Raw genomic sequence first — 56,629 nt, 5'->3', positions numbered from 1 at the left:
TCTTCGGCAAGATGGGCATTGCCGGCGGCACCAAGACCAAGACCGGCGCGTGGTCGACCTCGGCGCAAATCCTCGATGATCTCGCCGAACAGGGTCACGAGTTTCCGAAGAAAATATTGGAGTGGCGTCAGGTCTCGAAACTGAAATCGACCTATACCGACGCGCTGCCGACCTATGTCCACCCGCAAACCCATCGCGTGCATACGACCTACGCGCTGGCCGCGACCACCACGGGGCGACTGTCGTCGAACGAGCCGAACCTGCAGAACATTCCGGTGCGCACCGAGGACGGCAGGAAAATCCGCCGCGCGTTCATCGCCTCTCCCGGCCACAAGCTGGTGTCGGCGGACTATTCGCAGATCGAGCTGCGGCTCTTGTCCGAGATCGCCGACATTCCCGTACTGAAACAAGCTTTCCGTGACGGGCTCGACATTCACGCTATGACGGCGTCGGAAATGTTCGGCGTCCCCGTCAAGGACATGCCGGGCGAGGTACGCCGCCGCGCCAAAGCGATCAATTTCGGCATCATCTACGGCATCTCGGCGTTCGGCCTCGCCAACCAGCTCGGCATCGCCCGCGAGGAAGCTTCCGCCTACATCAAGAAGTATTTCGAGCGCTTCCCGGGCATCCGCGCCTACATGGATGCGACGCGTGATTTCTGCCGCAGCCACGGCTATGTCGAGACGCTGTTCGGCCGCAAGTGCCACTACCCCGACATCAAAGCGTCCAATGCCTCGGTCCGCTCCTTCAACGAGCGCGCCGCGATCAACGCGCGGCTTCAGGGTACGGCCGCCGACATCATTCGCCGCGCCATGATCCGCATGGAAGAGGCGCTCACCGAGAAGAAGCTCTCTGCGCAGATGCTGCTGCAGGTGCACGACGAACTGATCTTCGAGGTGCCTGAGGACGAGGTCGCGGCGACGCTGCCGGTAGTCCAGCGTGTGATGGAAGACGCGCCGTTCCCGGCGGTGGTTATGTCGCTACCGTTGCACGTCGATGCCCGCGCCGCCAACAACTGGGACGAGGCGCATTAGCCAAAAGAAAAACGCGGCGGGATTTTCCGCCGCGCTTTCGATCCGTCTTGTCCGTCGCCGGTTACTCGGCCGCGAGCTTCACTTCGGGTGCAGCGGCGCGAACGTCCGCATCGACCTTGGCTTCGAACTTGGCGAAGTTCTTCTGGAACATGCCGACCAAAGCCCGCGCGGTCTTGTCGAACTCGGCCTTGTCCTTCCAGGTGTTGACCGGGTTGAGAATGTCGCTCGGCACGCCCGGCAGCGCGGTCGGCACCGCAAAGCCGAAATACTTATCAGTACGGAATTCGACATTGCGCAAGGAGCCGTCGAGCGCGGCGGTGAGAAGCGCGCGCGTGACCTTGATGGGCATTCGCGAGCCGGTGCCGAACTTGCCGCCGGTCCATCCCGTATTGACCAGCCAGCAGTCGACATTGTGCTTGGCGATCAGCTCGCGCAGCATGTTGCCATAGACCGACGGGTCGAGCGGCAGGAAGGGGGAGCCGAAGCAGGTCGAGAATTCCGGCTGCGGCTCGTTGCCGAGGCCACGCTCGGTTCCGGCGACCTTGGCGGTGTAGCCGGACAGGAAGTGATACATCGCCTGCGCCGGCGAGAGCTTTGCGATCGGCGGCAGCACGCCGAAAGCATCCGCAGCCAGCATCACGACATTCTTCGGCTGGCCGGCGCGGCCGGTGCGCGAGGCATTGGGGATGAAATCCAGAGGATAGGCCGAGCGCGTATTTTCCGTCTTCGAACCATCGTCGAAATCGGGAACGCGAGTGTATTCGTCGAGCACGACGTTTTCGAGCACCGCGCCGAAACGCTTGCTTGCCGCAAAAATCTCCGGCTCGGCTTCCTGCGACAGCTTGATGCACTTGGCATAGCAGCCACCTTCGAAATTGAAGATGCCGTCCTTGCCCCAGCCATGCTCGTCGTCGCCGATCAGCGTGCGCTTGGGATCGGCCGAAAGCGTGGTTTTTCCGGTGCCGGACAGGCCGAAGAAAATCGCGCTGTCGCCGGCGGGGCCGACATTGGCCGAGCAGTGCATCGGCATCACGCCGCGCGCGGGCAGATAGTAATTGAGCGTGGTGAACACGCTCTTCTTCATCTCGCCGGCATAATAAGACCCGCCGATCAGGACGATCTTGCGGGCGAAATCGATCGCGACGACGTTCTCCGAGCGCACGCCGTGACGTTTCGGATCGGCGCGGAAGCTCGGCAGGTCGATAATGGTGAGTTCAGGCACGAAGTCATTCAGCTCGGACTGCTCCGGGCGGATCAGAAGCGTGCGAATGAACAGCGAATGCCAGGCGAGCTCGGTAAAGACGCGGGTCTTGATCCGGAAGGTCGGATCGGCGCCGCCATAGAGGTCCTGCGCGAACAGCGTCATGCCTTCGGCATGCTTGAGGAAGTCGGCATAAAGCGCTTCGAACTGCTCCGAGGTGATCGACTGGTTGCCGGCCCACCACATGTTCTTGTCGGTGGTGGCATCACGAACCGTGAACTTGTCCTTCGGGCTGCGGCCGGTGAAGTCACCAGTGTCCGCACACAAGGCGCCATCGGCCGAGAGCATCGCCTCGCCTGCCGACAGCGAATGCTGATAGAGCTGCGCCGCACCGAGATTCCAATTCACGCCTTTCAGATTCTTCAAGCCGAATTTGTCGGCTCCAAAGGCGCCGTTGCGCTTACCCGTCTCTTGCACGAAAAACTCCTCCTCGTATCCGCGTATCTCGATCGCGCGAATGCCGCACACCGCGCGTCCGTCGCGGTTAGACCATTGACTATAGCCGCCGGGCCGGAGCCCGGCGAACGAAACTTTCCAGCGATCTATTATTGATGAACGCTCACCTTGCCAAGCCGATCCCACCGTTTTGGTTTATTCGAGGAGGCCACAATAAGGGGGCCTTTGATGCGGCTCAATTTCATATGATGGTATTTTCAGCTCTTTCGTCGCAGCGGGCGCTTCGGAAGCGGCATTCGGCCGCGAATTCCGGCGAATTGTCGCGCCAAGCCATTTTGCGCCGCACAATGCTGGCTGCTCTCGAATTCTAGCGGACGGCCGCCCCATCGCCGATGAACGGCCCCCAGAAAGCAGGGTAGGCATTCCTGGCTGACGACGTGTCGTTGAGATAGGCGAGCATCGCCTGTCGCAACGCTTCCGCACGCGACATCTGTGAATCGGCCTTGAGACGATCGAAAGTTGATGTAGTCAGCCGCGTCGCGGCCTCCGAAGCAACGGCCCAATGCGTCACCAGCAGCGCTTTCGCGCCCGCATAGAAAAACGCGCGCGCTAATCCCGACAGCGCCTCTGCGCCCGGCTTGTCGCCGGCGATCGTATTGCAGGCGGACAGCACCACCCAATCGGCGTTGAGCTTCAACTGCGCGACCTCGCTCGCGGTGAGCAGACCATCATCCAGCTCCGATGGCTGCTTGGGAATGCTCAGCGCCAGCGACGGTTCGGCGATCCCCTTGACGTCGCCCGCCACGAGGCCGTGGGTTGCGAAGTAGACGATGGCGTAGTCGGCAAGCGGCGCGCGCTTGACGCTGGTTTCGCTGGCATCCGCCCCGAGGTGGATATCGGCCGCGGCCCCGCCGAGGTCGCGGGCCACCGCGTTCAATTCGTCGGCCGTGTCAGGTAGCTGCGGCAAGGCCGCCGCAGTCTCGCGCGATCAACGCCGACGCCTCGCCAGAAATCGGTATAGGCCACGGTCGCGAGGCTGCGTGCGGCCACCGCTTCGACCGGGCGAGCCGCGCGCCGATCGCCATTGCCCTGGGCCGGATCGAACAAGGGATCGCCGAACCCCGTGAACGGCTTTGCACCGTGATCCTTGCGGGCGAAAATGCGGAGCGCTTTCAGGCTTGCGAGCGAAGGCACCACCGAAACCGCCTGGCGCTTGATCAACCAGGCCGCCTCGCGATAACCACCAAGCGTTGCCGGGATCGCCGCCGGGGGCTTCTCGGTCACCAGCAAATGAAACGGCAGGGCGGTGAGCGCGCCCGAAGGCACGATGAGAAGGCTGCGCTTGTCCTTGATCAAAGCGTCCACCGGACCGAGCAGCGTCGCATAGAGCTCGTTCGCGAGCGCCAGGTCGAACAATCCGGTCTTGCCGGTTGCGTCGGCAGCACGGTTGACGTCGAGCCCACGGCGGAATGCCGCAACTTTCTTTGCAATGTCGTCGGCCCCGATACTGATCGGCTTCCAGTCAAAGCCGTCGCGCGTGACAGCGATGACGTAGCTCTGCTTGTCGAGAACCGAGAACACGACAATCGCCTCGCCGGCTGCGAGCAGCGTCTCGATTTCGTCTGTTTTGACCGGCAGCGGATTCGACAGCGCCGCATAGTCGGGAAATTCGGCTGCAAGCTTTTTCTGCAAGCCCGCGCGTTCGGCGGCTATGGCGGAAAGCCGTGCCCTGTTGCGGTTTTCGGACGCGGCGTCGCGCTTTGCCGCCGCGCCCGAGACCGCGACAATGATCGCCTTGTCGAGCCCCTCGGCTTCCGCGGCGAGATCCTGATCCTTGCGGACAAGCTCGGCGAGACCATCGCTGCCGGCGGCGAGCCGCACCGCAAGCTTGTTCACCGCGGTCGCCGCCGCGGACTGGGAGCCGGTCTGGATGACGTCAAGCGACAGGTCCAATGCCTTTGCGCGCGTCAGCAGTTGCTGATCGGCCGCCGCATACAGTTCTGGAAGCGCAACACGCGCCTGCGCGCGCTTGGCTGCGATCATCCGTTCCACCAGCGGCAAGGCATCAGAGAACCGCGCCATTTCAAGATAGAACGAGGCAAGATTGTTGACAGAGGCCGCGGTGTCGGGATGATCGGCGCCGACCGCGCGCTCCCGGATCGACAATGCGCGTTTGAACAACGGCTCTGCGTCGGCATAGCGTTGCTGCCGCTGGTCGAGATCGGCCAGATTGTTCAGCGATCTTGCAACGTCGGGATGGTCCCGCCCTTGCACCTTTTCGCGGATCGCCAGCGAGCGGCTGATCATCGGCTCGGCTTCGCCGTAGCGTCCCTCAACCTTCAAAACCTGGCCGAGATTGCTAAGGAGCGTCGCAACCGCAGGACTGTCGGGTCCTGCGGCCTTTTCGAAGATCGCAAGCGCGCGCCTGAACAAGGGCTCGGAATCGCCATGACGATCCTGACGCTCGTAAAGCGTGGCGAGATTGTTCAACTGCCGGCCAACATCCACATGGTTTGGCCCGAGCGACCGTTCGCAGTTCGCCAAGGCCCGCTTGAACAGCGGTTCGGCCTCCGCAAAGCGGCCTTGCCGTTCGTAAAGTGCGGCCAGGTTGTTCATTTCGGGCGCGATTGCGGATGAATCGATCCCGACCGACCGCTCCATGATGGCAAGCGCGCGCTCGAGGAGCGGCTCGGCCTTGTCGTCCCGGCCGAGGTCTCCATAGAGCTGCGCCAGATTGTTCAGAGCGCCCGCGTGATCGCGGCTGTTGGGGCTTGTCTTTTCCAAGGTAGCCGCTGCTGCTTCCGCCAGCGGAAGCGCTTCGGAATATTTCCCGGCACGGCTGAGTTCAGCAGCCCTGTTGCTTTGCGCGATCGGGCTCTGTGCCGATGCGACCACGCTCATGGAGAGCATTGCGACGAGGCCGATCGCAATGGTCAAGGCGGATCGACAGCCTGGTTTCATGACGCAATCTCGCTTCGACCTATGCACGGCAGTCACCGGCATGCCGCGCGCCTATTAGGTCGCTGCGAGGATTGCTTGCGTTCAACGACGGCTTTGGGCTTTTTTATGCCTTCTTATATCGCGGCTTATGTCTTGGCCCGCGCCTCGTCGGCGAGACGGACCAGCATTTTTCGCAATTCGCCGGGCCCAATGACCCGCTCCGGAAAGTCGAGCCGCAGCGTCCTGTTGTCCGCCTGCAGATCGATTCCTTCCGGATCGATGCCGCTGCAGCGCCAGTCGGCCGCTGCTGCTCCCAAGAGCCGCGTGGCATAGAGCCCAAGCGCTTCCTGATGATCGGTGTTCATGTGCTCGACCGCGCCCTGCGCGGCCTCGACAAGCGCGTCCGCATCGGAGAGATCGGTCAGAAACTCCTCCGGCTTCAGATCCAGAATGCGTCCAAATCCAGCGACGAGGTGGGTTCCGCTGGGCCGAATCCGGAAAAACGAAAAATCCTTGAAGTCCACGAAAACTTGCGCGGTGGGATGAGCATTGAGATAGCGCTGGCGGGCGATTTCGCGCTTCGACGTGATTTCTTCGGCGTGGCCTGAGAGCATGATGCGCGATCCCTCGAGCGGATCGCCTTCGACGCGCTCGTCCAGCATCAGCGAGACGCGCGCGTCCGCGAGCAGGTTCCTGGTGTGAATGGCAAGACGGGAGATCAACAAAATCGGCGAACCGTCAGAGTGGCTGGCAACGTTCACCAGCGAGCAGTAAGGGTCGCCGCTGCCGGACATCAAGGTTGCCAGCGCGCCCTGGCGGCTGCGGCGGAGCAGCGACTTGACCGCCCTGGAAGGGTTAAAATCCTCGGTCAATTGCATCGATTATTTCCTCGCATCCTGTTGCAATTTGGCCCTTTTTTCGGGTAAACCGACGTACGCAAGGGTCGAGGCGCCTAAACCTTTAAGGCGCTTTCGTGGAACTCGGTCACACTTCAGCCCAGCTTGCATTGCTCGTTGACCGCGTTCGAAGCCCGATTATGCGGCGCACCAGACGATTAGACGCCGTTTCAGCAACGTGACAACAGTATCTGAAAGCAGGCTCATGCCCACAATTGCTTTGGTCGACGACGACCGCAACATTCTCACATCTGTCTCGATTGCGCTTGAAGCCGAAGGCTATCGCATCATGACCTATACTGATGGGGCGTCGGCACTGGACGGCTTCAGGACTTCACCGCCGGACCTTGCCATCCTCGACATCAAGATGCCGCGCATGGACGGCATGGAAACCTTGAGGCGGCTGCGGCAGAAATCCGACCTGCCGGTGATTTTCCTGACCTCCAAGGACGAGGAGATCGACGAGTTGTTCGGCCTCAAAATGGGCGCCGACGATTTCATCCGCAAGCCGTTCTCGCAGCGGCTTCTGGTCGAACGCGTCAAGGCGGTGCTGCGCCGCTCGGCGCCGAAAGATCCAACCGCCGTGCCGAAGGAAACCGACGCCAAGGCGCTCGATCGCGGCCTGCTCCGCATGGATCCGGAACGCCACACCTGCACCTGGAAGAACGAGCCGGTGACGCTCACCGTGACCGAGTTTCTGATTCTTCAGGCGCTCGCCACGCGGCCCGGCGTCGTCAAGAGCCGCAACGCGTTGATGGATGCGGCCTATGACGACCAGGTCTATGTCGACGACCGCACCATCGACAGCCACATCAAGCGGCTGCGCAAGAAGTTCAAGGTCGTGGACGACGAATTCGAGATGATCGAAACCCTCTACGGGGTCGGATACCGTTTCAAGGAAGCCTGAGGCAAGAAAACCCGAGGGACGTTTCGCCCCTTGCGTAGTTTTGCCGACTGACACCACCGCTGTGCCGGTGGTAGAATAACGACCGCATCGCAAGCCCCTGAAAACAACCGGCGGTTTTGGCCATTGCTTGATCGAACGCAGCCTGATGCAAGCCTGAACGCCGACGACGTCACGACGCCTGTCGTGATGGATGCCGTTGCCGCCGAAAGTCCGCCGGCGCGGTCATGGCGGCCGCTCGACTGGCTGCGGCGAGCCGGACAGTATATTTTTGCGCTCAGCTTCTCGAGCCTCACCCGGCGCATCGTTTCGCTGAACATCGCGGGCCTGGTCGCGCTGGTGGCGAGCATTCTCTACCTCTCGCAGTTCCGCGCCGGCCTGATCGACGCCCGCGCGCAAAGCCTGCTGGTGCAGGCCGAGATCATCGCCGGCGCCATTGCAGCTTCGGCAACTGTCGAAACCAACGCCATCACCATCGACCCGGACCGCTTGGCGGAACTGAAACTGGGTGAAGTTTCTCCGCCACTGGATGATTTTTCAGGACTGAGCTTTCCGATCAATCCGGAGCGGGTGGCGCCAGTGCTGCGCCAACTGATTTCGCCGACCAAGACCCGTGCGCGAATTTACGATCGGGAAGGCTCGCTCATCCTGGACAGCCGCAGCCTCTACGGCCGCGGCGACGTGTTGCGCTTCGAACTGCCGCCGCCTTCGGTGGAGAAGCCTGGGCTCCCCGAACGCACGATGATCGCGATCCGGACCTGGCTCAATCGTGGCGATCTGCCGCTCTACACCGAACTCGGCCCTGAAAACGGCAACGGCTATCAGGAGGTCGCGCAATCATTGAACGGGCAGAAAAGCAGCATGGTGCGCGTCAATGACCGCGGCGAGGTGATCGTTTCGGTCGCAGTGCCCGTGCAGCGCTTCCGCGCGATCCACGGCTCGCTGATGCTTTCAACGCAAGGCGACGACATCGACCAGATGGTGACGGCCGAGCGCCTCGCGATCCTCAAGGTTGGCGGCGTCGCCTCCGCCGTCATGATCGTGCTGTCGCTGGCGCTGGCGAGCACGATCGCAGGCCCGGTGCGCCGGCTTGCCGATAGCGCCGAACGCGTTCGCCGCCGCATCCGCACCCGTGTCGAAATTCCCGACTTCACCGGGCGCCGCGACGAGATCGGCCATCTCTCCGGCGCGCTGCGCGACATGACCGGCGCGCTCTATAACCGCATCGAGGCGATCGAAATGTTCGCCGCCGACGTCGCCCACGAGCTGAAGAATCCGCTCACATCCTTGCGCTCGGCGGTAGAAACGCTGCCGCTTGCCCGCAGCGAGAACAGCCGCGCGCGGCTGCTCGCCGTGATCGAGCATGACGTCAAACGGCTTGACCGGCTGATCTCGGACATTTCCGACGCGAGCCGGCTCGATGCCGAGTTGCAGCGCCAGGACATGGCGCCTGTCGATCTTCGCCGTCTTCTCACCGCGCTCGCTGCGGTCGCCAACGAAACGCGGCGCGGCAACAATGTCACCGTCGAGCTGCGGTTCGAAAGCAAGGGGCCGTCCGATTCGTTCTCGGTGCCTGGCCATGATTCGCGGCTCGGCCAGGTCGTTTCCAATCTGCTGTCGAACGCGCAGTCGTTCTCGGAAGCAGGCAGCAAGGTGCGGATCACCTGTCGCAACCGCCGCTCCAACATCGAAATCATTGTCGATGACGATGGGCCCGGCATCCGCGACGACGCGCTCTCGCGCATCTTCGAGCGCTTCTACACCGATCGTCCGCATCAGGGTTTTGGGCAAAATTCGGGACTTGGTCTTTCGATCTCGAAGCAGATCGTGGAAGCGCATGGCGGGCGAATCTGGGCCGAGAATCGCAAGGGTCCGGTTGCCGCCGACGGCGAGCCAACCGTGGCCGGCGCCCGCTTTGTGGTCCGGCTTCCAACGTAATGAGCGAGGCAAGCACTAGCATCCATGCCTCCGCCGTGCTGGTGGGGGATCGCGCCGTCCTCATTCGTGGCCCATCGGGCTCCGGCAAATCGCGCCTCGCCTTCGACCTCATCCTTGCCGGCCGCGCCGGCCAGATCGCCCCTAGCCGACTGGTGGGCGACGACCGTGTCCATGTTTGGCAACATGGCGGAGAACTGCTGATGCGCCCCGCGCCCGCGCTTGCGGGCCTGATCGAGATACGCGGCCTTGGTATCCGCCGCTGCGACTACGTTAGCGAGGCCAGGGTCGGCCTGGTGGTGGATCTCGATGCCGACGACGCCGAGCGTCTACCGCGGCCTGACGCTTTACTGACACGGATAGATGGTATTTTGATACCAAGAATCCCGGTCAAACGGGGATTTGCCGGGCTTCCACTGGTCATCGCCGCCCTTACAATGACCGCGAATTCATCTTCGAGCGATTGCTCGAAGGAATTTGGTAACCATATCACCCCCACTATCGCCACGGAATAGACCCACTCGCTCCGTTTTTCCCTTCGCCTATTTTCCGGGAGAATTGCAGCGATCCCCTCTTGCGCGGGGGCTGCGGATGGTCAAAGTGGCGCGTTCGTGCGGTGCACCAAAGGCACCCGCGAGGAGTTTTCGATGATTGGTCTAGTGCTTGTGACCCATGGGCGCCTTGCCGACGAATTCAAGGCGGCGCTTGAACACGTCATGGGTCCGCAAAAACAAATCGAGGCCGTCACGATCGGGGCCGAGGATGATTCCGATCTGTGCCGCAGCGATATTATCGAGGCGGTGAATCGCGTCGACAGCGGGGACGGAGTTGCGATCCTCACCGACATGTTCGGTGGCACGCCTTCGAACCTCGCGATTTCCTGCATGAGCCGGCCGAAGGTCGAAGTGCTCGCAGGCATCAATCTTCCGATGCTGGTCAAGCTTGCCAAGGTCCGCGAAGAGCGAACGCTTCCCGACGCCATCGCGATGGCACAGGAAGCCGGCCGCAAATATGTGACTATTGCAAGCCGGGTGCTTGCCGGCAAATGAGCGACGACGGTACGTCGCCCGATACGTCTTCCGCGCCGGGCATTCCGGAAGGCGCCATTTCCCGCGAACTGCCGATCATCAACAAGCGCGGACTTCACGCGCGCGCTTCCGCGAAATTCGTCCAGATGGTCGAGCGCTTTGAGGCCGACGTCTGGGTGACCAAGGGCGGCGAGACGGTCGGCGGCACCTCGATCATGGGTTTGATGATGCTGTCGGCGGGCCCGGGCACGTCGATCGTGGTCTCGGCGGCCGGCCCCGAAGCGCAGGCCGCGCTCGATGCGATCACCGAACTGGTCGCCGCCAAATTCAACGAAGAGAATCTGTAAGAGCGCCGCGCGCGCCTATTTGGCCGGCGGCACGATGTAGACCTTCCAGGTCGTCGCCGGCCCCGGATGCCCCTTGAAGAAGCGCTGCGTGGTGATAGCCACCTGCTCGGCGTCCTTGCCGTTCTTGGCCATCCACGCCTCACATTCCTGCAAGCGGTTGTCCGTGGTGTCGCAGACGCCGATGAAGCCGAGGCGCTTGGCTTCTTCCAATGACGTCAGGTCTGACGACCAGACTTCGCCCGGCGTCAGCGGCGCCGGATGATCCGGGCTATAGAACGTCATGGGCTCGCCGACTTCCGTGGTGCCAGCGACGACGGACCAGCGCGTGAAAAAGCGGTTGTGCCATAGCTGCGTCAGTTCGCGCGCGAGCTGCGACCGCGCGCCGTAGCTGAAGGCCGCGCTCGGTTTATCGGTCATCTCGTGAATAGCGATATACGGCGACGCGGCGAGCGTCACCAAAGTGAGCACCAGCCAGGTCGCCACGATCCGGAACAAGGCCGCATTCAGCAGCCGCAGTCGCGGAATGGCGACAAGCGCGAGCGGCGTCAGAAAGAACAGCGAGATACCCCAATCGGTCTTCATGTAGACCGAGAAAATCAATCCGCCGAGCGGTGGTCCGACCGCGACAATGATCTGGATGAGCCAGACGTTGAGCGCCTGCGTATAGTTCACGCCGGAATTGGGACCCGCCGACCAGACGCGCGCCAGCGTGGCCGCCGGCCGCCGCAGGCTTATTCCAACGAGCGCAAGCGCGGCGATCGCGACCGGCAACGCCAGCAAAGCGAGATTGTGCTCGACATAGCCGAGAGCCAGCATCGCGGTCTCGGCACGGGTGAAATGCCCGTAGACGTCGCCGGCATAGATCAGCGGCGCGAAGTCGTCCGCCTTCAGCCACAGCAGATGCGGGATCATCGCAATAACGCCGACCACCATCGCAACCCAGGGCGCGGGCGAGCGCAGAAAATTCATCCGCTCGGGATGAATGAGCGCGGCGAGACCGACCGCGCCGATCATGGTCAGCACCCAGTATTTCGTCATCAGCGCCAGCGCCGCCGCGAGCCCGAGCAAGACACCGGACGCCGCGTTGCGTTTCTCGAATGCATTGAGATAGGCCAGCACCAGCAGCGGCAGCGTGACGAGTTGCAGCAGGTCCGGATTGTATTTGAAGCCCTTGAAATTGAAGATCGGATAGATCGCGAGCATCACCACGACGAAAAACGCGCGGCGATAGTCGACGACCCGCAGCGAAATCAGCCAGGTGATCACCATTCCCAACGACACCGTCGCCGTCGCCAGCAGATAGGCGGCCCAATCGGTGACCGGGAAAGCCCTGAACCAGAGACCGGCAATCCAGCCCGCAAGCGGCGGATGCTTGCCGTAGCCGAGCTGGAACTTCTGACCCCAGGCAAAGGCCTCCGCCACGTCCATGTGGACGTCCTGCGCGGCCTTGAGATTGATCAGGATCACGGTCCACAGCAATGCGTGGATCATCGCAAAGGCAAAGACGAAGGCGGAGGCGCTGTAGCGATCCGTCGCTGAGGCCGCGACCCAGGCCATGAGCCTTCTCAGGCTCAGCCGCCGCCTCAAACTGCGGCGCGGCAAGGTCGTGGATGACAGCATCGTCGGCGACATGCGCTTGGTACCTCTTCAACAGTCCCCGTGTGCGTAGCGCGTTTTCCAGCGTCGTGAAATCAGCTTGGCGTGAAGAATACCCGTTAAAATACCGCAATATAGTTGCCGCCCCGGAACACCAATGCTATCCCGCGCCCCATGTCTTCCGCCCCCATTCCCAACATCCGCAACTTCTCCATTGTCGCCCATATCGACCATGGCAAATCGACGCTGGCCGACCGCCTGATCCAGATGACCGGCGGCCTGTCGGACCGCGAAATGGCTGGCAAGGAACAGGTGCTCGATTCCATGGATATCGAGCGTGAGCGCGGCATCACCATCAAGGCGCAGACCGTCCGGCTGAACTATCGTGCGAAGGACGGCAAGGACTACGTGTTCAACCTGATGGACACGCCCGGCCATGTCGACTTCGCCTACGAAGTCTCGCGCTCGCTCGCGGCCTGCGAAGGATCGCTCCTGGTGGTCGATGCGAGCCAGGGCGTCGAGGCGCAGACGCTCGCCAACGTCTACCAGGCGCTCGACAACAATCACGAGATCGTGCCGGTGCTGAACAAGGTCGATCTGCCCGCCGCCGAGCCCGAGAAGGTGAAGCAGCAGATCGAAGACGTGATCGGCATCGATGCCTCCGACGCCGTGATGATCTCGGCCAAGACCGGCCAGGGCGTACCTGACGTGCTGGAGGCTATCGTCACGCGCCTGCCGCCGCCCAAGGGCGACCGCGACGCGACCTTGAAGGCGCTGCTCGTCGATAGCTGGTACGACGTCTATCTCGGCGTCGTCGTGCTGGTGCGGATCGTCGACGGCACGATGAAGAAGGGCCAGCGCATCCGCATGATGGGGACCAATGCGGCCTATGACGTCGAGCGCGTCGGCTTCTTCACGCCCAAGATGGAGCAGGTCGACGAGCTAGGCCCCGGCGAGATCGGCTTCATCACCGCCGCGATCAAGGAAGTCGCCGACACCCGCGTCGGCGACACCATCACCGACGACAGGAAGCCGGTCACGGAAATGCTGCCGGGCTTCAAGCCCGCCATTCCGGTGGTGTTCTGTGGCCTGTTCCCGGTCGACGCCAACGATTTCGAAACGCTGCGCGCGGCGATGGGCAAGCTCCGCCTGAACGATGCGAGCTTCTCCTACGAGATGGAGACCTCCGCGGCGCTCGGCTTCGGCTTCCGTTGTGGCTTCCTCGGACTATTGCATCTGGAGATCATCCAGGAGCGGCTCTCCCGCGAGTTCGATCTCAATCTGATCGCGACGGCGCCGAGCGTGATCTACAAGATGAAGCTGACCGACGGCAGCGAGATCGAGATTCACAATCCTGTCGACATGCCCGACGTGGTCAAGATCGCCGAAATCGACGAGCCCTGGATCGAGGCGACAATTCTCACGCCGGACGAATACCTCGGCAGCGTGCTCAAGCTGTGCCAGGACCGCCGCGGTGCGCAGAAGGAGCTGACCTATGTCGGCTCGCGCGCGATGGTGAAATATGACCTGCCGCTCAACGAGGTGGTGTTCGACTTCTACGATCGCCTGAAATCGGTGTCGAAGGGATATGCCTCGTTCGACTATCACCTCACCGATTACAAGCCGGCCGATCTCGTCAAGATGCAGATCCTGGTCAACAGCGAGCCGGTTGACGCGCTGTCGATGCTGGTGCATCGCACCCGCGCCGAAGGCCGCGGCCGCGCTATGGTCGAGAAGATGAAGGAACTGATCCCGCCGCACATGTTCCAGATTCCGATCCAGGCGGCGATCGGCGGCAAGGTGATCGCGCGCGAGACCGTGCGGGCGCTCCGCAAGGACGTCACCGCCAAGTGCTACGGCGGCGACGTCACGCGCAAACGGAAACTTCTGGAGAAGCAGAAGGAAGGCAAGAAGAAGATGCGGCAGTTCGGCAAGGTCGACATTCCGCAGGAAGCCTTCATTGCCGCGCTGAAGGTCGATAGCTGAACTCCTGGCTCCGCGGCCAGCGCTTCCCTCACCCGATAATTCTGCATTGGCGTTGCGCGCGTGCATCTTGATCCCGGGCGCGAGTTGGATCAACATGGCCGTAATTGATCACTCGATAAAGAGCCTTAAGGAAACGCCATGAACAAGCCTGAAGCCGCGAGCATTGCCTCGGGCCTGGTCGAACGTGCCAAGGCGATTGCGCCGCTGATCGCGGCAGAGGCCGACGAGATCGAGCGGACGCGGCGGCTGACCCCGAAAGTGGTCTCGGCCTTGGTCGAAAACGGGCTTTATCGATCGCTTTTGCCAAAAAGCACCGGCGGGTTTGAGTCGCCGCCGCTGGTTTTCATGGAAATGCTGGAAGAAATCGCCAAGGCGGATGCCTCCACGGCCTGGTGCGTCGGCCAATGCTCGGTGGTCGCCATGACGGCGGCCTATCTCGACACAGACGTGGCGCATCAGGTGTTCGGCAAGCCGACCGACATCGCCGCCTGGGGCGCGATCGCCCACGACGTGCAGGCGGTTCCCGGCGGCTACACCATCAGCGCACGCTGGGACTTTGCCAGCGGCATGCGCCAGGCCAACTGGCTGGGAGCCCACGTGCAGGTCCTGGAGGCCGACGGCACGCGGCGGATGAGATCCAATGGCACGCCGGAAATCCGCACCATCCTCTTTCCCACCTCGAGCGCCACCACGTACGACGTCTGGAACGTGATCGGGCTGTGCGGCACCGGCACCGATTCCTATTCGGTCGACAAGCTGTTCATTCCGGAGAAGTTTACGGCGCTGCGCGACGATTTCGCGGCGCTGCGCGAAAAGGGCCTGCTCTACGGGATCACGACCTACAGCATGTTCGGCCTCGGCTTTGGCGCGGTCTCGCTCGGCGTCGCCCGCGCCACGCTGGACGCCGCCATTGATCTCGCGCGCAAGAAGCATTCGGTCGGCATAGCCGCCATGAAGGACAATAACGCGGTCCAGGGCCTGATCGGCCGCACCGAAGCGAAACTGCGCGCCGCACGCGCCTATCATTTTTCCACCGCGAACGATGCCTGGCAGGAACTGCTCTCGACGGGACGGCTCTCCGAGAAAGGCCGGGCCGCCATCCGTCTGTCCGCGACCTATACGATTCACCAGGCGGCCGAGGTGGTCGACACCGCCTATCACATGGCCGGCGCGACCGCGGTGTTCAAATCGAATCCATTCGAGCGGCGCTTCCGCGACATGCACGCCATCGCGCAGCAGATCCAGGCTCGCGACAATCACTTTGAGGACGTCGGCAAGATGATTCTCTCCAACAGCGTGATCCCGCGCGGGCCGACCATCTAGCTGAGATCCGGCGAGAGCCCGTGTTCACCCGGAGCGCGTCACGATTGCGTCAACGCGCCGATGAAGCGCGCGAGCGGGGCGCGCCAAAAACCTAAAAGCAATCAGTTATTAAGCAGTTTCTGGGAGTTTCGGTAACCTTTGCGAGGCCCTGAAATTCCATGTTCCAGCTCCGATCGATCGCGGCTCGTCTCATTCTCGCGATCTCGCTCACGGTTGCGGCGGCCTGCGCAATCCTAGGCACGTTCTCGGTGATGCAGCAGCGCGCGCTGACGCGGCTTGCGCTCGATCAGCAGCTCAAGCTGCAATACGACAGCGTCATTGCCACCCTCGACTATGAGGGTCGTGCGGGATTGGCGGTCAGCGCCGTGCTCGCCAATCTGCCGCCGGTTGCGGACGCAATCGCCAAGGGTGACCGCGAGGCGCTGGGGTCGGTCTTGAAAGCGCCCTTCGAGGCCATCAAGGCGCAGGGCATTCCGCTGATAAGCTTCCACACCCCGCCAGCAACCGCCTTCTACCGCGCTCACGCTCCCGACAAGTTCGGGGAGGACATCTCGGCACGGCGCAACACGGTGGTGGAGTCGAACAAGACGGGCAAGCCCATCGTCGGCGTCGAACCCGGCCGGGACTCGCTCAGCATCTTTGCAATGACCCCGATCATGCGCGACGGCAAGAGCATCGCCGTCGCCGATATCGGCGTCTCCTTCAGCAAGCAGTTCGTTGACAGCGTCAAGCAACGATTTGGCGTCGATCTCGCCGTGCATCGCTTTGACGACAAGGATCAGACGTTCGTCAACATTGGATCGACTTTCGCGGCAAAGTCGCTGGCAAGTCCGGAGGAGCTGAAGAGCGTCCTCGGCGGAAGCACGCTGCATCGTGAGGCCACGCTCGATGGCCATCCGGTCGCGCTCTACCTCGGGCAGATCAAGAACTATGTGGGTCAGCCGGTCGCAGTGCTCGAACTGGTCAAGGATACCACCGCCTATGAAGCAGCTTCCGCCAGCTCGCAGCGCACGATGATCTTTGGCACGATCGCGATACTGGCCGCTGCCGCCTTGCTGGCCTTCCTGCTTGGCCGCGGCATGTCGCGCCCGCTGACGGCGATTACGGCCGTGATGAACCGCCTTTCCAGTGGCGATACCGATGTCACGATCCCCGGCGGTGATCGCAAGGACGAACTCGGCACCATGGCGGGCGCCGTCGACGTGTTCCGCCGCAACATGATCGAGTCGCGGTTGTTGCGCGAGGAGCAGGAAGCCGCCAAGAAGCAAAGCGAACTCGAAAAGAGCGCGTTGCAGCGGCGCATGGCCGATCGTTTCGAGGCCGACGTCAAGAGCGTCGTCAGCGCGGTGGCGCGCGCGACCGAGGACATGCAGCGCGTCGCAGCCGACATCACCGCGAGCGTCAACGGCACTTCCGCGCAGGCGGCCGCAGCCGCTGCCGCATCCGAGGAAGCCTCTTCCAGCATCAACACGGTGGCGGCGGCGACCGAAGAGCTCGCCTCGTCCGTCGCGGAGATCAGCCGCCAGGTCACCCATTCCAGCGACGTTGCCGACGCCGCGGTCGGCAAGGCAACGAAGACCAACGAGATGGTCAGTGAACTTGCCGCCGCCGGCGAGAAAATCGGCGACGTGCTGCGCCTGATCAGCGCGATTGCCGGCCAGACCAATCTGCTCGCCTTGAACGCCACCATCGAGGCCGCGCGCGCCGGCGAAGCCGGCAAGGGATTTGCGGTGGTCGCCTCGGAGGTGAAAGAACTCGCGAGCCAGACCGCGAAAGCGACCGAAGAGATCGCCGGACAGGTCGCCGCAATTCAAGCCTCCACGGAAGAGTGCGTCGGCGCCATCGGCGGCATCAGCACCACGATCCGCGAGATCAGCGCAATTGCCGCCACCATCGCGTCGGCCGTCGAACAACAGGGCGCGGCAACACGCGAGATTGCGCACAGCGTGCAGCAGGTCGCGGCCGGCACAAGTGAGGTTGCCGTCAACGTCGCCGGCGCGAGCAACGCGGCAAATCAGTCGCGCGCGCTGGCCGACACCGTCCTCTCGGCTTCCGGCGACCTCAGCCAGCACGCGTCCGCGCTGTTCAAGAGCGTCGACACCTTCCTTGCGGGCCTGCGCAACGCCGCCTAGTCGATGCGACAAAAATCATTGTGGCTCGCGCGCGGTCCGCGCTAGATTAAATTCAGCTGCAATTGTGCGGACTGCGATGCCGGGCCTCTCCAGAAAGAGCGCGACAAAAACCAAACGAAACCGCCGGCCGGCATCTTCTGACGCCAAAGTGGCAGCAGCCTTCAGCAGCTATCCAAAGCGGGTGCGGACGAAACTTCTCGCTCTTCGCCGGCTGATCTTCGACACCGCACGAACCACCGATGGCGTGGGCCCGCTGGAAGAGACCCTCAAGTGGGGCCAGATCAGTTACCTCACCACGACAAGTAAAAGCGGCAGCACCATCCGAATCGATCAGGTGAAGTCGGAGCCCGACCGCTATGCACTCTACTTTCATTGCCAAACCAACCTGGTTGAGACGTTTCGTGAGCTTTATCCGGACCTCGCCTATGGCGGCAATCGATGCATCCTGCTCGATGCAGCCGAAGACTTGCCGAGCGAAGCGTTGGGTCACTGCGTGGGGCTGGCGCTGACCTATCATGCGAGCAAGCGAAACCGCGGGAGGTGATTTTCCCCGTTTGGTGAATTCCATGGCCGCGGCACGTCAGGTAGAGTTGCGGTCATGAGTCGCCGCCGGTTTTTTATCCCGATATCTCTGGTTCTCCTGTTCGCTGCCGGCAACTCGGCCGCGCTGGCGCAGGATAAAGGCAGCGTCGATCCCAAACCTTTGCCGCCGCTCGCCAACCCGAACGACCCCAAGCTCGCCGCCAAGCAACTGTTCGCGCGCAAGGTGTTGCCGGCGAAGCTGCCGGTGCAGTCGATCGGTTCGTACTCGAAGGGCTGCGTTGCCGGCGCCGAGCAGATGCCGCTCAATGGCGAGACCTGGCAGGTGATGCGACCGTCACGCAATCGCTATTGGGGCCACCCCGACATGATCGCGCTGCTGAAGCGCCTCGCGGCCAAGGCGCACAAGGATGCCGGCTGGTCCGGCATCCTTGTCGGCGATATTGGCCAGCCGCGCGGCGGCCCGGCGCTCTCCGGCCATGCGAGCCATCAGATCGGGCTGGATGCCGACATCTGGCTGACGCCGATGCCTGACCGCAAATTGTCGCGCGAGGAGCGCGAGGAAACCTCCGCCGTGATGATGGTGCGCGACGACCGGCTCGATATCGACCCGAAGGTCTTCACGCCCGGTCACGTGCTGGTCATCCGCGATGCCGCGCAGGAGCCGAGCGTCCAGCGCATATTCGTCAATGCGGCGATCAAGAAGGCGCTGTGCCGCGAGGCCAAGGGCGACCGCAGCTGGCTCTCAAAGATTCGGCCGTGGTGGGGTCACGACTATCACTTCCACATTCGCATGAGATGCCCCTCGGGCAGCAAGACGTGCGAGGGCCAAAAGGATCAGGAGGGTGGCGAGGGTTGCAGCGCAGCCGACCTCGCTTACTGGTTCAAGGATGAGGTGCTTCATCCCAAGCCGCCGGCCGAGCCGGCGACGCCCAAGCCGGGGCTCACGCTGGCGCAGCTCCCGGCCGAGTGCCGCAAGGTACTGGCTGCTCCCAACGCCAAGCCGTAACATTTGGGTGGCGAGCCTATCGCCTTCGGCCGGGCTACGCTAAACTGCACGTGCCGCCGATGCCGTAAGCACGGCGGCCAAACCGGGACGACGATCCCATCCTCTTTTCCATCAGAAGACTGTCATGCCGGCGGCTAATCGAGCGCGGCTATGGAGACCATTATGCGCCTCAGTGCACGCAACCAGATCAAGGGCACCGTTCTCGACGTCAAGAAAGGTGCGACAACCTCCCATGTTCGGGTCGATATCGGCAACGGGCACGTGGTCACCTCGTCGATCACCAACGAAGCGGTCGACGAGCTTGGCATTAAGGTGAAGGGTCATGTGACCGTGGTGATCAAGGCTTCTGATGTCATGATTGCGGTGGACTAGCACGGCGAATTTGAAGTTCCTGTCCTATCGCGGCAAGTTTGTCACATCGGAGCTCTAGGTGCGAAAATCCTCCCTCGTTGCCCTCACCCTTCTTGCAGCCGCACCCGCGTTCGCCGCGGAGGAGCCGAGCGGCTGCGACAAGTTCAAATGGAATATCGGCCATGCACGCGCAGCGCTGAGCGCGCCGGATCGTGCGAAGCTCGACTCGGGCGGCGAAATCGCCGGCCTGCCGGCGACCGCCGTGACGATCGCTCTCGTCGCGCCGGCCGATGCCAAATTGCCGACGCCGCCGGAGCGGGCGCCGAAGGATGGCACCTTTGCCGGCTTCACGAAGATCACCTCCCCGCCCAAGGCCGGCAGTTACACGATCAGCCTTTCCAACGGCGCATGGGTCGACGTGGTGCAGGACGGGCATTTCCTCAAGCCCAGGGCGTTCAGCGGCGCCACCGACTGCGACGGCATCCGCAAGACCATGAAATACGATCTTTCGGCCAATCCCTTCGTGCTTCAGATCTCTGGCGCCCGGGAGAAATCGCTCTCGATCGCGATCCAACCCTCGGAATAAGGGCATCGCTGCCTGACGCGGGCAGCGTTTGGCCACTTTGACCTGACCCATCAGCCTGTTATTGTCGGCGCATGCGATGTTTCCGCTGGCCGTAAGCCGGCGGGCCCCCTGCGAAACGGCGCTTTCGCTTGTCGCACTTCACGATGGATCGAGGCCTGATTTCGCGTGCCGCGGCGCGCGTTCAGGCACGGAGCGCCTATGCATCGCCTCTTCAGAATTATATTCGCCCTTGCGGTGGTCTGGGCCCTGCCCCTCTCGCTTGCATCGGCCCAGGAAAGAGGCCTCACCGTCTTTGCCGCGGCGTCGATGAAGAACGCGCTCGATGACGTTAACGCCGCCTATACAGCCAAGACCGGCGCCAAGGTCATCGCGAGTTACGCCGCAAGCTCTGTATTGGCGAAACAGATCGACCAGGGCGCGCCGGCCGATATTTTCCTCTCCGCTGACATCGACTGGATGGATTATGCGACCAAGCAGAAAACCATCAAGGCGGATACGCGAATGAACCTGCTCGGCAACAGCATCGTCCTGATCGCGCCGAAAGATTCCAAGATCGACAAAGTCACCATCGCGCAGGGCTTTGATCTCGCAAAGCTCGCGGGCACCGGGCGGATCGCCACTGGCGACGTCAGTTCGGTGCCGGTCGGCAAATACGCCAAGGCCGCGCTGGAGAAGCTCGGCGCGTGGGACGCAGCCGCACGGAAATTTGCAATGGCGGAAAGCGTGCGCGCCGCCTTGACGCTGGTGGCGCGTGGCGAGGCCGTGCTCGGCATTGTCTATGCGACCGACGCCAAGGTCGAGCCGGAAGTCAAAATCGTCGGCACCTTCCCCGCCGATTCCCATCCGCCGATCATCTACACCGTCGCCGCGACCACGTCCGCCGGCTCGGGCGCCACCGACTATCTTGCTTTTCTGCATACGCAGGCCGCAAAAGCCATTTTCGAAAAATACGGATTCACTTTCCTGGTTCGCCCTTCATCCTGAGCGCATTTAACCTCGCGTGTTCGACATCTCACCCACGGAATGGACTGCGATCCTGCTCTCGCTACGGGTCGCGACGGTAGCAACGCTTGTCGCGACGCCGCTCGGCATTGCGGTCGCCTGGCTATTGGCGCGCCGGGAATTCTGGGGCAAGGCGCTGCTCGATGCGGCAATTCATCTGCCGCTGGTGCTGCCGCCTGTCGTCACCGGCTATCTGCTGCTGCTCACCTTCGGCCGCCGCGGCGTTGTCGGAGCGTGGCTTGCCGAACATCTCGGCCTTGTCTTTGCCTTTCGCTGGACCGGCGCGGCGCTTGCCTGCGGAATCATGGCGTTTCCGCTTCTAGTGCGGCCGATCCGGCTCTCGATCGAGGCCGTTGACCGGCGGCTGGAGCAGGCGGCGGCGACACTCGGTGCTGCGCCCTGGCAGGTGTTTCTGACCGTGACCTTGCCGCTTGCATTGCCCGGCGTGCTCGCCGGCATGGTGCTCGGCTTTGCCAAGGCGCTCGGCGAATTCGGCGCGACGATTACGTTTGTGTCGAACATCCCCGGCGAGACCCAGACCATTTCGTCGGCGATCTATGCACTGATCCAGACGCCCGATGGTGATGCAGCAGCGATGCGGCTGGTCGTGGTATCGGTCCTGATATCGATGGTGGCGCTTGTGGCCTCTGAATGGTTCGCCCGGCGCGCGCTGGCGCGCCTGCATGGAAACTAGTGGAGCAGATTTGACATTCGCTTACCTGTAGCCGAGCATTCGCGATGCGAATGTCAAATCTAAAGCTCCACTAGAGACCTATATTTGCTAGTGGTCCTTTGATTCTAACATTTGCAAACGTGCCTGCCACATCGGAATGCAAATATTAGAATCGGACCACTAGTCATGCTGAGAGTGGACGTCGCGAAGCGACTGGGTGAATTTGCGGTCGAGGCCGCGTTCGCGAGCGAAGGCCGCGTCACCGGCCTGTTCGGCGCTTCCGGCGCGGGCAAGACGTCGCTGATCAATATGATCGCAGGTCTGCTGCAGCCCGACCGCGGCACAATCTCGATCGATGGCGAGACGCTGGATGACACATCCACACAAACCCACGTCGCCGTTCACCGCCGGCGGATCGGTTACGTCTTCCAGGACGCGCGGCTGTTTCCCCATCTCGATGTCCGCAAGAATCTCGATTACGGGCGGCGCATGAATCACCTGGTCGAGGATGCGGCGCTCTGGCACCGGGTCACCGAACTTCTCGACATCGGCGAACTCCTGGATCGCCGTCCCGGAAAACTGTCTGGCGGTGAACGCCAGCGCGTGGCGCTCGGGCGGGCGCTGTTGTCACAGCCGCGATTGCTGCTGCTGGATGAGCCGCTGGGATCGCTTGACGACGAGCGCAAGGAAGAAATCCTCCCCTACCTCGTTCGCCTGCGCGACGAGGCCGGCATCCCCATGGTCTATGTCAGCCACGATCCATCCGAGATGCGAAAGCTGGCGACGCAGATTGCGATCATCCGCAATGGCCGCGTGACGGCTTTTGGCGGCAGCGAGGTATTGCCGGCGGCGCACGCGCCCGCGTGACGCGCGAGAGTGCGTACATCTTTCGGAAATGTCGCGCCCAACGTTAATGATCTCCGTAAAGGTAAACGCGCTGTTGTCGTTGACGGCTGATATCGCGGGCCTATTGAGTTGCCGATATCGCAACCCAAAGGCACATATCCAAATGTCTCGCGCTTATGCCGCATTGATTGCTTCAGTTTTTTCCCTTGCCGCGCTTCCGACCACGGCTTCCGCCCAGTGCTACGGCTGCTACGCGCCGCCGCCGCCCTGCGTCACCTGCTATCGGCCGCAGGTCATTCCGCCGCAGTACCGCACCGTGCAGGAAACTGTCATGGTCGAGCCCGGCCGCGTCATCGCCCACCGCACGCCCGCGCAGTATCGCACCGTGATGGTCCCGCAGACCGTGATGGTTGCGCCTGAAGGCGTTCAGTATGAGCGCGTTCCGCCGCAGTATGCCACCCGTGAGCGCGTCGAGATGGTCGCGCCCGCCCGCACCTACTACGCACCGGTCATGCCGCGCTGCGGTTCCTGCGGCTACTGATCCCGCAAAGTTGGAATTGATCGATGGCGTGGACCTGCAGAGGCTCACGCCATTTTATTTTCAGATACCGGCTAACGACGACCAGAAGCTCGCCAGTTTCTGCTTGAGCAATTCGAGCGGCGGCGGAGGCGGCGGCACCTCTTCCGGGTCTTCGGGCAGGCGAAGACCGATCACATTCACCCTGCCTCCGCTGATGCTGCGCGCCACCAGCACGATGGTGTCGAGATCGAGTGTCGCGCCTTCCTTCGGTGCATGGTCGAGATGAATGTCGAAGTAGTCGGCGAGCGTCAGCGTCGTTTCGTCAGGATTGACCTTGACGCCATAGACCTCGGCGAGTTCGCCGAGCGTGTGCTCGCCCGACACCGTAAAATCGCCGAGCAGATGCGGGTCCGGAGCCGAGCTTGGCGGCATGTCGACGAAGAAGCGATCGAGCGCTTCGGCCTTTTCCGGCGGTGCGAGCAGATAGATGTAGTCGCCGGGGCGCACGGGATCGGCTTCGATCGGCGAAAGGATGTTCTCGTCACGGATCACCAGCGTCGGCTTCGACCAGGACGGCGTAAGGCCGCGACGGAAAAACAGGCTTTTCGGCCGCACCGGATAGCCTACCAATTGCTGCTCGAGCTGGCCGGGAAGATCGAGCTCGACCCGCCGAGGGCCGCGGTCGGAGCGCGGTAACGCGACATGCAATCGCCGCGCCGCCGCCGCCAACGTCCAGCCCTGCAGCAACAGCGAGATCACGACGATGACGAAGGCGACGTCGAAATAGAGATAGGCCTTCGAAAGCCCGACCAGCATCGGGATCGAGGCGAGGAAGATCGCGACCGCGCCGCGGAGGCCCGTCCAGGCGATGAAGATCTTTTCCCGCCAGTTGAAGCGAAACGGCGCAAGGCACAGAAATACGGCGAGCGGCCGCGCCACCAGCATCAGCACCAGGGCAACGATGACGGCCGGTCCAATGCTCGTCACCAGACGCTGCGGCGAGACCAGAAGTCCGAGCAGCACGAACATCACGATCTGGGCGAGCCAGGTTGCTGCGTCGAGGAACGTCACCACCGCATTATGCGCGCGCGTCGGCCGGTTGCCGATGATGATGCCGGCGAGATAGACCGCCAGAAATCCCGAGGCATGCGCAATCTGCGCGGCGCCGAATATCACAAGCGCACTCGTGAGCACGAACGGCGCATGCAGCCCCTGCGGCAGAGCGACGCGATTGAGCGCGATCACCACAATTCTGCCGCCGAGGATGCCCGCGACCGCGCCCAGCACCGCCTCGCGGCCGAGTTCCATCGCGACATGGGCGAATGAACTGCTCCCGGCGGAAATCAGTTCGACCAGCATGAGCGTGAGAAACACCGCGAACGGATCGTTGGTGCCGGACTCCGCCTCCAGCGTCGCGCCGACACGCGGGCGCAATCGCAAGCCTTGCGCATGCACGAGCAGAAACACCGCCGCGGCGTCGGTCGAGGCGACAACCGCGCCGACCAGAAGCGCTTCGGTCCAGTTGAGATCGAGAGCATATTTGGCGACAGGTGCCGTGATCAGGGCGGTCAGGAGCACGCCCGCTGTCGCAAGCACCATCGAGGGCGCAAGCACCGCGCTGATATTCTGAAAGCGCGTGCGCAGGCCGCCGTCGAACAGGATCAGCGCCAGCGCGACCGATCCCACGAGATAGGTCGAGCGCAGATCGCTGAACTCGATCTGGCCGGGACCGGCATCGCCGGCCATGACGCCGATCAAGAGGAACACCAGGAGCAAGGGCGCGCCGAAGCGCAACGCCAAAAGGCTCGACAAAATGCCGGCCATGACAAGCGCCGCGCCGAGCAGAATGGCTATGCTGACCTGATCGAGAGATGCCATGGGTTCTGCGTAAATCCTTGCTCCAGCATCCTTATCGTCGTCACAGTTCGAGGCCAACCCATTTTTGCCGAAGGCCCGATTGTCCGCACCAATCGGCTTCGAACCGCGTCGCGGCGATAGCGCTAGTGAAGCGGTTATGTGAAAATCTCCCGAATCAAGCCCGCCCCTGCGACAATTCGGCCGCGACGAGATTTTGACGATGGATTTGAACGACATCATCGATTACCTGGGAACGGTAGCGCGCTCCGTCGGCGCCGAAATGTCCTCGCCGTTTTTCTATCTGCAATTCGGCCTGATCCTGATTGCCGCCGGAATTGCTCTGACCGCCAATGCCGCGCTTCAAAAGCGCATCGATAGAGGATCACTCGCCAATCGCTGGCCGCTGCCGCTCAGGCGGCTCGCCTATGTCCTGGTGGTGGAAAGCTTCTCCACGGTGGTGTTTGCCGTCCTGGTCATTGCGGCGCGGATCGTCATGTACCATTCGACCTGGCCGAGCCGCAGCTACATGCTGGTGGTTGCCGCCAAGCTCGCGCTTGCGTGGCTGGCCATCCGCCTCATCACCTCGGTCATCCGCAACGCGTTCCTGGTCACGATGATCTCGCTCTTGGCGTGGCTGATCGCGGCACTGAGCATCATCAATCAGCTCGAGCCGGCGGCCGATGCGCTCGACTCGATCTCGATCGTTCTGGGCGGACTGCGGCTGACGCCGCTGCTCGTGATCAAGGCTTGCCTCCTTTTGATCGTGACACTCTGGCTCACCAACATTGCCAGCAATTTTGCGGAAAGCCGGATCAATCGATCGGCCGACCTGACGCCATCGATCCAGGTGCTACTGGTGAAGATGATCCGGATCGGGCTGATGGTCGTCGCGGTCGCAATCGCGCTCGGCGCGGTCGGCATCAACCTGTCGGCACTCGCGGTATTCTCCGGCGCGGTCGGCGTCGGCATCGGCATCGGCCTGCAAAAGATCGTGGCCAACTTCATCAGCGGGATCATCCTGCTGGCGGACAAGTCGGTCAAACCCGGCGACCTCGTCACCATCGGCGACAGCTCCGGGCGTATCAGCGCGATGAAGACCCGTTATATTTCCGTGGCCGCGGGCGACGGCCGCGAATTCCTTATCCCGAATGAGGATCTGGTGACGCAAAAGGTCACCAACTGGACCTACACCGACAAGAACACGCTGGTGAAGGTGACGTTCGCCACCAACTATGATTCCAACCCGCGGCGGGTGTGCCAGCTCGCCATTGAGAATGCGGCCGCCGCGCCCCGCGCCATCAAGGCAAGGCCGCCGAACTGCATCCTCACCGAGTTCGCCGAGACCGGCATGAAGTTTTCCCTGACCTTCTGGATCGCAGACCCCGACGGCATGGACAACGTGAGGAGCGAAGTGATGCTGTCGCTGTGGGAGACTTTCAAGCGTGAGGGCATCAAGGTGCCCTATCCCGTCCGCGAACTGCGCGTTCGCGGCGGCGCGCTGCCGGTCGACACCACCGTGGAGGTCTCCAGTTAACGCTACTACCTGAGGTTCCGCCCGTGCGCATCGCTTGCACTACGGCCGCCAATCATTAAATTAGCTGGCTAACCAGCCCCCACCGAGACACGATCCATCCATGAGCTATGTCGAGGCCTCAGATACGTCCCTGCGCAAGACCGGGCAGATCAAGCTGCACGGTGCGAGCGCGTTTGCCGGCATGCGCAAAGCGGGCGCGCTAGTGGCGAAATGCCTCGACGAACTGACCGACATCGTCAAGGCCGGCATGCCGACCTCGAAAATCGACGATTTCGTGCGCGAATTCGCCTTCAGCCATGGCGCCTTTCCGGCGACGCTGATGTATCGCGGCTACCGTTATTCGACCTGCACCTCGATCAACCACGTGGTGTGCCATGGCATGCCCGGAGACCGGGCGCTGAAGGAAGGTGACATCGTCAATATCGACGTCACCTTCATTCTCGATGGCTGGTATGGCGATTCCAGCCGGATGTATGCCATTGCCCCGATCGCGCGAAAGGCCGAGCGACTGATCGAGGTCACCTATGAGGCGATGATGCGCGGCATTGCGGCCGTCAAGCCCGGCGCTACCACCGGCGACATCGGCCATGCCATCCAGAGCTATGTCGAGCCGCAGGGTATGAGCGTGGTACGCGACTTCTGTGGCCATGGGCTCGGCCGCCTGTTCCATGATGAGCCGAACATCATCCATGTCGGCCGGCCGGGCGAAGGCGTGCCGCTGCGGCCCGGCATGTTCTTCACCATCGAGCCGATGATCAATCTCGGCAAGCCGCATGTGAAGATCCTGTCCGACGGCTGGACCGCGGTGACGCGCGACCGCTCGCTGTCGGCGCAGTTCGAGCATTCGGTCGGCGTGACCGCGACCGGCTTCGAGGTGTTCACGCTGTCCGAGCGGCATAACGAGAAGCCGCCTGTGGCCTAATTCCAACCCGACGCGCCGGGTGGCCGGACGGCGGCTCGCCTGCGGAACGACCGCCATACCTCACATGATCATTCCACCTTCGATCCGGGCAAATCTTGTCCGGCAAGGAACGACCTGATCAGCCCCGCGATTTCGCCGGGCTTTTCATCAAGCGCAAAGTGTCCGGCGTCCATGACATGGATCTCAGCGTGAGGCAGGTCCCGGCGGTATGCTTCAGCTTCGGCGACCAGAAACGACGGATCGTATTTGCCCCATACCACGAGAGTTGGCGGCTGACGCTCCTTCATCCAGGCCTGCCATGCAGGGTAAGACGCGACGTTCGTCCGGTAGTCGTAGAACAGATTGCTCTGAATTTCGCTTTGGCCGGGCTTGCTGAGGAAGGCGAATTCATCGTCCCACAGATCCGGATCAAAATTTTCAGCATTCGGGCTGGTGCCAACATGACGTTGCCGCGCCGCCGCCCGCGACATCAGATTGTCGCGCAAGCCTGATTCATTCGCCGCCCGGTCTCTCCAGAAGGCGCGCCGCTTTTCCCACAACGGACCAAGGCCGTCTTCATGCGCGACCGCGTTCTGGATGATGAGCGCCTGGACGCGTTCCGGATGCGCCAGCGCAAGGCGAAATCCTACCGGGCCGCCATAATCCTGCATGTAGAGGACATAGCGGTTGATGCCGAGCTTCTCGACAAAGCGGTCCGTGATCTTGGCAATATGATCAAATGTATATTCGAAAGCCTTCGCGTCCGGCGCGCCGCTATGACCGAAACCCGGATAATCCGGCGCGATCAGATGATAGCTGTCTGCAAGGCGCGACAACAAAGGTTCGAACATCCGCGACGAGGACGGGAAGCCGTGCAACAGAAGCAGCGTAGGCGCATCGGCGCGGCCGGCCTCGCGAAAGAAGATCGATACTCCATCGACGTCGACCTCACGATAATGAACCCGGCTCATGGTCGATATCCCTGCCGGCGCAGCAGCGACGGACGTTGCGCGCCCGGTACCGGCAAAACCGGCAACCATGGCCAGGGACAGGGCTACCACGCTGGCTGATGCTCGCATCGCTCATCCCTCCTCTCTGAACAGTTGCAGCACAAATTGCAGGTCCCCTCCGGATAAGGCCTGCAGATTTGTATTGCCAGATGAAGATTTGCCGCAATATCCTGCAAAAATGCAGGAGTTGGACTGGCACGACTTGCGCTACGTCCTCGCAGTGGCGCGTGAAGAAGCGCTTGCTGGAGCAGCGCGCACCTTGCGCGTGAACGAGACGACAATCGCGCGCCGAATTGCCCGCGCGGAGCTCATACTTGGATCGAAGCTATTTCATCGGACACGGGGCAAGCTGCTGCCGACCGAGACCGGACAAATTGTCATTCAGCACGCCGAACATATCGACGCGGAAATCCAGACGCTCGGTGAGCGGGCGGCGGCAACGGATTCGCGCGCGGCGGGATCGGTGCGGCTCACCGCCAATCCCTTGCTCGTCAACCGTCTCCTCATTCCCGCGATTACCGAATTACGGGCTGCACACCCCCTTCTGCAGATCGAACTCGTCGCCGAACCGCGAAATCTCAGCCTGACAAAGCGGGAGGCCGACCTTGCGCTTCGTATGGGGCGGCCCAACAGAGAGCAGCGGGTCGTCGCCCGGCGAATTGGCGATTTTCCTTTCGCGGTCTACGGAGCGGCCGACAAGCGGCGCCTCAAGCAAGGATGGATCGCTTTCGACGATGCGATGACGCATCTTCCGAATGCCGCATGGATCAGGCGCGCCATACAACAGGAAGAGGGGGGTCCGCCGCTTCTGACGGTGAATGACGCGGACGCCATGCTGCATTCGATCCGCAACGGCCTTGGCCGCTCGCTCCTTCCCTGCGCCATCGCCGATCGCGACCCGGCGCTCACGCGCTTGAGCGGAAAGGCTCCCGTGCTGACGCGCGAACTATGGCTGCTCGTTCATCCCGACATCAGGCATCTTGCTCGGATCAAGGCGGTGGTCGGCTGGCTGGAGCAAACAGTCAAGCGCGCCCTCTCCAGGACCTAGAGCGACGCCGGTCGCGGGCTAGCTCTCGCGCTGGCGTTTTCGAAATTCCCTCACCTTCGCCTTGTTGCCGCAGGCGAGCATCGAGCACCACCGCCGGTCGCCCCGGCGCGAGGTGTCGACAAAATAGATCGTGCAGGTCGGCGACTGGCATTGCCGAATGAGGTCGACAGCATCGCTGAACAATTGCACGGCTTCCCGCGCCAACGTGACGATGAGGGCGCTTGCCGTTCCTTCTAGACACATCGATCCGTCAGCCTGAAGCAGCGGCACGGCCGCGGCACCTGAGGCGACGCGATTAAGCGTCTTGCGCGCGGCGTCGGCTTCTGCCCCACGGCGCCCTCCCGCCAGGACATAGATCGCCTCACGCAGCGCCCGGACGGTGGCCAGGTCTTTGGGCGTTGTCTTCGGTGGCTTGCCGGCTAGCCCAGCCGAGACCAGCCAGCGGGCCAGATCATCGGGCGAGTTCAGAAGTTCGCGCGGCGACCCACTGAGCCTCGCCTGCAGCGTCGCCGGCAAATCGATCGCGTTGCAGCCGCCGCGAAAGCGAAAGCCGTCCCGGTCTTCCGGCATGTCACCAACGTTCATGTAACCTGATTGACAGGTTTCACACGATGTGGCAAGGGGGTGCGTGTAACTAGATAAGCTAGTTACAAAGGCCCGGATGACCCGGGGAGACCGCAAATGATATGTCGCGCGCCGTTCAGTTTGATCTTGATCGCGGGCCTCACTGCCGGCGGCATCGCCTCGGCGCAGGCAGAGGAGCTTTCCACGCTTGAGGGAAGCTGGATCATGGAGCAGGCCTACGAGATCCGCGCCGATGGAACCCGCACGACCAATTATGGCGAGCACCCCAAAGGCCTCCTCACAATCGATCATGCCGGCCGCTACAATTTGCAGATATTCAAGGCGGGACGCCCGCTCTTCGTGAGCGGCGACAAGACGCGCGGAACGGCAGACGAATACAGCGCCGCTTCGCTCGGCAGCAGCACGCATTTCGGCCACGTCGCGATCGACCAGGCCAAGCATCAATTGATCTTCGACGTCGAGAGCGCCTCCTTCCCCAACTGGGAGGGCAAGCGACAAGTGCGCGACTTCACCTACCAGAGTGGCTTGCTGAGTTATGCCGTCCCGGCCAGCGCCTCGGGCAACGGAACCATCGCTTACTCGATCTGGCGCCGCGCCGCGAACTAAACGCCGGCAAGCCAGCAATTTTCTCCAAGCGATGACCTCGGTTTTCGGCGAACCTCGCCGCAGAAAACGAGACACTCCTGGAGAACATCAATGGCGAAACACTCTTCATTTATCGACGCGCTGTGCGGCACCGATGGCCCCGCGCATGACCGCGCCGGCAAGATGATGCTTTACGGACAGTTCCTCGGCGCCTGGGACGGAACTGTCACGAGGTACGGCGCGAACGGCGAGCGCTTCGATTCAAGTGCTGAAGTCCATTTCGGCTGGGCGTTGGAAGGCCGCATCATTCAGGACGTCTGGATCGTGCCGTCGCGCCATGGGCGAGCTCCCGGAGAAGCCGACAGGATGTATGGCACGACCTTGCGGGTTTACGATCCGAAGGCTGACAGCTGGGACATCACGTTCATCGATCCGGTGCGGCAGACATACGACCGGATGACGGGCCGGCAAGCCGGCGCCGACATCATCCAGGAATATCGCAAGGCCGACGGCACGATCTGCCAGTGGTGCTTCTTCGAGATCACGGCCAATTCCTTTCACTGGGTTGCCCGCGAATCCACCGACGAACGCAAGACGTGGCGCCTCACCGGCGAATATCATCTCAAGCGCAGGACGCCGGTCTGACGCGGGCCGAGGCCGGCAAATGAGCGCGCGCTTTCCGCCTCCGGCCGCACTTCCTGGGTTGCAAAATTCACCCGCGTCGGCACAGTGGAGCCGATGGGCAGCGAGAGTACCGATCCAGTCGAGGCGAAGGCGGCTCGCGAGGAGCCGCCGCATTATCACGGCCATCGCGAGCGGCTGCGCTCGCGTTTCCACGAGGCCGGCTCCGACGCGCTCAGCGATTACGAGCTGTTGGAGCTGGCGTTGTTCGCCGCCATTCCGCGGCGCGATACCAAAGTGCTCGCCAAATCGCTGCTGAAGAAATTCGGCTCGTTTGCCGAAGTCGTGCACGCGCCGGAAAAGCTGCTGCGCGAGGTCGACGGCATCGGCGACGCCTCGATTACCCAGCTCAAGCTGCTCGCCGCCGCTGCGGGGCGCATCGCCAAGGGCGAGATCAAGCGCAACGTCGCGCTGGCCTCATGGAACGACGTCATTGCCTATTGCCGCAGCGACATGGCGTTTGCCGACAAGGAGCAGTTTCGCATTCTCTTTCTCGACAAGCGCAACCAGCTGATTGCCGACGAAGTGCAGCAGACCGGCACGGTGGACCATACACCGGTCTATCCGCGCGAGGTGATCAAGCGGGCGCTTGAACTATCCGCAACCGCGCTCATCCTCGTGCACAACCATCCCTCCGGCGATCCCTCGCCGTCGCAGGCCGACATCCAGATGACGAAGTCGATCATCGGCATTGCCAGCCCGCTCGGCATCTCCCTGCACGACCACATCATCGTTGGCAAGAACGGCCATGCGAGCCTCAAGGGGATGAGACTGATCTGAGTGCAGGGTGCATTTACCATCTATTAACTCTCTACTTCGCGCTTTGGCGAATGCGTGTGAGAATGATTCATCGGATGAGAGGGGGGTAGCTCATCCTCGATGGAGGGGATCGATAATGAACCAGCTCGCAGAGCGGATGGGGGCCGCGGCTCTTTCGATGAGCCCAGGACGCATGGTCGACAAATTTCTCGACTGGCTCGATGAACTGCGGATCGCGATGGAGCTAGCTGAAATCGACAGGTCGGCCCGCAACGAACTGCGAGTCAGAGTGCCGTTCGATTGATCCGGAGGCGGGCGTAGAAGCCCAAGGGGCAAGTGGCTGATCTGAACGCGACGGCTCTATTCAAGGGACAGCCGCATTCGCGGCCTCGACGGCGCGACGCTGCAAAAAATCGCGCTCGCGCTGGTTGCCCGCAAGCTCCGCTGCCGCCGCGAAAGCCGCTCTGGCCGCCTCAAAATGCTGCAGCTTGTAGAGCAGATCGCCGCGCACGCTCTCGAGCAGATGATAGGTCTTGAGCGCCGGCTCGCCAACCAGCCGGTTCGCGATCTCGAGCCCCGCCGCTGGCCCCTCGGCCATGCCGACCGCGACCGCGCGGTTGAGTTCGATCACCGGCGAATCCACGCGCTTCGTCAGTTCCGCATAAAGCGCCGCAATCCGCGTCCAGTTGGTCTCCGCGGCTGTTGCGGCCCGCGCGTGACAGGCGACGATGGCCGCCTGAAGCGCATAGAATCCAAACGTGCCACCAAGTTCGCGCGCGCGGGCGAGCGCCTGCAATCCGCGCCGGATTTGCAGCAGATCCCACAGCGCGCGATTCTGCTCGAGAATCAGCACCGGCGCGCCCGCCGCATCGGTGCGTGCGGCGTTGCGAGAAGCGTTCAGCTCCATCAACGCAAGCAGCCCGTGAGCTTCGGGCTCATGAGGCGCGATCGACGTCAGAATACGGCCTATACGCAGCGCTTCCTGACAAAGTTGCGGACGCAGCCAATCCTCGCCCCTTGCTGCGGTGTATCCCTCGTTGAAGATCAGATAGACGACTTCGAGCACGGCGGCGAGCCGTTCCGACAACTCGTCACCAGAAGGGGTCTCATAGATCAGCCCGGACTCCGAAAGAGTTCGTTTTGCACGAACAATGCGCTGGGCAATGGTGGCATCGGCGACAAGAAAAGCTCGCGCGATTTCCTCGGTTGTGAGGCCACAGACCATCCGAAGCGCCAGCGCCACGCGCGCCTCGCGCGACAACAGCGGATGGCACGCCGTGAAGATCAACCGAAGCATCTCGTCGCCGATATCATCATCCAGCGCAGCCACCAGATCGGGCATCGCCTGCTGCTCCGCTTCCAGCTCGCGCGCAACCAGTTCATGCTTGCGCGCGAGCATGCGGGAACGGCGCAGGTGGTCAAGCGCCCGCCGCTTGGCCGTCGTCGCCAGCCACGCGCCCGGCCTGTCCGGAATGCCGCTCAGGGGCCAATGCTCGAGCGCCGCCAGCAGCGCGTCCTGCGTCAGCTCCTCTGCCAGCGGCACATCGCGCAGCATTCTCGAAAGGCTGGTAACGAGCCGGGGCTGCTCGACCCGCCAGGCCGCCAGAATAGCGCGGTGAACATCGCCGCCCGTCACGACAGACGAAGCCGTCGGCACGAGCCGTCCATCATGGGCCAGCGAACGCACGAAGCTCGCACGTTCCTTCCCAACCGGGCATATGGTCGAGATGGAGCTGCATGAACTCGCGCGCCATCGCAACCGCCTCCTCCTTGTCGCGAAGCTCGAAAACCGCGTAGCCGCCGACAACTTCCTTGGCTTCGACGAATGGGCCGTCGATCACACTGAGCTTGCCGTCCTTGATACGCACCTGCGCACCCGTCTCAACCGGCATCAGACCCCCGTTATCGAGCATGCGGCCGGCCTTGATCTCACGGTCGGCGAGCTTGTGCATCGCTTCCATCAGTTCGGGCGTTGGGTTTCCCGGAGGGCCGGGATGTGTGACGAGATACATGAAGCGCATGTCAGAACTCCCTTGAGAAGCGAGCCGTGGGCACCATGCCCCCGAATGGTCTCGCTGATGGTTCGACGAACCAGCCAGCGGCAGATCGACACGAGTCCTAAATTATTTATCCGGTCGCCGTGGCCGCGGCGGTCACTGCCGCACCATGAGCAGCGGATCGGCGCTGTCAGGGACCAGCCGCCACTGCGCATTATCGTCGGCCTCGAACTGCCAGGTCTCCCCCTTGTCGGACATCAGCAGGATCTGGCCGTGATCGAGCCGCCAGCGGGTCGGCGCGAACGCGGCGATCACGGGATCGCATTTCGGCTTCAGGAACACCTGAAAGTTATCCTGCCCCGCATCGGTGTTGGTGAGCGTCAGCCCGCAAATCATCTGGCCGCTGCCGCGCACCATCGCCCAGTCGCCGATCATCTGGTCCATCGACTTGGCGAGCGAACGCGCGGCGGCGAGGTTCTGCAGGATGTAGACGCCCTCGCCCTGGCGCACGCCTTCAAAGATGCCGCTCTCGACCTCGGTGAAATCGATCACCGGCTGGCCGGCCGCATCCTGCAAGCGCACGATGTCGAGCCCCTTGACGCTCCAGGCCGCGATATCCTTGGAGAACGGCAGCGCCTTGGCGCAGCCCGGCTCAAGCTCGAGTTTGAAGCCTTGCGGCGTGGCGTCGCCTTTCAACGTAACCACACAGGTCTTGCTGCGCTCGGTGGTGGCGAGCTCCCACTGGCCGATCATGTCCTTGCGCAAGCTCGCCGCGTCCTGCGCCGTGGCGGAATGCGTCAACGCAAACAACGCAACGAACAGCGACCACTTTCGCATCAACGGCTCTTGACAGGCGTTTCCGCAATCGGGGTCAGCGGCCCCTTGCCGGCAAACCAGGACTTCAGGTTGTCGACCACGAGCTGATCCATCGCGTTGCGGGTGACGACGGATGCGGAGCCGATATGCGGCAACAGCACGACATTCTGCATCGCCCTCAGTTCATCCGGCACGGCCGGCTCGTTGGCGAACACGTCGAGGCCCGCCGCCAGAATGGCGCCCGACTTCAACGCCGCGATCATCGCCTCTTCGTCGACCACCGAGCCGCGCGCAACATTGACGATGACGCCGCGCGGGCCGAGCGCCTTGAAAACTTCGGCGTTGATCATTTTGGCCGTTGAGGGACTGCCGGGCACGATCACGACCAGCGTGTCCACCGCCTTGGCCATCTCGATCAGGTCGGGATAGTGCTTGTACTTGAGGCCGGCGACCGGGTTGCGCGTGTGATAGACGACCGGCACCAGCGACGCCTCGAGGCGCCGCGCGATCGCCTGACCGATCCGGCCCATGCCGACGATGCCGACCTTGCGGTCTCGGAGCGAGCCGACGCTCAAAGGATATTGCTGCGTGGTCCAGAGACCCGAGCGCAGGTAACGATCGGCCTTGATGAACTCGCGCAAGGTCGCGATCAAAAGCCCCATCGCGATGTCGGCGACTTCTTCGGTGAGCACATCGGGCGTATTTGTCACGATAATGTTATGCTCGCTCGCATATTTGGCATCGACGTGGTCGTAGCCGACGCCGAACGACGCGGCGATCTCGAGCTTCGGGAACATCGCCATCACAGCGCTGTCGCAGCGGGCGGTGCTGTAGGTCACCGCGAGCCCACGCACTTTCGCCGCGACCGCGGGATTGACGCGCTCAAGATCGGCGCGCGTCTCGACGGGATGGAGCACGAATTGATCGGAAAAGCCCTTGTCGATGATCGGCTTGTTCGGCCCGTAGACCAGAAGGTCGATCTTCTCCGATGAAATATTTCCGCCCGTCATTATTAGTTTTCCTTTCCAAGCGCGCTCTCATGCCAACGCCGCAGCAGGAGGTGCGAGGTTAGCGCCAGCAGCCCATAAATGACAATTCCGGCGGCCGAGAGCAACAGCAAGGCTGCGAACATTCGGGGAATGTTGAGCCGGTATCCGGACTCGGCAATTCGATAGGCAAGGCCCGATCCCGCGCCGGCCGAGCCTGCCGCAATTTCAGCCACGACCGCGCCGATCAACGACAGGCCGCCGGCAATACGAAGACCGCCCAGCATGAACGGCAGAGCCGCGGGCAATTTCAGGAGCCACAGGGTTTGCAGCTTCGAGGCGCCGTAAAGCTGGAAAAGGCCGGCGAGGTTGCGGTCCACCGAGTTCAGGCCGAGCGTCGTGTTGGCCAACACGGGGAAGAAGGCGACGATAAACGCGCAAACGACCACCGCGGTCGATTGCGACAGATAAATCAGCAGCAGCGGCGCGATCGCGATGACAGGCGTGACCTGCAACACGACCGCGTAGGGAAACAGCGAATATTCCAGCCACTTCGAAATGTTGAACAACAGCGCCAGGACGACGCCGCCGACCGCCGCTGCCACAAAGCCTTCGAACGTTGTCAAAAGCGTGGTGAGAAGCGATTGCGAGAGCACGCCCCAATCGCTGATCAGCGTGGCAAAGACCGCCGACGGCGCCGGCAGCACGTAGGGCTGGATGTCATTGACCCGCACCACGAGTTCCCACAGGCCGATTCCCGCCGCGAGGACGACGATGGGCAGCACGAGGCGAACGAGCCGCGCCGTGCCGTTGCCGTGAGGTGCCGGCGCGCTCATGCCGACTGTCCCGAATAGGCAGGCGCCAGTGCGCTCGATACCCTGCGGCAGTAACCGGCATAGTCGGCCGAGGTGCGAAACTCTTCGCTGCGCGGCTCCTTGGTCTCGATGGTGATTTCGGCGGCGATGCGTCCGGGCCGCGGCGTCATCACCAGCACGCGCTGCGACAGGTAGACCGACTCGAACACCGAATGCGTGACGAAGATGACGGTCTTGCGCAACGAACGCCACAACGCCAGCAAGTCATTGTTGAGACGAAAGCGGGTGATTTCATCGAGCGCCGCGAACGGCTCGTCCATCAGAAGGATATCCGGATCGGTGACCAGCGCGCGCGCCAGCGAGACGCGCATCTTCATGCCGCCGGACAATTCTCTGGGGTAGCTGTCGGCGAATTCGGATAGGCCAATGCGCGCCAATGCCTCGTCTACACGCGCGTTCGCTTGCGAAGACGCCACGCGCGCCAGTTTCAGCGGCAGGCGAACATTCTCGCGCACCGTTGTCCACGGCATTAGCGTCGGTTCCTGAAACACAAAGCCGATCGGATGGCGGCCATTTTCCGTCACGGCCGGACGCGCCACCCGAACCGTACCCGAGGTCGCAGCGCTCAGGGCGGCAATCAGGCGCAGCGCGGTGGATTTTCCGCAGCCGGACGGCCCGAGCAGCGATACGAATTCACCGCGGCGCACGGCAAGATCGATCGGACCAAGCGCGACGAGGCCGTTGTCGTAGGCTTTGACGACGCCGCGCAGATCGACCGCAAGTCCCGCGGGATCGATATCCGCTCCTCTCGACGCCGGCGAATTCTCCATGATCAGGGAAGCCTAGTTCTTGTTCAATTCTTGGGCCGCAGATCGACGCCGACACCCTTGTTGATGAAACGAAGCGTGTAGGATTTGCGATAGTCCATATCGGGCTTGACGACGTGCGCACGCACCATCTTCTCGAAGAAGCTCGCCATCCGCGCATCGTTCATGGCGCCGATGCCGTCGTGCAATGCATCGCCGGAATCGACGATGCCGTATTCCTTCATCTTGCCGATCGAATAGGCGAGCAACTCGTCGGTCATTTCCGGATTGAGCTTCTTGATCATCGCGTTTGCGGCGGCATTGTCGCCATAGAGGTAGTTGTACCAGCCGATCATCGACGCGCTGACGAAGCGCTGCACCAGATCCGGCTTCTTGTCGATCACATCGCGGCGCGTTTCGATCAGGGTCGAATAGGTGTTCCAGCCATAATCGGCGAGCAGGACGATCCCGGGCTTGAATCCGGCGGCCTTCTCGACGGCATAAGGCTCGGACGTCACATAGCCCTGCATGGCGCTGTGCTTGTCGGCCAGGAACGGCTGCGGATTGAACGTGTAGGGCTTGACCCGGTCTTCGCTAAATCCGTATTCAGATTTCAGCCACTGGAAATAGCTCGAGATGCCTTCCTTCGAGACGAACAGCGTCAGCGGCTTGAGCTCTTCGAGTTTGGTGATCTTGGACTCCGGATGCGTCAAGAACACCTGCGGGTCCTTCTGGAAGATCGCCGCCACCGTCACGACGGGCACGTTGTTGGTGACCGCATCGAACGACATCAGCGTGTTGGCGGCCATGAAGAAATCGAGCCGGCCAGAAATCAGGAGCATGCGGTTGTTTTCGTTCGGACCGCCGGGCACGATCGTGACGTCGAGACCGTATTTCTTGTAAGTGCCGTCGGCCACCGCCTGAAAGAATCCGCCATGCTCGGCCTCGGCCACCCAATTGGTGCCGAAAGACACCTTGTCCAGCGTGGTCTGGGCGCGCCCCGGGGACGCGGCTGCCATCATGGCCACCAGGAACGTCGTTAACGCCAGCGGCAAAAAGGGGTACTTCATGGTTAGACTCCGCAGGGCGTTTGGCCGCATGATGGGACGATAGAAGGCTCATACAAACTATCTTTGCGCCATGACTTCAACCCTCCCGCCCCGCGATTACGCCGACATTGGCCGGCCTGAAGCAGCCGGTATCGATCGCGCGCGCTGGATTGCGGTCTTACCGCTGGCAGCAACCGAGCAGCATGGGCCGCATCTGCCGTTTGAAACCGACGTCTTGATTGCTGAGGCCTATCTGGCGCGGGTGCGCGAATTGGTCGCTGACGTCTTGCCCGTCACTTTTCTTCCGATCGAGCGCATCGGGATTTCCTCCGAGCATACCGACTTCCCCGGCACGCTGACGCTCGCGCCCGAAGTCGCCATTCAAAGCTGGATGACGATCGGCAAGGCCGTCGCGAAGGCCGGCATCAGGAAACTCGTGATAGTCACAAGTCACGGCGGCAACAGCGCTGCGATGAGCCTGGTGGCGCAGGAGTTGCGCACGCACGACAAGATGCTGGCCGTGACGACGTCATGGGGCCGGCTCTCGGCGCCGGAGACACTGTTCCCGCCGGAGGAAATCGAGCACGGCATTCATGGCGGCGCGGTCGAGACGTCGATCATGCTGGCGCGCCATGGCGAACGCGTGCGGCGCGATGCAATCGCCAATTTTCGCCCCATCACGGTCGCCATGAAAAAGGACTTCCGCTGGCTCTCCGCGCAGCGCCCGGCGCCCTTCGCGTGGCAGACCCAGGATCTTCACCCGAGCGGCGCCGTCGGCGATGCCACTCAGGCCACCGCCGAAAAAGGCGAGCGCCTGATCGATCAGGGCGCGCGCGCTTTTTGCGAATTGCTCGCCGAGGTCGACCACTTCGACCTGCAGCTTTTGTCCAACCGCCCAAAGACCTGAGCCTGTTCCGAGCGCGGCCGGCCAGCGCAACGGCGTGTCCTTCCGCCGAATTGACATAGCATAGGGGGGTACCCTATAAATGCAACATGTCCCACACCATCAAAGAAAAGAAGAAGCTGATCGCCCGCGTCGGCCGGATCCGCGGCCAGGTCGAGGCGATCGAGCGGGCGCTGGCCGAAGAAGCCGGCTGCGAGCGCATCATGCACATGATTGCGGGCGTCCGCGGCAGTGTGGCCGGGCTGATGGCCGAGGTGGTCGAGGATCACATTCGCACCCATCTGGTTGACCCGGAAACGAATCCCGGCGCCCTCAATCGGGAGGCCGCCGACCAGCTCATCGATGTGGTTCACACCTATCTGAAGTGAGGGGAACATGACGGACCAGGGCTCGGCCTTTCAGGCGTCGCCGCACAGCCACGTTTTTCTGGGCGACGATCATGCCCGCGCCGAACGGCGAACATGGGCGGTCATCGTCCTCTGCACCGTCATGATGGTGGCCGAGATCATCGGCGGCGCGCTGTTCGGCTCGCTCGCCTTGATCGCCGACGGCCTGCACATGTCGACCCATGCGGGCGCGCTGCTGCTCGCGGCGCTCGCTTATACCTTTGCGCGCAGATATGCGACCGATCCCAACTTCACCTTCGGGACCGGCAAGTTCGGCGATCTCGCCGGCTATTCCAGTGCGATCGTGCTCGCGATGATCGCCCTTCTGATCGGCTATGAGGCGGTGCTTCGCTTCCTCAATCCGGTTCCGATCGCCTTCAACGAGGCGATCCCGATCGCCGCGCTCGGGCTTCTGGTCAACATCGCCAGCGCCTGGCTGCTGGCCGGCGGCCATCACCATGGTCACGAGCATGGACATGGTCACTCTCACGGCCACGGCCATTCGCATGGCCATGCCCGTGCCCATGATCACCCGCACGATCATGAGCACGATGACGATCACCATCATTCACACGAAGATCACGATCGGCGGCATCTCCGCGACAACAACATGCGCGCCGCCGTCATTCATGTCGCTGCCGATGCCGCCGTCTCGGTGCTCGTGATCGCCGGGCTACTGCTGGCGCGCACCTTCGGCTGGCTCTGGATGGACCCGCTTGCCGGCCTGATCGGTGCGCTCGTGATCGCAAGCTGGTCGGTCGGACTCATCCGCGACACTGGCGCCATTCTGCTCGACCGCGTGCCCGACCCCGGCATGGCCGACAAAGTGAAGCGGACAATCGAAAGCGAGGGCGACCGGATCACCGACCTGCATCTCTGGCGGCTCGGACCGGGGCATCTCGGCGCTATCGTCTCGGTCGCAACGTCGGCGCAGCGCGAGCCTGCACATTATCGGCAGCGGCTGGCGCGCTTTGCCGACCTGTCGCACGTCACCGTCGAGGTCCAGCGCCTCGGATAAATCTGCGGTTGACAGCTGATGGAACCGGGCGTAGGTGCCGCACATCCCTGTTACATTACTGTCAAACAAATCCTTCAATCCTGACAAGCAGCCGTATCAAGCAGCCATGGGCAGTACCACCTTCGGCACCGTCATCCCGGTCATGACCGGGTTTACGGAGCCGGCAACATCAAAGATCGATCGCGCTCGCTTTGACCGCGTGAGGATTGGCGGTTCCGCTTAAGAGGACCGTTCGCTCACCGGCCTGCCGCGCTGATCGCGGAAGTGGACGTGAGCGATGTTCATCAAGAACAGCAGAGAATTTTCGTCGGCCCCGTTTTGCGCGGGCGTTCGCCATGTCCGCCATCTGCAAGCCGAAAAGGGAATCCGGTCATGATCGCCTCGATTGATCAGACCGCGCTCAACCTCGGCGTGGCGACGCTGCTCGGCGCCTGCATCGGCTTTGAGCGGCAATGGCGCCAGCGGATGGCGGGCCTTAGGACCAACACGCTGGTCGCAATTGGCGCGGCGAGCTTTGTCGTCTTCGAAAGCCTGTTTCCTGGCGAGGCAAGCCCGACCCGGGTGGCCGCGCAGGTCGTCTCAGGCATCGGCTTTCTTGGCGCGGGCATCATCTTTCGCGAGGGACTGCAGGTCTCCGGCCTCAACACCGCGGCGACCCTGTGGTGTTCGGCGGCGGTGGGACTGCTCGCGGGCAGCGGCCATCCGCTGCATGCGGCGGCGGCAACCGCGTTCGTCGTGCTCGTCAACCTGACCCTCCGGCCGCTGGTCCGGCTCATCAACCAACAACCGATCATGCAGGCCGAGACCGATTTTCGTTACAGCGTCCGCGTGGTCTGCCGAAGCCCCGAGGAAGCCCATGTTCGCGCCTTGCTGTTGCAAGGCGCCGGCAGCGGCCATCTCAGCCTGCGGCAGCTCGACTCTACCGACCTCGAGGAAAGCGGACGCGTCGAGGTCAACGCCATGCTGACCTCACCGGTCAAGAACGATACCGTGCTCGAACAGGTCGTCGGCCGGCTCAGCCTCGAGCCGACCGTCTCAGCCGCAAGCTGGAGCGTCGGCCCCATTCTGGACTGATCACATGACGAAGACTTGCAATTGCGAAAATCCGATGCTCTTTCAGGCCTCCGCCCGACGCAAATCCCATCCTAGACGCAGCCTCTCGCCAGACACTCAACCAAGGCAGCACGCATGACGTTGAACGAGATCTTCACGCCGAGACTGGGGCAGGCGCTGCGGCCGAACGTCTGGGACGTGGTCGCGCTGATTCTCGTGACCGGCGCAATGGTGCTGATCGTCTATGGCGGCGAGCAGACCACGCTGCCGCTCTCGGCGCTGGACGCTGCTCCTGTTTCACTCGATCCGATCCATTTGCCGCTCTATGCGCTGCGCACGACGATGCGCATGCTGCTCGCGATCGTCTGCTCGATCATCTTCACGCTTGGCTATGCCACGCTGGCCGCCAAGAGCCGGCGGGCCGAGATGGTGCTGATCCCGCTGCTTGATATCCTGCAATCGGTGCCAATTCTGGGCTTCCTCACCTTCACCGTGGCCTTTTTCCTGAATCTGTTTCCGGGCCAGGTGTTCGGCGCTGAACTCGCGTGCGTGTTCGCGATCTTCACGAGCCAGGCCTGGAACATGACCTTCAGCATGTACCAGTCGATCCGCAACGTGCCGAAGGACCTCGACGAAGCCACGCAAAGTTTCCACCTGTCGGGATGGCAGCGGTTCTGGCGGCTCGACGTGCCGTTCGCCATGCCGGGCCTGATCTGGAACACGATGATGTCGATGTCCGGCGGATGGTTCTTCGTCGTGGCATCCGAGGCGATCACCGTCGGAAACACCACGGTCACCCTGCCCGGTATCGGCTCCTACGTCGCGCTCGGCATCGAGAAGCAGAATCTGCCGGCGATCGGCTATGCCATCCTGACCATGCTGCTCGTCATCATTGCCTATGACCAGTTGCTGTTCCGTCCCGTGGTGGCCTGGGCCGACAAATTCCGCTTCGAGCAGACGGCGTCGGAAAATCCGCCGACGTCCTGGATGCTCGATCTGTTTCGCCGCACGCGCGCGCTGCGCGCGCTGACCGTGCCGTTCGCCGCCACCAACAAGATCTTTTCGAATCTGCAGGTCAGGCTCCCGGAAACGTTACGGATACCTTTCAAGCCTCGGTCATCCTCGCGCGTGATCGACGCGCTCTGGCTTGCGCTGATTGGGGTCGCGACCTGTTACGCCGGCTGGCGCGCCTATCAATTCATGTCGACGACGCTGAGCCCCTCGGACGTTCTTTTGGCCGTGCGGGATGGATTCATCACGCTTGCGCGCGTGGTCGTGCTGATCGCGCTGGCGTCGTTGATCTGGGTACCGATCGGCGTCTGGATCGGGCTTCGCCCAAAACTCGCCGAACACGTGCAGCCGCTGGCGCAGTTTCTGGCCGCCTTTCCGGCCAACCTCGCCTTCCCGGTGTTCGTGGTGATCATCGTGCGCTATGGGCTCAACGCCAATATCTGGCTCAGCCCGCTGATGATCCTTGGCACCCAGTGGTACATCCTGTTCAATGTGATCGCGGGCGCCAGCGCCTTCCCCACCGACCTTCGCGAAGCGGCAGGCAGCTTCCATCTGCGCGGCTGGCGCTGGTGGGTCAAGGTGATCCTGCCGGGAATCTTTCCCTATTACATCACCGGCGCCATCACGGCCTCGGGCGGATCCTGGAACGCTTCGATCGTGGCGGAAGTGGCGAGCTGGGGCGACACCCACCTGAAAGCCACCGGCCTCGGTTCCTATATAGCGCAGGCGACGGAAGCTGGAGATTTCCCCCGCGTGGTGCTCGGCATTGTCGTGATGTGCGTCCTCGTCACCCTGTTCAACCGCCTGCTCTGGAGACCGCTCTACGCTTTCGGAGAACGCCGTCTTCGCCTCGGATAATGTGCTAAGGGAAATCCCCATGCTCGATACCTCTAAACAAGCCAACCTGCTCGATATCCGCGGCGTCTGCCGGTCCTTTCCAAAAGGCAGCGGCGAGGAAATCCTGGTGCTCGAAAAGGTCGACCTGACCATCCGTTCCGGCGAGATCGTCGGGCTGCTCGGCCGCTCGGGATCCGGCAAGTCGACGCTGCTCCGCATCATCGCGGGCCTCGTTGCGCCGACCTCAGGCGATGCCAAATGCCGCGGCGAAACCATCGTAGGACCGCCGAACGGCGTCTCCATGGTGTTTCAGTCGTTCGCGTTGTTTCCGTGGCTGACGGTGCTGCAAAACGTCGAGCTCGGCCTGGAAGCGCTGGGCGTCGATGCCGCCGAGCGCCGCAAGCGGGCGCTGGCCGCGATCGACCTGATCGGCCTCGACGGATTCGAATCCGCCTATCCGAAGGAACTGTCCGGCGGCATGCGTCAGCGCGTCGGCTTTGCCCGCGCACTGGTGGTGCACCCGGATCTGCTGTTGATGGACGAGCCGTTCTCGGCGCTCGACGTATTGACCGCTGAGACGCTCCGCACCGACCTGATCGATCTCTGGATCGAAGGCCGCCTGCCGATCAAGTCGGTCTTGATGGTGACCCACAACATCGAGGAAGCGGTCTTGATGTGCGACCGCATCCTGGTGTTTTCATCCAATCCTGGCCGTGTCGCCGCCGAGATCAAGGTCGACTTCCCGCATCCGCGCAATCGCCTCGACCCGGCCTTCCGCCAGCTGGTCGACAGCATCTATGCGCGCATGACGCAGCGTCCCGAGCCGAAGGCGCCGGCACTCGAAGGCATCCAGGGCACCGGCGTCGGCATGATCCTCAATCACGTCTCCTCCAACGTGCTGTCGGGCCTGATCGAGACGCTCGCTGCGCCGCCCTATAACGGACATGCGGACTTGCCGGTTCTGGCCAACCACCTGCAACTCGAGGCCGATGAAATCTTCCACCTCGGCGAATCGCTGCAACTCTTGCGTTTCGCCCAGTTGAGCGAAGGCGACCTGATGCTGACCGATGCCGGGAAACGGTTTGCGAATATGGCGACCGACGCGCGCAAAAAGCTGTTCGCCGAGCACATGACCAACTACGTACCGGTCATCGGGCTGATCCGCCGGGTGCTTGACGAGCGGCCGTCGCATACCGCGCCCGAGGCACGTTTCCGCAACGAGCTGGAAGACTATATGAGCGAGCAGGCCGCCGACGAAACGCTCAAGACGGTCGTGTCATGGGGACGTTATGCGGAGCTGTTCGCCTATGACGAGCAATCGGAAACATTCAGTCTCGAAAATCCGCACTAATTCCAGCTGTCGTCCCCGCGCACGCGGGCGACCCATACGCAGCAGTGTTTTGGGCATGATGGCGGACGGCTCGTCACGCAACGAACGCCGGTGGTTATGGGTCCTGCTTTCGCAGGGACGACTACGTAACTCTCTCTAGATCGCCGGCGCGAAAGTGTCCGGCCGCGCCATCGCCCAGGCGTCGACGAAGCGGGCATCGCTGGTGCCGTCGATCAATTCGCCCGGACGAAGCGCAGGGTAGAGTTTTGCGAATGTCCGCACCTCGGTCGTCGACGTCCGCTGCGCGAAGTGGATCGGCCGCAGATCCTGCGGGTGATCGAGACCCGCAGCAGCCAGAAGCTCCGCCAGCGCGTGCAGCGTGGCATGGTGATAATTGTAGACCCGCTCGATCTTGTGCGGCACGTACAAAGCGCGATTGCGCGTCGGATCCTGCGTGGTCACCCCGGTCGGGCAGCGGTCGGTGTGGCAGCTCAGCGACTGGATGCAGCCGAGCGCAAACATGAAGCCCCGCGCCGAATTGCACCAGTCGGCGCCGATCGCCATCGCGCGCGCCATGTCGAAAGCGGTCGCGATTTTTCCCGATGCGCCGATGCGAATGCGGCTGCGTGCGTTGATGCCGACCAGCGCGTTGTGGACGAAATTGACCCCTTCGCGCATCGGCATGCCCAGGTGATCCATGAATTCGAGCGGCGCCGCGCCGGTGCCGCCTTCGTTGCCGTCGACCACGATGAAGTCGGGATAGATGCCGGTTTCCAGCATCGCCTTGCAGATCGCCAGAAACTCCCAGGGATGGCCGATACAGAGCTTGAATCCGGCTGGCTTGCCGCCGGACAGGCGGCGCATCTCGCCGATAAAGGCCATCATTTCGAGCGGCGTCGAAAACGCACCGTGCGTCGCCGGCGAAATGCAATCCTCGTTCATGGCGACGCCCCGGATCCGCGAAATCTCCTCCGAGACCTTGGCCGCAGGAAGCACGCCGCCGTGACCGGGCTTGGCGCCCTGGCTCACCTTGAGCTCGACCATCTTGATCTGGTCGTCGGTCGCGATGCGGGCAAATTCGTCCGGGTTGAAGGTGCCGTCGCGATGGCGACAGCCGAAATAGCCCGAGCCGATTTCCCAGATCAGGTCGCCGCCCATTTCGCGGTGATAGGGACTGACGCCGCCCTCGCCGGTGTCGTGCGCGAAGCTGCCTTTCTTTGCGCCTGCATTCAGCGCGCGCACCGCGTTGGGGCTCAGCGCACCGAAACTCATTGCGGATATGTTGAAGACGGATGCCGAATAGGGCTTGGCGCAGTCCGGCCCGCCGATCGTGATGCGGAATTTCTGATTCTCGTGAACCTTCGGCGCAACCGAATGGTGAATCCATTCGTAGCCTTCGCGATAGACATCCTCCTGCGTGCCGAATGGCCGCTTGTCGAGCACCATCTTCGCCCGCTGGTAGACGACGGCGCGCGTATCGCGGGAGAACGGCATGCCGTCCTTCTCGCTCTCGAAAAAGTATTGCCGCATCTCGGGCCGAATTTCTTCGAGCAGAAAACGCAGGTGCGCCGAAATCGGATAGTTGCGCAGCACCGCGTGACCCTTCTGCGTCAGGTCGCGAATGCCGAGCAGCGTCAGCGCGCCAAAGATCACCAGCGGAATGAGGACGATGTCGAACGCCTTGTGGTCGACGATGCCGATGCCGAGCAGCAGCGCTGTCACCACCGAGCAGATCGTCAGGATGATGAAGCGTGGCGAGAACGGCAGCATCAGCGTTTCCATGGGGCCCTCTAAGGTTCTTTGTCAGCTGGTTGTTATCGCGAACAATCGAAACACGATATCGGCGGTCAACAGTCACGGATATGACAGGTACCGGCTTTACGAAATTCCCGGAAGCTACCGAATAAAGTGCGGCCGGATCAATCCGTCGCCCTACCGGGACCGGTGTCCCGGTTCTGACATTCGTATCATAACAGCCACTTTTGCACTGCAACGTAGTGACCTGGCGATGGCGCCTTCGCAGGGGCCGGATCAGCAATCAATTCGACGTTCAGTGGCTGTGCGTTCGCAGTTCGCCCGGAATGCGCTTTTTCTCCAGGCCATGATTGGCAAGCCAGTGGTCCGTGCTGCGGATCGACCGCTCGATATGTTCCGACGTCAACGAGAAATCGTAGGGCGACCCCAGCAAGGGGCACAGAGGCGGCACCACCACGTACTCGATGTCGGGTGGAAGCTCTTCCAGATCGTTCACCAGCTGCCGCGCGATCAGAAGCGTCAGCGCGTGCAGCGCATTGGCGACGGCGCCGACCGGCGGCTTGTCGGCCGCACAGGCATAACCGGTCGGCAGGATGATGAGACGGCGCGCGCCCTTCTCGACCGCGACTTTGACCGGCGTATTGGCGGAGATGGCGCCGTCGGCGAGGTAACGGTCCTTATACGGCACGGGTGCAAAGGCGCCGGGTATGGAGGTGGAGGCGACGATCGCTTCCACCGCTGGCCCAGCGGAAAGCACGACGCTTTCCCCTGACACGATGTCGGTGGTGACGATATGGATCGGAAGCCGAGCGTCCTGCAGATTGCGAAAAGGCAGATGATCCTCGAGCAGCTTGCGAAGGCCGTCATGGGAAATCAGGAAATCGCGGCGCCAGATAAATCCCAGAAGCGTCCGCCAGGTGATCGGGAATACGTCGTGCCGCGTTAGCCCGCGCCAGATCGTCTCTAACTCGAGAACGCCTTTCAGCGTGGGCGCCCCGGCATAGTAGGCGCCGTTGATGGCGCCAACGCTCGAGCCGACCACCATGTCGGCGGAAACGCCGCTCGCGACGAGCGCGTGCAGCATCCCGACCTGGATCGCACCGAAACTGCCGCCGCCCGCGAAGACGAACGCCGTCTTCGCCCTGTCGTCCTGCGTTGACGCGGACAAGGATCATCCCCCCGAAAGTCAGCACGTCGCCTGATCAGGCCCGTGTCATTTTGGAGAAACTATAGCAAAGGGGTTTGCGCCCTGCATTATTAAGAACAAGTGTTGCCAGGAGGCCTGATGGCTAAGTGCTCGTGATGTTCCGATGAGAAAATCGTGACATTGACGCGCCAATCGATATGGTCCGGCGCAACGCCCAAGTTTTCCGGATATTGCCAATGAAGATTCCAACCCTGCCCTTCACGGTCACCAACTGGAGCCAGGTCGCACCGACGACGCATCCCGGTGAGAGCGGTCAGGCGATCTGGCGCACGCTCGACATTGGCGACATCCGCGTCCGCATGGTCGAGTACACGGCAGGCTATCTCGCCGATCACTGGTGTGATCGCGGCCACGTGCTTTATGTGCTGGAGGGCGAACTGCACACTGAATTGCGCGATGGCCGCAGTTTTACGCTGCGACCCGGCATGAGCTATCAGGTGTCGGATTTCGGCGATGCCGCGCATCGCTCATCGACCAAGACGGGTGCGAAGCTCTTTATCGTCGATTGAGTTGTGCTGATTTTTTGATCGTCATTCCGGGCGTGCGTCAGCACGAAACCCGGAACGACAAATGAAGCTTAGCGTTCCACAAACGCTTTCTCGATCACGAAGTGTCCGGGCTCTGAGTGATTGCCTTCCGAGAACCCGCGCTCGTCGAACATCTGGCGCAGCTCTTCCAGCATCGCCGGGCTGCCGCACATCATGATACGGTCGCCTTCGATGTTCAGCGGCTCCTGGCCGATATCGTTGAAAATCTGCTTTGAGGTGATGAGGTCGGTGATGCGGCCGCGGTTGCGGAAAGGCTCGCGGGTGACAGTCGGATAGTAAGTGAGCTTGTCGGCCAGCAGCGGCCCGAACAATTCGTCTTGCTGCAGGTTGGCAACCAGTTGCTCGCCATAGGCAAGCTCCGAGACCTGGCGGCAGCCGTGCACGAGCACGATCTGCTCGAACCGGTCGTAGACGTCGGGATCCTTGATCAGGCTGGCGAACGGCGCGAGCCCGGTCCCGGTCGACAAAAGCAGCAGGCGATTGCCGGGAAGAAGGTTGTCAGTGATCAGCGTGCCGGTGGCCTTGCGGCCAACCAGGATGGTGTCGCCTTCCTTGATCTTTTGCAGGCGCGACGTCAGCGGACCATCGGCGACCTTGATCGAAAAGAACTCGAGTTCTTCCTCGTGATTGGCGCTCGCCATCGAATAGGCGCGCAGCAGGGGACGACCGTCGACCTCGAGCCCGATCATCGCGAACTGGCCGTTCTGAAAGCGGAAGCCGGTGTTGCGGGTGGCCCGGAAACTGAACAACGTATCGGTCCAGTGCTGAACAGAAAGAACCTTCTCTCGATGAAACGCGCTCATCTCTTTATCCGCTTCCGTTTGGCTGGGGGACCAACAAGACTTGCCGCTCAAATCTGCGGAAGCCTCTGTGGCGATTGAGGAATTACGGCCGTTCAAGTAGCCAAATTTCGGCCGATGTCAAGATGCTGCAGTGCGGGATGACCGCTCGAAAATTGCAGATCGGACGGCCTAAACGGCCCCCTGGCCAAAACCTTCTCTACGGGGCTCTTTCGGCGCAATGAACTTGCAGAAAGAACCGTCCGTTCGGGAGATTAATTGCCGCACCGAGGTCAAAAAATTCGTTAGAGATGTTCATCAAAAATGCGGGAATGGCAGCTCACCCGATATTGCATGCGAAAGCTGGACGAATTTCGCGCGGAAAAGCCCGCCTTTTATCCGGATCAGGCGGTCTACGCAGCCTGGTCATGCGCCGAACTCGGACTTGGGTTTGAGGACATCGAGGGCGGCACCGGGCTCCTCTTCCGCGTCACCTCGAAAGGCCAAGCGGTGCATTTCGGCGCCGGGCGCTGCTCCTGGTATCCGCAAAACAACGCGACCGCAGCGACGCTTGCGTCCGACAAATATTTTGCCAACCGCATTCTTGAGGAAGCCGGCGTCGCAACACTCGGCGGCGATTATTTTTTCTTGAACGCCCGGCATCGCGCGTTCCGCCCCGAAGGACATGAGCGTGAGGACGCTTTCAAATATCTGGAAAAGCTCGGCTCAAAGGCCTTCGTCAAGCCGCTGACGGGATCGCGCGGAGATTTTGCGCAAGTCATTCGCGGCGAGGAGGCGCTCTACCGATACCTTCTTGTTGTCGCGGAACATTACGACGCGGTGCTGGTGCAGCCGGTGACGACCGGTCAGGAATATCGGATCTTTCTCCTCGACGGAGAAGTCGTCTATTCCGCCCGCAAGTTTTCGCCCACGCTTGTCGGCGACGGCGCTCAAAGTCTGCGCGAGCTTCTCTCAGCGCACAACGCGCTTTTGAAGGCGAGAGGTCTTTCGCTGATCGATCCGTACGTGATTGCGTCATCACTTGACGACGTCCTGCCGGCAGGCGGCCTGTTTCAAATCAAAGGCCGCACGAACCTGAGCGCCGGCGGCCGCATGGCGTTCGAGACGCCTGCCGACACCGCGCTGGCGATGGCAAAGCAAGCTGCACAGGCCTTGGGATTGCGCGCAGCTGCGGTTGACCTGTTTACCGATGTCGATGGCGATCCTGACGCGATCCGGGTCATCGAGGTCAATTCCAATCCATCGATCCGTTTGCTGGAGGAATTGGACCGGCCCGACTTGATCCTGAAGATCTGGCGCCGCAGCTTTTCGGCGGTTGATCTCATAGATGTTTGACCTGCCGAAATACGGCAAAGGCATTTGCCTTGCGCGAATGGCCGAACTGCTCGAGGTACTCGGCGTTGACCGCGCCCGCTTGCAGGATCGCTCGGTCGCGATAACCGGTTCGAACGGCAAGGGCTCGACCGCGGCCTTTTGCGCCTCCATCGGCCATTCCTATGGCCTGTGCACGGGCCTGTTCACCTCACCGCATCTGTTTCGCGTCAACGAGCGTTACCAGATCGATGGCGTGCCAATTGCAGACAACGAGCTGGATGAGTTGGCTGGCCGGGTCACATCTGCGATCGCCGCAGTTTCAAAGAGGCGCAACGAGCAATTCGGCGCGTTCGAAGCCATGTTCGCGCTGGCGTGTCTTTACTTCCAGGAAAGCGATTGCGAGCTCCTGGTATTCGAGGCCGGAATTGGCGGCCGCTACGATCCGGTGCGATTGCTGAGAAGCCGCCTGACCGTGGTGACGTCGGTCGACTACGAGCATGTCGAGCTACTCGGCAATTCGCTGGAATTGATCGTCTCCGACAAGAGCGACGCCTGCGCCGCTGACGGAACGATCATCTATGGCGAGAACTGTCGCGCCTTGCGGCCGCAGATCCTCGAATATAACCGCAACCGCAATGTCGAGAGCCTGTTTGTCCGCGACGAGATCGCCATCGGTGGCGAATCAATCGCGGCACAAAGCCAACGCTTCGATTTCCTCTTTGACGATCATCATTTTCGAGCGCTGGATGTTGCCTTGCCCGGCGGCTTCCAGCTCAACAATGCCGCGATTGCGGCTGCGTTGTTCACGCGGTGGCTTAGGCGTACGCGGCCCGGCGAACCCGATTCCGTCATCGAGATGGCGGTGCGGAAAGGGCTGCGAGAGGCACGCTGGCCTGGCCGGCTGGAGACGATCGCGCAGGATCCACTGACCGTCATTGACGTCGGCCACACGCCCGACGGCATCCGGCAATCGCTCGCCGCACTGCGCCGAATTTACGGCGAACGGGACTGGATTCTCGTCGCCGGCGTTTCCCGCGACAAGAAAGCCGAGGAGATCGCGGCCGCGCTTGCGATCTCCTTCGACACCATCATTTGCACGGCAGCGCATCACAAAGGCGGCGACCCGGCCGCGCTCGCCGCGATCATGCGCAAGATCAACCCGCACGCACGGATCGAGATCGCCGCGACCATCGAGCAGGCTTTCAAGGCGAGCGTGGCGCTGGCGAGATCGCTGAACCGGCGGATCTATGTCGCCGGCGGATTATTCACCGCGATCGAATACGCCGCCGTGGCGCGCGGGCTGGATGCGACGAAATTGTCTTTCTTCTGACCGCTTTGGCGACAGGTAAGGATTCATTAACCATAACTGGCCGATGGTCGGAGCTTCCCTGGAGAGCCCCATGAGCAGCATATTGCCCGTTCCGACTTCAGCACCGGCTGTGATCAGCAAGCCGAACAACATCAGTCAACCCGAGGCGCCCACTTCGTCGTTGTTTGGCAATCTTCTCCGCCGGACCGAAGTCACAATGGGCCTGCGGTCGAAGACCGGTTTCACTTCGGGAGCGACCTACGAAGCCACGACGGTCGCAGGCCAGACCAAGGCGACCGTCAACAACGCGGTCAACGCCACGAAGTCCTTCTTCAATATCAAGTAGGATTGGACGGCTCTGGCAGTCGCGCCCGCGAGCAAGATGCTGCCCGCGGGCAATATCCTCAATTGCTCACGCCATCTGAATCGTCGAGCGCCTTGAAAGCGTCTTCGAGTTGCGGCGAGATCGCGACGTTCATCCGCTCGCCGGTTGGCAGGCGGGAGACGAACCACTTGTTGTAGAGCGGCACCAGATCGTGATTGGTGCCGAGCCTGCGGAACGTGCCCTCGACGATCTCCTTGAGTTGCGGCTCGCCCTTGCGGAACATGATGCCGTAGGGGTCGTAGGACAGGTAGTCGCCGGTGACCTTGAACTTGTCCTGCGACTTGTGCCGCGCGATCAGGCCGTAGAGCAGGATGTCGTCGGTCGCGAAAGCATCGACCTTGCCGTCCACCAGCATCTGATAGGACTGTTCGTGATCACCGGCCGTCACGATCTTCAGGCCGAGATTGAGCTTCTTGTCCAGCCCATGCATGGCCTGTTCGTTGGTCGTGCCTTTGGTGACGACAACGGTCTTGCCTTGCAGGTCCTTTGGCGCGGCGATGGTGGAATCCTTCGACACCATCAGCTTGGTGCCGGCGACGAACATCAGCGGCGAGAACGCCACCTGTTTGGCACGCTCGGCATTGGCCGTGGTCGAGCCGCATTCCAGATCGATCTTGCCCTGCACGACCGCGGGAATGCGGTCGTCGGACGTGACCTTCACATATTCGATCTTGAGATCGGGATCGTCGACCGCAACGGAGATGTCTTCCACGACCGCCTGGCATAGTTCGAGGCTATAGCCGATCGGCCGATTGGCCTGGTCGAGGAACGAGAACGGCGGCGAACTCTCGCGATAGCCGAGATGCACGGTGTGCCGGCCCTTGATGGCGGCGAGCGTCGGGCTAAGCCCCTCGCCGCCGCTTTGAGCGGCGGCGGACGTCGCTATCACGCAGCCCGCAAGCAATAGGGCGCAAGCCCCGATCGATCTTCCCAGCGTCTGGCGCATGGACCGCCCCCATCAATGACCCATCGCGGGGACTTCGCCCGGAACCATGCCCGGCGGCACCACATCCTCGGGGCTGAGCGCGTGTTCGGGCCCAAGTTCGCCTTCCCACTTCGCCACCACCGAGGTCGCCAGCGTGTTGCCGATCACATTGGTGGCGCTGCGGCCCATGTCGAGGAAGGTATCGATGCCCATGATCATCAGCAGCCCGGCCTCGGGAATGCCGAACTGGCTGAGCGTGGATGCAATCACCACCAGCGAAGCGCGGGGAACGCCGGCGACGCCCTTCGAGGTGATCATCAGGGTTGCCAGCATCGCGAGCTGGGTGCCGAGCGACATTGGTATCTGGTATGTCTGCGCGATGAAGATGCTGGCAAAAGTGCAGTACATCATCGTGCCGTCGAGATTGAAGGAATAACCGAGCGGCAGCACGAAGCTCGAAATCCGCGCGGACGCGCCGAAACGGTTCAGGCCCTCCAGCGTCTTCGGATATGCGGCTTCCGAGCTTGCGGTCGAGAACGCGATCATCAGGGGTTCGCGGATCAGCCGCAGCAGGTGACTGTATCTCGGTCCGATGACGATGAAGCCGACGATGACAAGGATGCCCCAGAGCAGCAGCAGCGAGAGATAGAAGCCGCCCATGAACACGACGAGCTTCCACAACACCAAAAGGCCGTTCTTGGCCACGGTCGCCGTGATCGCCGCCCACACCGCAATCGGCGCAAACAGCATCACATAGCTCGTCACCTTCAGCATGATGTGCGCGAGGTCGTCGATGACCGAGATGATCTGCTTGGAGCGCTCCGGCATCGCGCCGAGCGCAACCGAGAAAAACACCGCAAACACCACGATCTGAAGGATCTCATTCTGCGCCATCGCATCCGCGATCGAGGTCGGGATCAGGTGGGTCAGGAATTTCTCGATCGAGAATGCCGACACTGGCAGTCCCGTCGATTGCGTCTTGTCCGGCAGCGTGCCGGGGAAGTTGGCGCCCGGCTGCAGCAGGTTGACCATCACGAGGCCAAGCAGCAGCGAGACGAAGGAGGCGCTGACGAACCATCCCATGGTTTTCGCAAAGATGCGGCCGAGCTTGGCGCCGGAGCCCATATGAGCGATGCCACCGACAAGCGTGGCGAACACCAGCGGCGCGATGATCATCTTGATCAGGCGCAGGAACAACATGGCGATCAGGTTGACGCTGGAAGCGATATCGGCGCGAGTGTCGGGCAAATAGTTGAAGATCAGCGTCCCCATCACGATGCCCAGCACCATCGCGATCAGGATGTATTGCGTAAACCTGTTCGACATGTCTTTCCCCCGTAGGCTCCTGATCGAGAGTTTGGCAGATTTCAAAGCCGACGCAACACGCTTCCGTTGTCCTGATCTGACCATTGTGGAACGGCCGTGGTCGGACTAGCCTCTTACGCAACGCACAATCGGGCCCTTGCGCATTTCTTGCGCGCCCATTGCATCAAGAACAGCCATATCAAGAATAACTACGGGGAGGGAAAGCTATGAGCGACAGCACCAATCGCCAGATCCTTTTGGTGGAGAAACCGGCCGGGAAACTCGGCAGCGAGCATTTCAGCATGCGGAACGGAACTGTTCCCGAGCCGCGCGATGGCGAGGCTTTGCTCCGGGTCCGATACATCTCGCTCGATGCCGCCAACCGGGCCTGGATGCACGGCGCGACCTATCGCTCCGCGGTCGAGGCGAACACGGTGATGGCTGGCGGCGGCATTGCCGAAGTCGTGGCATCCAATGCACCAGGACTGTCGCCGGGCGATATCGTGTTCGGCGACACCGGATGGCAGGACTATGCGGCCGTTTCGGCCAAGCATCTCACCAAGATGCCGAAGATCGAGCCGATGACCTATTTGCTCAGCGTCTACGGCATTGCTGGCCTCACCGCCTATTTCGGGCTGCTCGACGTCGGCAAGCCCAAAGTCGGCGAGACGGTGGTTGTGTCGGCCGCGGCTGGTTCGGTCGGCTCGATCGTCGGCCAGATTGCGAGGATCAAAGGCTGCCGCGTCGTCGGCATCGCCGGCGGAAAGGACAAATGCCACTGGTTGACCTCCGAGCTCGGCTTCGACGCCGCGGTCGACTATAAAGACGGCGCGGTGTTCAAGGCGCTCAAGGCCGCAGCGCCGAGCGGCATCGACGTTTATTTCGACAATGTCGGCGGCGATATTCTCGAAGCGTGCCTGGCACAGATGAACATTCGTGGCCGCATATCCTGCTGCGGCGCGATCTCGCAATATGATGGCGCGCCATCGGCGACAGGCCCGCGCGGCGTGCCCGGCCTGATCGTCGTCAAGCGCCTCACCATGCAGGGCTTCATCGTGACGGACTACATGGAGCGGCGCAACGAGGCGCTGCGCGACCTGCAATCGTGGGTCGCCTCGGGCACGCTCAAGGTGCAAGAGGACGTGATCGACGGGCTCGAGAATACGCCGCAAGCGTTGATCGGATTGCTCGCCGGCGAAAACCGGGGAAAGCGGATGGTCAAGGTGTAACGCGAGCAGCGCTTATTTCGAGCCTGACGTCCCGCCGGCCGCCTGCAGTGCGACCTTCTTGCCTCTGCGTTCGGCGAGCCAGTTCTCGAAGCGCTGGATCACGACGAAGAATGTCGGCACGAACAGCACGGCAAGACATGTCGAGGCAATCATGCCAGAGAACACCATGATGCCGATCGATTTTCGGGCGCTCGCGCCCGCGCCGGTCGCAAGCACCAGCGGAACGACGCCGAGGATGAAGGCGAAGGACGTCATCAGGATCGGCCGGAAGCGGGCGCGTGCCGCTTCGATCGCGGATTCCAGCAGCGGCTTGCCGTCGCGGACATGCAATTCGAGCGCGACCTCGACGATCAGGATGGCGTTCTTGGCCGACAGCGCAATCAGCAGGATCAAGCCGATCTGGGCGTAGAGATTGTTGTCGATGCGCAGGCTCGTCAGCACCAACATCGGGCCGAGCAGCGACAACGGCACGGCGAGAATGACGGAGATCGGCGCGTACCAGCTCTCATATTGTCCGGCGAGCACGAGGTAGACCAGCAGCATGGCGAGGCCGAACACGAGATAGATCTGTCCGCCGAC

The 56,629-nt window shown here is 62.2% G+C and carries 54 protein-coding genes and 1 pseudogene (2 of these 55 running past the window's edge); 35 read left to right on the top strand and 20 right to left on the bottom strand.

All coding sequences use genetic code 11. From position 1 onward, the window contains the following. On the top strand, positions 1–1,034 hold the end of the coding sequence (polA, locus tag VFB05_RS29120) for a DNA polymerase I (protein WP_325019029.1). Its footprint begins 2,011 nt before the window's first position; 1,034 of the gene's 3,045 nt are visible here — the last part of the coding sequence; its start codon lies off the left edge, out of view; it ends in the stop codon at positions 1,032–1,034. 61 nt (positions 1,035–1,095) lie between these two features. Here polA and VFB05_RS29115 read toward each other — a convergent pair whose 3' ends face one another. The 3 genes and pseudogenes from VFB05_RS29115 to VFB05_RS29105 all read right to left on the bottom strand — a co-directional run bounded on the left by VFB05_RS29115 (position 1,096) and on the right by VFB05_RS29105 (position 6,509). After that, positions 1,096–2,712 carry a phosphoenolpyruvate carboxykinase gene (locus tag VFB05_RS29115; protein WP_325019027.1) on the bottom strand — a complete coding sequence of 539 codons (1,617 nt, stop codon included), beginning with the start codon at positions 2,710–2,712 and terminating at the stop codon, positions 1,096–1,098. 346 nt (positions 2,713–3,058) lie between these two features. Next, positions 3,059–5,592: pseudogene (locus tag VFB05_RS29110) on the bottom strand (CHAT domain-containing protein). 185 nt (positions 5,593–5,777) lie between these two features. After that, positions 5,778–6,509, bottom strand: coding sequence for a HugZ family protein (locus VFB05_RS29105; protein ID WP_325019025.1), 732 nt, complete (start codon positions 6,507–6,509; stop codon positions 5,778–5,780). 223 nt (positions 6,510–6,732) lie between these two features. On the opposite strand from VFB05_RS29105, the gene VFB05_RS29100 reads away from it, so the two are divergent. From VFB05_RS29100 to VFB05_RS29080, 5 genes are all read left to right on the top strand, one after another. Further along, complete coding sequence (locus VFB05_RS29100; protein WP_325019023.1) at positions 6,733–7,434, top strand: response regulator transcription factor; 702 nt, start codon at positions 6,733–6,735, stop codon at positions 7,432–7,434. 123 nt (positions 7,435–7,557) lie between these two features. Further along, positions 7,558–9,369 carry a sensor histidine kinase gene (locus VFB05_RS29095; RefSeq protein WP_325019021.1) on the top strand — a complete coding sequence of 604 codons (1,812 nt, stop codon included), beginning with the start codon at positions 7,558–7,560 and terminating at the stop codon, positions 9,367–9,369. Further along, a complete protein-coding gene (locus VFB05_RS29090) occupies positions 9,369–9,881 on the top strand; it encodes an HPr kinase/phosphatase C-terminal domain-containing protein (protein ID WP_325019019.1) in 513 nt (170 codons plus the stop codon). The genes VFB05_RS29095 and VFB05_RS29090 overlap by 1 nt, the downstream gene beginning before the upstream one ends. A gap of 132 nt (positions 9,882–10,013) precedes the next feature. Then, positions 10,014–10,415 (top strand): PTS sugar transporter subunit IIA, encoded by a 402-nt coding sequence (locus VFB05_RS29085; protein ID WP_068733893.1) that lies wholly within the window; start codon positions 10,014–10,016, stop codon positions 10,413–10,415. Continuing rightward, the gene (locus VFB05_RS29080; RefSeq protein WP_325019010.1) at positions 10,412–10,741 is read left to right on the top strand and encodes an HPr family phosphocarrier protein; all 330 of its coding nucleotides are present in this window, start codon (positions 10,412–10,414) and stop codon (positions 10,739–10,741) included. Before VFB05_RS29085 ends, VFB05_RS29080 begins: the two co-directional genes overlap by 4 nt. A 15-nt stretch (positions 10,742–10,756) precedes the next feature. Here VFB05_RS29080 and VFB05_RS29075 read toward each other — a convergent pair whose 3' ends face one another. Then, positions 10,757–12,298: a glycosyltransferase family 39 protein gene (locus VFB05_RS29075; protein WP_331683373.1), complete on the bottom strand. Its 1,542-nt coding sequence runs from the start codon at positions 12,296–12,298 to the stop codon at positions 10,757–10,759. Positions 12,299–12,511: 213 nt separating this feature from the next. Here VFB05_RS29075 and lepA point away from each other — a divergent pair, with 213 nt between their 5' ends. The 11 genes from lepA to VFB05_RS29020 all read left to right on the top strand — a co-directional run bounded on the left by lepA (position 12,512) and on the right by VFB05_RS29020 (position 23,326). After that, complete coding sequence (lepA, locus tag VFB05_RS29070; protein ID WP_325019008.1) at positions 12,512–14,323, top strand: translation elongation factor 4; 1,812 nt, start codon at positions 12,512–12,514, stop codon at positions 14,321–14,323. A 138-nt stretch (positions 14,324–14,461) separates the two neighbouring features. Then, complete coding sequence (locus VFB05_RS29065) at positions 14,462–15,646, top strand: acyl-CoA dehydrogenase family protein (RefSeq protein ID WP_325019006.1); 1,185 nt, start codon at positions 14,462–14,464, stop codon at positions 15,644–15,646. A 158-nt stretch (positions 15,647–15,804) separates the two neighbouring features. Continuing rightward, a complete protein-coding gene (locus tag VFB05_RS29060) occupies positions 15,805–17,778 on the top strand; it encodes a methyl-accepting chemotaxis protein (protein ID WP_325019003.1) in 1,974 nt (657 codons plus the stop codon). Positions 17,779–17,854: 76 nt separating this feature from the next. Continuing rightward, on the top strand, positions 17,855–18,322 hold the full coding sequence (locus VFB05_RS29055) for a DUF1801 domain-containing protein (RefSeq protein WP_325019001.1): 468 nt from the start codon (positions 17,855–17,857) through the stop codon (positions 18,320–18,322). Between the two features lie 54 nt (positions 18,323–18,376). After that, entirely contained in the window at positions 18,377–19,327 is a 951-nt protein-coding gene (gene mepA, locus VFB05_RS29050; RefSeq protein ID WP_325018999.1) for a penicillin-insensitive murein endopeptidase, read from the top strand. Between the two features lie 162 nt (positions 19,328–19,489). Beyond that, positions 19,490–19,699: a TOBE domain-containing protein gene (locus tag VFB05_RS29045; protein WP_325018997.1), complete on the top strand. Its 210-nt coding sequence runs from the start codon at positions 19,490–19,492 to the stop codon at positions 19,697–19,699. Between the two features lie 58 nt (positions 19,700–19,757). Continuing rightward, positions 19,758–20,264, top strand: a complete 507-nt coding sequence (locus tag VFB05_RS29040; RefSeq protein WP_325018995.1) for a hypothetical protein — start codon at positions 19,758–19,760, stop codon at positions 20,262–20,264. Between the two features lie 198 nt (positions 20,265–20,462). Next, positions 20,463–21,248 (top strand): molybdate ABC transporter substrate-binding protein, encoded by a 786-nt coding sequence (gene modA / locus VFB05_RS29035; protein WP_325018993.1) that lies wholly within the window; start codon positions 20,463–20,465, stop codon positions 21,246–21,248. Positions 21,249–21,264: 16 nt separating this feature from the next. Continuing rightward, positions 21,265–21,960, top strand: coding sequence for a molybdate ABC transporter permease subunit (modB, locus tag VFB05_RS29030; protein WP_325018991.1), 696 nt, complete (start codon positions 21,265–21,267; stop codon positions 21,958–21,960). Between the two features lie 165 nt (positions 21,961–22,125). Continuing rightward, positions 22,126–22,806: a molybdenum ABC transporter ATP-binding protein gene (gene modC / locus VFB05_RS29025; protein ID WP_325018989.1), complete on the top strand. Its 681-nt coding sequence runs from the start codon at positions 22,126–22,128 to the stop codon at positions 22,804–22,806. A gap of 142 nt (positions 22,807–22,948) precedes the next feature. After that, entirely contained in the window at positions 22,949–23,326 is a 378-nt protein-coding gene (locus VFB05_RS29020) for a hypothetical protein (protein WP_325018987.1), read from the top strand. A gap of 60 nt (positions 23,327–23,386) precedes the next feature. On the opposite strand, the gene VFB05_RS29015 is transcribed toward VFB05_RS29020, so the two are convergent. Next, complete coding sequence (locus VFB05_RS29015; RefSeq protein WP_325018985.1) at positions 23,387–25,183, bottom strand: potassium/proton antiporter; 1,797 nt, start codon at positions 25,181–25,183, stop codon at positions 23,387–23,389. A 199-nt stretch (positions 25,184–25,382) separates the two neighbouring features. Between VFB05_RS29015 and VFB05_RS29010 the strand changes: the two genes are divergently transcribed. Further along, positions 25,383–26,696 carry a mechanosensitive ion channel family protein gene (locus VFB05_RS29010; RefSeq protein ID WP_414643336.1) on the top strand — a complete coding sequence of 438 codons (1,314 nt, stop codon included), beginning with the start codon at positions 25,383–25,385 and terminating at the stop codon, positions 26,694–26,696. 100 nt (positions 26,697–26,796) lie between these two features. After that, complete coding sequence (gene map, locus VFB05_RS29005; protein ID WP_325018981.1) at positions 26,797–27,618, top strand: type I methionyl aminopeptidase; 822 nt, start codon at positions 26,797–26,799, stop codon at positions 27,616–27,618. A gap of 68 nt (positions 27,619–27,686) precedes the next feature. On the opposite strand, the gene VFB05_RS29000 is transcribed toward map, so the two are convergent. Further along, positions 27,687–28,676, bottom strand: a complete 990-nt coding sequence (locus VFB05_RS29000) for an alpha/beta fold hydrolase (protein ID WP_414643335.1) — start codon at positions 28,674–28,676, stop codon at positions 27,687–27,689. A 73-nt stretch (positions 28,677–28,749) separates the two neighbouring features. Between VFB05_RS29000 and VFB05_RS28995 the strand changes: the two genes are divergently transcribed. After that, a complete protein-coding gene (locus VFB05_RS28995; protein WP_325018979.1) occupies positions 28,750–29,655 on the top strand; it encodes a LysR family transcriptional regulator in 906 nt (301 codons plus the stop codon). Positions 29,656–29,673: 18 nt separating this feature from the next. Here the strand turns inward: VFB05_RS28995 and VFB05_RS28990 are convergent, their stop codons facing one another. Beyond that, entirely contained in the window at positions 29,674–30,240 is a 567-nt protein-coding gene (locus VFB05_RS28990) for a CGNR zinc finger domain-containing protein (protein ID WP_325018977.1), read from the bottom strand. Positions 30,241–30,336: 96 nt separating this feature from the next. Here VFB05_RS28990 and VFB05_RS28985 point away from each other — a divergent pair, with 96 nt between their 5' ends. The 4 genes from VFB05_RS28985 (at position 30,337) to VFB05_RS28970 (ending at position 32,569) form a co-directional block, all read left to right on the top strand. Further along, the gene (locus tag VFB05_RS28985) at positions 30,337–30,846 is read left to right on the top strand and encodes a lipocalin-like domain-containing protein (protein ID WP_325018975.1); all 510 of its coding nucleotides are present in this window, start codon (positions 30,337–30,339) and stop codon (positions 30,844–30,846) included. Between the two features lie 90 nt (positions 30,847–30,936). Continuing rightward, positions 30,937–31,470: a hypothetical protein gene (locus VFB05_RS28980; RefSeq protein WP_325018973.1), complete on the top strand. Its 534-nt coding sequence runs from the start codon at positions 30,937–30,939 to the stop codon at positions 31,468–31,470. A 93-nt stretch (positions 31,471–31,563) separates the two neighbouring features. Beyond that, positions 31,564–32,286, top strand: a complete 723-nt coding sequence (radC, locus tag VFB05_RS28975) for a RadC family protein (protein WP_325018970.1) — start codon at positions 31,564–31,566, stop codon at positions 32,284–32,286. Positions 32,287–32,401: 115 nt separating this feature from the next. Beyond that, positions 32,402–32,569 (top strand): hypothetical protein, encoded by a 168-nt coding sequence (locus tag VFB05_RS28970; protein ID WP_325018968.1) that lies wholly within the window; start codon positions 32,402–32,404, stop codon positions 32,567–32,569. 60 nt (positions 32,570–32,629) lie between these two features. On the opposite strand, the gene VFB05_RS28965 is transcribed toward VFB05_RS28970, so the two are convergent. The 7 genes from VFB05_RS28965 to VFB05_RS28935 form a co-directional block, all read right to left on the bottom strand. Beyond that, positions 32,630–33,901, bottom strand: a complete 1,272-nt coding sequence (locus VFB05_RS28965; RefSeq protein WP_325019058.1) for an RNA polymerase sigma factor — start codon at positions 33,899–33,901, stop codon at positions 32,630–32,632. Between the two features lie 31 nt (positions 33,902–33,932). Further along, positions 33,933–34,286, bottom strand: a complete 354-nt coding sequence (locus VFB05_RS28960) for a YciI family protein (RefSeq protein WP_325018966.1) — start codon at positions 34,284–34,286, stop codon at positions 33,933–33,935. 132 nt (positions 34,287–34,418) lie between these two features. Beyond that, positions 34,419–35,099 (bottom strand): protease inhibitor Inh/omp19 family protein, encoded by a 681-nt coding sequence (locus VFB05_RS28955; protein ID WP_325018964.1) that lies wholly within the window; start codon positions 35,097–35,099, stop codon positions 34,419–34,421. Then, a complete protein-coding gene (locus VFB05_RS28950) occupies positions 35,099–36,088 on the bottom strand; it encodes a 2-hydroxyacid dehydrogenase (RefSeq protein ID WP_325018962.1) in 990 nt (329 codons plus the stop codon). Before VFB05_RS28950 ends, VFB05_RS28955 begins: the two co-directional genes overlap by 1 nt. A 2-nt stretch (positions 36,089–36,090) precedes the next feature. Beyond that, a complete protein-coding gene (locus VFB05_RS28945) occupies positions 36,091–36,900 on the bottom strand; it encodes an ABC transporter permease (protein ID WP_325018960.1) in 810 nt (269 codons plus the stop codon). Beyond that, a complete protein-coding gene (locus VFB05_RS28940; RefSeq protein WP_325018958.1) occupies positions 36,897–37,709 on the bottom strand; it encodes an ABC transporter ATP-binding protein in 813 nt (270 codons plus the stop codon). Before VFB05_RS28940 ends, VFB05_RS28945 begins: the two co-directional genes overlap by 4 nt. A 23-nt stretch (positions 37,710–37,732) precedes the next feature. After that, on the bottom strand, positions 37,733–38,707 hold the full coding sequence (locus tag VFB05_RS28935) for an ABC transporter substrate-binding protein (RefSeq protein ID WP_325019056.1): 975 nt from the start codon (positions 38,705–38,707) through the stop codon (positions 37,733–37,735). 118 nt (positions 38,708–38,825) lie between these two features. Here VFB05_RS28935 and VFB05_RS28930 point away from each other — a divergent pair, with 118 nt between their 5' ends. The 6 genes from VFB05_RS28930 to VFB05_RS28905 all read left to right on the top strand — a co-directional run bounded on the left by VFB05_RS28930 (position 38,826) and on the right by VFB05_RS28905 (position 45,294). Next, positions 38,826–39,641: a creatininase family protein gene (locus VFB05_RS28930; protein WP_325018956.1), complete on the top strand. Its 816-nt coding sequence runs from the start codon at positions 38,826–38,828 to the stop codon at positions 39,639–39,641. 86 nt (positions 39,642–39,727) lie between these two features. After that, positions 39,728–40,006: a metal/formaldehyde-sensitive transcriptional repressor gene (locus tag VFB05_RS28925; RefSeq protein ID WP_325018954.1), complete on the top strand. Its 279-nt coding sequence runs from the start codon at positions 39,728–39,730 to the stop codon at positions 40,004–40,006. A gap of 7 nt (positions 40,007–40,013) precedes the next feature. After that, positions 40,014–41,042: a CDF family Co(II)/Ni(II) efflux transporter DmeF gene (dmeF, locus tag VFB05_RS28920; RefSeq protein ID WP_325018951.1), complete on the top strand. Its 1,029-nt coding sequence runs from the start codon at positions 40,014–40,016 to the stop codon at positions 41,040–41,042. 372 nt (positions 41,043–41,414) lie between these two features. After that, a complete protein-coding gene (locus VFB05_RS28915; protein ID WP_325018948.1) occupies positions 41,415–42,116 on the top strand; it encodes an MgtC/SapB family protein in 702 nt (233 codons plus the stop codon). Between the two features lie 114 nt (positions 42,117–42,230). Then, positions 42,231–43,964, top strand: coding sequence for an ABC transporter permease subunit (locus VFB05_RS28910; RefSeq protein ID WP_325018945.1), 1,734 nt, complete (start codon positions 42,231–42,233; stop codon positions 43,962–43,964). A 19-nt stretch (positions 43,965–43,983) separates the two neighbouring features. Then, the gene (locus VFB05_RS28905; protein WP_325018942.1) at positions 43,984–45,294 is read left to right on the top strand and encodes a nitrate/sulfonate/bicarbonate ABC transporter ATP-binding protein; all 1,311 of its coding nucleotides are present in this window, start codon (positions 43,984–43,986) and stop codon (positions 45,292–45,294) included. A gap of 135 nt (positions 45,295–45,429) precedes the next feature. On the opposite strand, the gene VFB05_RS28900 is transcribed toward VFB05_RS28905, so the two are convergent. After that, on the bottom strand, positions 45,430–47,055 hold the full coding sequence (locus VFB05_RS28900; protein ID WP_325018940.1) for an FMN-binding glutamate synthase family protein: 1,626 nt from the start codon (positions 47,053–47,055) through the stop codon (positions 45,430–45,432). A gap of 268 nt (positions 47,056–47,323) precedes the next feature. Continuing rightward, a complete protein-coding gene (locus tag VFB05_RS28895) occupies positions 47,324–48,196 on the bottom strand; it encodes a patatin-like phospholipase family protein (protein WP_325018938.1) in 873 nt (290 codons plus the stop codon). A gap of 215 nt (positions 48,197–48,411) precedes the next feature. Here VFB05_RS28895 and VFB05_RS28890 point away from each other — a divergent pair, with 215 nt between their 5' ends. After that, positions 48,412–48,744, top strand: coding sequence for a DHCW motif cupin fold protein (locus VFB05_RS28890; protein WP_325018936.1), 333 nt, complete (start codon positions 48,412–48,414; stop codon positions 48,742–48,744). A gap of 68 nt (positions 48,745–48,812) precedes the next feature. On the opposite strand, the gene VFB05_RS28885 is transcribed toward VFB05_RS28890, so the two are convergent. After that, positions 48,813–49,586, bottom strand: a complete 774-nt coding sequence (locus VFB05_RS28885) for a ferredoxin--NADP reductase (protein ID WP_325018934.1) — start codon at positions 49,584–49,586, stop codon at positions 48,813–48,815. A gap of 330 nt (positions 49,587–49,916) precedes the next feature. Between VFB05_RS28885 and VFB05_RS28880 the strand changes: the two genes are divergently transcribed. The 3 genes from VFB05_RS28880 (at position 49,917) to VFB05_RS28870 (ending at position 52,552) form a co-directional block, all read left to right on the top strand. Then, positions 49,917–50,918 carry a hypothetical protein gene (locus VFB05_RS28880; protein WP_325018932.1) on the top strand — a complete coding sequence of 334 codons (1,002 nt, stop codon included), beginning with the start codon at positions 49,917–49,919 and terminating at the stop codon, positions 50,916–50,918. Then, positions 50,911–52,227: a bifunctional folylpolyglutamate synthase/dihydrofolate synthase gene (locus VFB05_RS28875; protein ID WP_325018930.1), complete on the top strand. Its 1,317-nt coding sequence runs from the start codon at positions 50,911–50,913 to the stop codon at positions 52,225–52,227. The genes VFB05_RS28880 and VFB05_RS28875 overlap by 8 nt, the downstream gene beginning before the upstream one ends. Before the next feature lie 70 nt (positions 52,228–52,297). Beyond that, positions 52,298–52,552, top strand: a complete 255-nt coding sequence (locus tag VFB05_RS28870; protein WP_325018927.1) for a hypothetical protein — start codon at positions 52,298–52,300, stop codon at positions 52,550–52,552. 58 nt (positions 52,553–52,610) lie between these two features. On the opposite strand, the gene VFB05_RS28865 is transcribed toward VFB05_RS28870, so the two are convergent. Both VFB05_RS28865 and VFB05_RS28860 read right to left on the bottom strand, forming a co-directional pair. Then, positions 52,611–53,537: an amino acid ABC transporter substrate-binding protein gene (locus VFB05_RS28865; protein WP_325018925.1), complete on the bottom strand. Its 927-nt coding sequence runs from the start codon at positions 53,535–53,537 to the stop codon at positions 52,611–52,613. Between the two features lie 12 nt (positions 53,538–53,549). Beyond that, positions 53,550–54,842, bottom strand: a complete 1,293-nt coding sequence (locus VFB05_RS28860; protein WP_325018923.1) for a dicarboxylate/amino acid:cation symporter — start codon at positions 54,840–54,842, stop codon at positions 53,550–53,552. A gap of 206 nt (positions 54,843–55,048) precedes the next feature. On the opposite strand from VFB05_RS28860, the gene VFB05_RS28855 reads away from it, so the two are divergent. After that, positions 55,049–56,050 (top strand): NADP-dependent oxidoreductase, encoded by a 1,002-nt coding sequence (locus VFB05_RS28855; RefSeq protein WP_325018921.1) that lies wholly within the window; start codon positions 55,049–55,051, stop codon positions 56,048–56,050. A gap of 12 nt (positions 56,051–56,062) precedes the next feature. On the opposite strand, the gene VFB05_RS28850 is transcribed toward VFB05_RS28855, so the two are convergent. Further along, positions 56,063–56,629, bottom strand: partial view of a multidrug efflux RND transporter permease subunit gene (locus tag VFB05_RS28850; RefSeq protein WP_325018919.1) — the 3' end only. Its footprint extends 2,601 nt past the window's final position; the window shows 567 of its 3,168 coding nt (coding positions 2,602–3,168); the start codon falls outside the window, past its right edge; the stop codon is at positions 56,063–56,065.

Source organism: Bradyrhizobium sp. (assembly GCF_035652035.1).
In the GTDB taxonomy this organism is placed as follows: Bacteria; Pseudomonadota; Alphaproteobacteria; order Rhizobiales; family Xanthobacteraceae; genus Bradyrhizobium.
This window is presented reverse-complemented; position numbering and strand designations above follow the sequence as displayed.

Excerpts from the sequence above, each read along its gene's own strand:
- VFB05_RS29105 (WP_325019025.1), bottom strand. The coding sequence starts at position 6,509 with ATGCAATTGACCGAGGATTTTAACCCTTCCAGGGCGGTCAAGTCGCTG.
- VFB05_RS29100 (WP_325019023.1), top strand. The coding sequence starts at position 6,733 with ATGCCCACAATTGCTTTGGTCGACGACGACCGCAACATTCTCACATCT.
- VFB05_RS29090 (WP_325019019.1), top strand. The coding sequence starts at position 9,369 with ATGAGCGAGGCAAGCACTAGCATCCATGCCTCCGCCGTGCTGGTGGGG.
- VFB05_RS29085 (WP_068733893.1), top strand. The coding sequence starts at position 10,014 with ATGATTGGTCTAGTGCTTGTGACCCATGGGCGCCTTGCCGACGAATTC.
- VFB05_RS29080 (WP_325019010.1), top strand. The coding sequence starts at position 10,412 with ATGAGCGACGACGGTACGTCGCCCGATACGTCTTCCGCGCCGGGCATT.
- VFB05_RS29075 (WP_331683373.1), bottom strand. The coding sequence starts at position 12,298 with ATGGCCTGGGTCGCGGCCTCAGCGACGGATCGCTACAGCGCCTCCGCC.
- lepA (WP_325019008.1), top strand. The coding sequence starts at position 12,512 with ATGTCTTCCGCCCCCATTCCCAACATCCGCAACTTCTCCATTGTCGCC.
- VFB05_RS29065 (WP_325019006.1), top strand. The coding sequence starts at position 14,462 with ATGAACAAGCCTGAAGCCGCGAGCATTGCCTCGGGCCTGGTCGAACGT.
- VFB05_RS29060 (WP_325019003.1), top strand. The coding sequence starts at position 15,805 with ATGTTCCAGCTCCGATCGATCGCGGCTCGTCTCATTCTCGCGATCTCG.
- VFB05_RS29055 (WP_325019001.1), top strand. The coding sequence starts at position 17,855 with ATGCCGGGCCTCTCCAGAAAGAGCGCGACAAAAACCAAACGAAACCGC.
- mepA (WP_325018999.1), top strand. The coding sequence starts at position 18,377 with ATGAGTCGCCGCCGGTTTTTTATCCCGATATCTCTGGTTCTCCTGTTC.
- VFB05_RS29045 (WP_325018997.1), top strand. The coding sequence starts at position 19,490 with ATGCGCCTCAGTGCACGCAACCAGATCAAGGGCACCGTTCTCGACGTC.
- modA (WP_325018993.1), top strand. The coding sequence starts at position 20,463 with ATGCATCGCCTCTTCAGAATTATATTCGCCCTTGCGGTGGTCTGGGCC.
- modC (WP_325018989.1), top strand. The coding sequence starts at position 22,126 with ATGCTGAGAGTGGACGTCGCGAAGCGACTGGGTGAATTTGCGGTCGAG.
- VFB05_RS29020 (WP_325018987.1), top strand. The coding sequence starts at position 22,949 with ATGTCTCGCGCTTATGCCGCATTGATTGCTTCAGTTTTTTCCCTTGCC.
- VFB05_RS29015 (WP_325018985.1), bottom strand. The coding sequence starts at position 25,183 with ATGGCATCTCTCGATCAGGTCAGCATAGCCATTCTGCTCGGCGCGGCG.
- VFB05_RS29010 (WP_414643336.1), top strand. The coding sequence starts at position 25,383 with ATGGATTTGAACGACATCATCGATTACCTGGGAACGGTAGCGCGCTCC.
- map (WP_325018981.1), top strand. The coding sequence starts at position 26,797 with ATGAGCTATGTCGAGGCCTCAGATACGTCCCTGCGCAAGACCGGGCAG.
- VFB05_RS29000 (WP_414643335.1), bottom strand. The coding sequence starts at position 28,676 with ATGCGAGCATCAGCCAGCGTGGTAGCCCTGTCCCTGGCCATGGTTGCC.
- VFB05_RS28990 (WP_325018977.1), bottom strand. The coding sequence starts at position 30,240 with ATGAACGTTGGTGACATGCCGGAAGACCGGGACGGCTTTCGCTTTCGC.
- VFB05_RS28985 (WP_325018975.1), top strand. The coding sequence starts at position 30,337 with ATGATATGTCGCGCGCCGTTCAGTTTGATCTTGATCGCGGGCCTCACT.
- VFB05_RS28980 (WP_325018973.1), top strand. The coding sequence starts at position 30,937 with ATGGCGAAACACTCTTCATTTATCGACGCGCTGTGCGGCACCGATGGC.
- radC (WP_325018970.1), top strand. The coding sequence starts at position 31,564 with ATGGGCAGCGAGAGTACCGATCCAGTCGAGGCGAAGGCGGCTCGCGAG.
- VFB05_RS28970 (WP_325018968.1), top strand. The coding sequence starts at position 32,402 with ATGAACCAGCTCGCAGAGCGGATGGGGGCCGCGGCTCTTTCGATGAGC.
- VFB05_RS28960 (WP_325018966.1), bottom strand. The coding sequence starts at position 34,286 with ATGCGCTTCATGTATCTCGTCACACATCCCGGCCCTCCGGGAAACCCA.
- VFB05_RS28955 (WP_325018964.1), bottom strand. The coding sequence starts at position 35,099 with ATGCGAAAGTGGTCGCTGTTCGTTGCGTTGTTTGCGTTGACGCATTCC.
- VFB05_RS28950 (WP_325018962.1), bottom strand. The coding sequence starts at position 36,088 with ATGACGGGCGGAAATATTTCATCGGAGAAGATCGACCTTCTGGTCTAC.
- VFB05_RS28945 (WP_325018960.1), bottom strand. The coding sequence starts at position 36,900 with ATGAGCGCGCCGGCACCTCACGGCAACGGCACGGCGCGGCTCGTTCGC.
- VFB05_RS28940 (WP_325018958.1), bottom strand. The coding sequence starts at position 37,709 with ATGGAGAATTCGCCGGCGTCGAGAGGAGCGGATATCGATCCCGCGGGA.
- VFB05_RS28935 (WP_325019056.1), bottom strand. The coding sequence starts at position 38,707 with ATGATGGCAGCCGCGTCCCCGGGGCGCGCCCAGACCACGCTGGACAAG.
- VFB05_RS28930 (WP_325018956.1), top strand. The coding sequence starts at position 38,826 with ATGACTTCAACCCTCCCGCCCCGCGATTACGCCGACATTGGCCGGCCT.
- VFB05_RS28925 (WP_325018954.1), top strand. The coding sequence starts at position 39,728 with ATGTCCCACACCATCAAAGAAAAGAAGAAGCTGATCGCCCGCGTCGGC.
- dmeF (WP_325018951.1), top strand. The coding sequence starts at position 40,014 with ATGACGGACCAGGGCTCGGCCTTTCAGGCGTCGCCGCACAGCCACGTT.
- VFB05_RS28915 (WP_325018948.1), top strand. The coding sequence starts at position 41,415 with ATGATCGCCTCGATTGATCAGACCGCGCTCAACCTCGGCGTGGCGACG.
- VFB05_RS28910 (WP_325018945.1), top strand. The coding sequence starts at position 42,231 with ATGACGTTGAACGAGATCTTCACGCCGAGACTGGGGCAGGCGCTGCGG.
- VFB05_RS28905 (WP_325018942.1), top strand. The coding sequence starts at position 43,984 with ATGCTCGATACCTCTAAACAAGCCAACCTGCTCGATATCCGCGGCGTC.
- VFB05_RS28900 (WP_325018940.1), bottom strand. The coding sequence starts at position 47,055 with ATGGAAACGCTGATGCTGCCGTTCTCGCCACGCTTCATCATCCTGACG.
- VFB05_RS28890 (WP_325018936.1), top strand. The coding sequence starts at position 48,412 with ATGAAGATTCCAACCCTGCCCTTCACGGTCACCAACTGGAGCCAGGTC.
- VFB05_RS28885 (WP_325018934.1), bottom strand. The coding sequence starts at position 49,586 with ATGAGCGCGTTTCATCGAGAGAAGGTTCTTTCTGTTCAGCACTGGACC.
- VFB05_RS28880 (WP_325018932.1), top strand. The coding sequence starts at position 49,917 with ATGCGAAAGCTGGACGAATTTCGCGCGGAAAAGCCCGCCTTTTATCCG.
- VFB05_RS28875 (WP_325018930.1), top strand. The coding sequence starts at position 50,911 with ATGTTTGACCTGCCGAAATACGGCAAAGGCATTTGCCTTGCGCGAATG.
- VFB05_RS28870 (WP_325018927.1), top strand. The coding sequence starts at position 52,298 with ATGAGCAGCATATTGCCCGTTCCGACTTCAGCACCGGCTGTGATCAGC.
- VFB05_RS28865 (WP_325018925.1), bottom strand. The coding sequence starts at position 53,537 with ATGCGCCAGACGCTGGGAAGATCGATCGGGGCTTGCGCCCTATTGCTT.
- VFB05_RS28860 (WP_325018923.1), bottom strand. The coding sequence starts at position 54,842 with ATGTCGAACAGGTTTACGCAATACATCCTGATCGCGATGGTGCTGGGC.
- VFB05_RS28855 (WP_325018921.1), top strand. The coding sequence starts at position 55,049 with ATGAGCGACAGCACCAATCGCCAGATCCTTTTGGTGGAGAAACCGGCC.